The sequence below is a fragment of the Exiguobacterium sp. s48 genome, assembly GCF_018617395.1.
In the GTDB taxonomy this organism is placed as follows: domain Bacteria; phylum Bacillota; class Bacilli; order Exiguobacteriales; family Exiguobacteriaceae; genus Exiguobacterium.
Map to the genome: position 1 here is coordinate 1 of NZ_JACSKC010000006.1, position 53525 is coordinate 53525.

At 47.3% G+C, this 53525-nt stretch carries 68 protein-coding genes and 2 other annotated features; all 68 genes read left to right on the plus strand.

Annotation, left to right across the window (positions count from 1 at the left end):
• Positions 1–210: 210 nt before the first annotated feature.
• The 68 genes from KNO66_RS14050 (at position 211) to KNO66_RS14385 (ending at position 53150) form a co-directional block, all read left to right on the plus strand.
• On the plus strand, positions 211–687 hold the full coding sequence (locus tag KNO66_RS14050; protein ID WP_214743062.1) for a CtsR family transcriptional regulator: 477 nt from the start codon (positions 211–213) through the stop codon (positions 685–687).
• 5 nt (positions 688–692) lie between these two features.
• On the plus strand, positions 693–1127 hold the full coding sequence (locus tag KNO66_RS14055) for a UvrB/UvrC motif-containing protein (RefSeq protein ID WP_214743063.1): 435 nt from the start codon (positions 693–695) through the stop codon (positions 1125–1127).
• Positions 1127–2170, plus strand: a complete 1044-nt coding sequence (locus KNO66_RS14060) for a protein arginine kinase (protein WP_214743064.1) — start codon at positions 1127–1129, stop codon at positions 2168–2170. Before KNO66_RS14055 ends, KNO66_RS14060 begins: the two co-directional genes overlap by 1 nt.
• A 24-nt stretch (positions 2171–2194) precedes the next feature.
• Positions 2195–4630 carry an ATP-dependent Clp protease ATP-binding subunit gene (locus KNO66_RS14065; RefSeq protein WP_012727705.1) on the plus strand — a complete coding sequence of 812 codons (2436 nt, stop codon included), beginning with the start codon at positions 2195–2197 and terminating at the stop codon, positions 4628–4630.
• A 56-nt stretch (positions 4631–4686) separates the two neighbouring features.
• The gene (gene radA / locus KNO66_RS14070; RefSeq protein ID WP_214743065.1) at positions 4687–6063 is read left to right on the plus strand and encodes a DNA repair protein RadA; all 1377 of its coding nucleotides are present in this window, start codon (positions 4687–4689) and stop codon (positions 6061–6063) included.
• Positions 6064–6177: 114 nt separating this feature from the next.
• Positions 6178–7239, plus strand: a complete 1062-nt coding sequence (locus KNO66_RS14075) for a PIN/TRAM domain-containing protein (RefSeq protein ID WP_214743066.1) — start codon at positions 6178–6180, stop codon at positions 7237–7239.
• 55 nt (positions 7240–7294) lie between these two features.
• Entirely contained in the window at positions 7295–7975 is a 681-nt protein-coding gene (gene ispD, locus KNO66_RS14080) for a 2-C-methyl-D-erythritol 4-phosphate cytidylyltransferase (protein ID WP_214743067.1), read from the plus strand.
• On the plus strand, positions 7972–8445 hold the full coding sequence (ispF, locus tag KNO66_RS14085; RefSeq protein ID WP_214743068.1) for a 2-C-methyl-D-erythritol 2,4-cyclodiphosphate synthase: 474 nt from the start codon (positions 7972–7974) through the stop codon (positions 8443–8445). The genes ispD and ispF overlap by 4 nt, the downstream gene beginning before the upstream one ends.
• A gap of 45 nt (positions 8446–8490) precedes the next feature.
• Complete coding sequence (gltX, locus tag KNO66_RS14090; RefSeq protein ID WP_214743086.1) at positions 8491–9948, plus strand: glutamate--tRNA ligase; 1458 nt, start codon at positions 8491–8493, stop codon at positions 9946–9948.
• Positions 9948–10155, plus strand: a binding site (T-box leader). Its footprint overlaps the gene before it by 1 nt.
• A gap of 51 nt (positions 10156–10206) precedes the next feature.
• Entirely contained in the window at positions 10207–10896 is a 690-nt protein-coding gene (gene cysE, locus KNO66_RS14095; RefSeq protein ID WP_214743069.1) for a serine O-acetyltransferase, read from the plus strand.
• Positions 10865–12262 carry a cysteine--tRNA ligase gene (gene cysS / locus KNO66_RS14100; RefSeq protein ID WP_214743070.1) on the plus strand — a complete coding sequence of 466 codons (1398 nt, stop codon included), beginning with the start codon at positions 10865–10867 and terminating at the stop codon, positions 12260–12262. Before cysE ends, cysS begins: the two co-directional genes overlap by 32 nt.
• Positions 12259–12663, plus strand: a complete 405-nt coding sequence (locus KNO66_RS14105; protein WP_214743071.1) for a Mini-ribonuclease 3 — start codon at positions 12259–12261, stop codon at positions 12661–12663. Before cysS ends, KNO66_RS14105 begins: the two co-directional genes overlap by 4 nt.
• Positions 12664–12772: 109 nt before the next feature.
• A complete protein-coding gene (gene rlmB, locus KNO66_RS14110) occupies positions 12773–13522 on the plus strand; it encodes a 23S rRNA (guanosine(2251)-2'-O)-methyltransferase RlmB (RefSeq protein WP_214743087.1) in 750 nt (249 codons plus the stop codon).
• Positions 13519–14058, plus strand: coding sequence for a YacP-like NYN domain-containing protein (locus KNO66_RS14115; RefSeq protein WP_214743072.1), 540 nt, complete (start codon positions 13519–13521; stop codon positions 14056–14058). Before rlmB ends, KNO66_RS14115 begins: the two co-directional genes overlap by 4 nt.
• Positions 14059–14267: 209 nt before the next feature.
• On the plus strand, positions 14268–14909 hold the full coding sequence (gene sigH, locus KNO66_RS14120) for an RNA polymerase sporulation sigma factor SigH (protein WP_031421852.1): 642 nt from the start codon (positions 14268–14270) through the stop codon (positions 14907–14909).
• A 128-nt stretch (positions 14910–15037) separates the two neighbouring features.
• Complete coding sequence (gene rpmG / locus KNO66_RS14125; RefSeq protein WP_214743073.1) at positions 15038–15184, plus strand: 50S ribosomal protein L33; 147 nt, start codon at positions 15038–15040, stop codon at positions 15182–15184.
• Positions 15185–15218: 34 nt separating this feature from the next.
• Positions 15219–15389, plus strand: a complete 171-nt coding sequence (gene secE / locus KNO66_RS14130) for a preprotein translocase subunit SecE (protein WP_214743074.1) — start codon at positions 15219–15221, stop codon at positions 15387–15389.
• Between the two features lie 16 nt (positions 15390–15405).
• Entirely contained in the window at positions 15406–15957 is a 552-nt protein-coding gene (nusG, locus tag KNO66_RS14135) for a transcription termination/antitermination protein NusG (protein WP_012727691.1), read from the plus strand.
• A 147-nt stretch (positions 15958–16104) separates the two neighbouring features.
• Positions 16105–16530, plus strand: coding sequence for a 50S ribosomal protein L11 (rplK, locus tag KNO66_RS14140; protein WP_012727690.1), 426 nt, complete (start codon positions 16105–16107; stop codon positions 16528–16530).
• 94 nt (positions 16531–16624) lie between these two features.
• Positions 16625–17311, plus strand: a complete 687-nt coding sequence (gene rplA, locus KNO66_RS14145) for a 50S ribosomal protein L1 (protein WP_214743075.1) — start codon at positions 16625–16627, stop codon at positions 17309–17311.
• Positions 17312–17370: 59 nt separating this feature from the next.
• Positions 17371–17524, plus strand: a sequence feature (ribosomal protein L10 leader region).
• A 44-nt stretch (positions 17525–17568) separates the two neighbouring features.
• Positions 17569–18075, plus strand: a complete 507-nt coding sequence (rplJ, locus tag KNO66_RS14150) for a 50S ribosomal protein L10 (RefSeq protein WP_214743076.1) — start codon at positions 17569–17571, stop codon at positions 18073–18075.
• Positions 18076–18135: 60 nt separating this feature from the next.
• Positions 18136–18504 carry a 50S ribosomal protein L7/L12 gene (gene rplL, locus KNO66_RS14155; protein ID WP_012727687.1) on the plus strand — a complete coding sequence of 123 codons (369 nt, stop codon included), beginning with the start codon at positions 18136–18138 and terminating at the stop codon, positions 18502–18504.
• Positions 18505–18583: 79 nt separating this feature from the next.
• Positions 18584–19180 (plus strand): class I SAM-dependent methyltransferase, encoded by a 597-nt coding sequence (locus KNO66_RS14160; protein ID WP_214743077.1) that lies wholly within the window; start codon positions 18584–18586, stop codon positions 19178–19180.
• A 193-nt stretch (positions 19181–19373) separates the two neighbouring features.
• Positions 19374–22922 carry a DNA-directed RNA polymerase subunit beta gene (gene rpoB / locus KNO66_RS14165; RefSeq protein WP_214743088.1) on the plus strand — a complete coding sequence of 1183 codons (3549 nt, stop codon included), beginning with the start codon at positions 19374–19376 and terminating at the stop codon, positions 22920–22922.
• A 22-nt stretch (positions 22923–22944) separates the two neighbouring features.
• The gene (rpoC, locus tag KNO66_RS14170; RefSeq protein ID WP_012727684.1) at positions 22945–26544 is read left to right on the plus strand and encodes a DNA-directed RNA polymerase subunit beta'; all 3600 of its coding nucleotides are present in this window, start codon (positions 22945–22947) and stop codon (positions 26542–26544) included.
• Between the two features lie 290 nt (positions 26545–26834).
• The gene (rpsL, locus tag KNO66_RS14175) at positions 26835–27257 is read left to right on the plus strand and encodes a 30S ribosomal protein S12 (protein ID WP_012727683.1); all 423 of its coding nucleotides are present in this window, start codon (positions 26835–26837) and stop codon (positions 27255–27257) included.
• A 48-nt stretch (positions 27258–27305) separates the two neighbouring features.
• The gene (gene rpsG, locus KNO66_RS14180) at positions 27306–27773 is read left to right on the plus strand and encodes a 30S ribosomal protein S7 (RefSeq protein ID WP_021066600.1); all 468 of its coding nucleotides are present in this window, start codon (positions 27306–27308) and stop codon (positions 27771–27773) included.
• A gap of 112 nt (positions 27774–27885) precedes the next feature.
• Complete coding sequence (gene fusA / locus KNO66_RS14185; RefSeq protein WP_012727681.1) at positions 27886–29964, plus strand: elongation factor G; 2079 nt, start codon at positions 27886–27888, stop codon at positions 29962–29964.
• 114 nt (positions 29965–30078) lie between these two features.
• Positions 30079–31266: an elongation factor Tu gene (gene tuf, locus KNO66_RS14190; RefSeq protein ID WP_078147868.1), complete on the plus strand. Its 1188-nt coding sequence runs from the start codon at positions 30079–30081 to the stop codon at positions 31264–31266.
• Positions 31267–31374: 108 nt separating this feature from the next.
• Positions 31375–31884, plus strand: a complete 510-nt coding sequence (locus KNO66_RS14195; RefSeq protein WP_214743078.1) for a hypothetical protein — start codon at positions 31375–31377, stop codon at positions 31882–31884.
• Between the two features lie 377 nt (positions 31885–32261).
• Positions 32262–32570, plus strand: coding sequence for a 30S ribosomal protein S10 (gene rpsJ, locus KNO66_RS14200; RefSeq protein WP_012727678.1), 309 nt, complete (start codon positions 32262–32264; stop codon positions 32568–32570).
• 60 nt (positions 32571–32630) lie between these two features.
• Positions 32631–33257: a 50S ribosomal protein L3 gene (gene rplC / locus KNO66_RS14205; protein ID WP_012727677.1), complete on the plus strand. Its 627-nt coding sequence runs from the start codon at positions 32631–32633 to the stop codon at positions 33255–33257.
• 28 nt (positions 33258–33285) lie between these two features.
• On the plus strand, positions 33286–33909 hold the full coding sequence (gene rplD / locus KNO66_RS14210) for a 50S ribosomal protein L4 (RefSeq protein ID WP_026824833.1): 624 nt from the start codon (positions 33286–33288) through the stop codon (positions 33907–33909).
• Positions 33909–34190, plus strand: a complete 282-nt coding sequence (gene rplW, locus KNO66_RS14215; RefSeq protein ID WP_012727675.1) for a 50S ribosomal protein L23 — start codon at positions 33909–33911, stop codon at positions 34188–34190. Before rplD ends, rplW begins: the two co-directional genes overlap by 1 nt.
• A gap of 34 nt (positions 34191–34224) precedes the next feature.
• A complete protein-coding gene (gene rplB, locus KNO66_RS14220; RefSeq protein WP_012727674.1) occupies positions 34225–35055 on the plus strand; it encodes a 50S ribosomal protein L2 in 831 nt (276 codons plus the stop codon).
• Positions 35056–35121: 66 nt separating this feature from the next.
• The gene (gene rpsS / locus KNO66_RS14225; protein ID WP_012727673.1) at positions 35122–35397 is read left to right on the plus strand and encodes a 30S ribosomal protein S19; all 276 of its coding nucleotides are present in this window, start codon (positions 35122–35124) and stop codon (positions 35395–35397) included.
• A gap of 20 nt (positions 35398–35417) precedes the next feature.
• Complete coding sequence (gene rplV, locus KNO66_RS14230) at positions 35418–35750, plus strand: 50S ribosomal protein L22 (protein ID WP_012727672.1); 333 nt, start codon at positions 35418–35420, stop codon at positions 35748–35750.
• A 13-nt stretch (positions 35751–35763) separates the two neighbouring features.
• On the plus strand, positions 35764–36423 hold the full coding sequence (rpsC, locus tag KNO66_RS14235; RefSeq protein ID WP_026824837.1) for a 30S ribosomal protein S3: 660 nt from the start codon (positions 35764–35766) through the stop codon (positions 36421–36423).
• 32 nt (positions 36424–36455) lie between these two features.
• Positions 36456–36893 carry a 50S ribosomal protein L16 gene (rplP, locus tag KNO66_RS14240; protein ID WP_012727670.1) on the plus strand — a complete coding sequence of 146 codons (438 nt, stop codon included), beginning with the start codon at positions 36456–36458 and terminating at the stop codon, positions 36891–36893.
• A complete protein-coding gene (gene rpmC / locus KNO66_RS14245) occupies positions 36880–37083 on the plus strand; it encodes a 50S ribosomal protein L29 (protein ID WP_012727669.1) in 204 nt (67 codons plus the stop codon). Before rplP ends, rpmC begins: the two co-directional genes overlap by 14 nt.
• Positions 37084–37115: 32 nt before the next feature.
• The gene (gene rpsQ, locus KNO66_RS14250; protein ID WP_012727668.1) at positions 37116–37376 is read left to right on the plus strand and encodes a 30S ribosomal protein S17; all 261 of its coding nucleotides are present in this window, start codon (positions 37116–37118) and stop codon (positions 37374–37376) included.
• A 44-nt stretch (positions 37377–37420) separates the two neighbouring features.
• A complete protein-coding gene (rplN, locus tag KNO66_RS14255; RefSeq protein WP_012727667.1) occupies positions 37421–37789 on the plus strand; it encodes a 50S ribosomal protein L14 in 369 nt (122 codons plus the stop codon).
• A gap of 36 nt (positions 37790–37825) precedes the next feature.
• Complete coding sequence (rplX, locus tag KNO66_RS14260) at positions 37826–38134, plus strand: 50S ribosomal protein L24 (protein WP_012727666.1); 309 nt, start codon at positions 37826–37828, stop codon at positions 38132–38134.
• A 32-nt stretch (positions 38135–38166) separates the two neighbouring features.
• Entirely contained in the window at positions 38167–38706 is a 540-nt protein-coding gene (gene rplE, locus KNO66_RS14265; protein WP_012727665.1) for a 50S ribosomal protein L5, read from the plus strand.
• Positions 38707–38726: 20 nt separating this feature from the next.
• Complete coding sequence (gene rpsN / locus KNO66_RS14270) at positions 38727–38996, plus strand: 30S ribosomal protein S14 (RefSeq protein ID WP_012727664.1); 270 nt, start codon at positions 38727–38729, stop codon at positions 38994–38996.
• 31 nt (positions 38997–39027) lie between these two features.
• Positions 39028–39426 (plus strand): 30S ribosomal protein S8, encoded by a 399-nt coding sequence (rpsH, locus tag KNO66_RS14275; RefSeq protein ID WP_012727663.1) that lies wholly within the window; start codon positions 39028–39030, stop codon positions 39424–39426.
• A gap of 33 nt (positions 39427–39459) precedes the next feature.
• Complete coding sequence (gene rplF / locus KNO66_RS14280; RefSeq protein WP_012727662.1) at positions 39460–39999, plus strand: 50S ribosomal protein L6; 540 nt, start codon at positions 39460–39462, stop codon at positions 39997–39999.
• A 34-nt stretch (positions 40000–40033) separates the two neighbouring features.
• Entirely contained in the window at positions 40034–40396 is a 363-nt protein-coding gene (rplR, locus tag KNO66_RS14285; protein WP_012727661.1) for a 50S ribosomal protein L18, read from the plus strand.
• A 20-nt stretch (positions 40397–40416) separates the two neighbouring features.
• Positions 40417–40917 (plus strand): 30S ribosomal protein S5, encoded by a 501-nt coding sequence (gene rpsE, locus KNO66_RS14290; RefSeq protein WP_012727660.1) that lies wholly within the window; start codon positions 40417–40419, stop codon positions 40915–40917.
• 15 nt (positions 40918–40932) lie between these two features.
• A complete protein-coding gene (gene rpmD / locus KNO66_RS14295) occupies positions 40933–41118 on the plus strand; it encodes a 50S ribosomal protein L30 (RefSeq protein WP_214734753.1) in 186 nt (61 codons plus the stop codon).
• Between the two features lie 31 nt (positions 41119–41149).
• Positions 41150–41590: a 50S ribosomal protein L15 gene (gene rplO / locus KNO66_RS14300; protein ID WP_012727658.1), complete on the plus strand. Its 441-nt coding sequence runs from the start codon at positions 41150–41152 to the stop codon at positions 41588–41590.
• Positions 41590–42879, plus strand: a complete 1290-nt coding sequence (secY, locus tag KNO66_RS14305) for a preprotein translocase subunit SecY (RefSeq protein ID WP_214743079.1) — start codon at positions 41590–41592, stop codon at positions 42877–42879. Before rplO ends, secY begins: the two co-directional genes overlap by 1 nt.
• A 79-nt stretch (positions 42880–42958) precedes the next feature.
• The gene (locus KNO66_RS14310) at positions 42959–43609 is read left to right on the plus strand and encodes an adenylate kinase (protein WP_012727656.1); all 651 of its coding nucleotides are present in this window, start codon (positions 42959–42961) and stop codon (positions 43607–43609) included.
• Positions 43606–44364: a type I methionyl aminopeptidase gene (gene map, locus KNO66_RS14315; protein ID WP_211782057.1), complete on the plus strand. Its 759-nt coding sequence runs from the start codon at positions 43606–43608 to the stop codon at positions 44362–44364. Before KNO66_RS14310 ends, map begins: the two co-directional genes overlap by 4 nt.
• Positions 44365–44469: 105 nt before the next feature.
• Positions 44470–44688 (plus strand): translation initiation factor IF-1, encoded by a 219-nt coding sequence (gene infA, locus KNO66_RS14320; protein ID WP_021066622.1) that lies wholly within the window; start codon positions 44470–44472, stop codon positions 44686–44688.
• A gap of 30 nt (positions 44689–44718) precedes the next feature.
• Entirely contained in the window at positions 44719–44832 is a 114-nt protein-coding gene (gene rpmJ, locus KNO66_RS14325; RefSeq protein ID WP_003156543.1) for a 50S ribosomal protein L36, read from the plus strand.
• Positions 44833–44851: 19 nt separating this feature from the next.
• The gene (gene rpsM, locus KNO66_RS14330) at positions 44852–45217 is read left to right on the plus strand and encodes a 30S ribosomal protein S13 (RefSeq protein ID WP_012727653.1); all 366 of its coding nucleotides are present in this window, start codon (positions 44852–44854) and stop codon (positions 45215–45217) included.
• Between the two features lie 16 nt (positions 45218–45233).
• Positions 45234–45629 carry a 30S ribosomal protein S11 gene (rpsK, locus tag KNO66_RS14335; protein ID WP_012727652.1) on the plus strand — a complete coding sequence of 132 codons (396 nt, stop codon included), beginning with the start codon at positions 45234–45236 and terminating at the stop codon, positions 45627–45629.
• Positions 45630–45721: 92 nt separating this feature from the next.
• Positions 45722–46666, plus strand: coding sequence for a DNA-directed RNA polymerase subunit alpha (locus tag KNO66_RS14340; protein WP_012727651.1), 945 nt, complete (start codon positions 45722–45724; stop codon positions 46664–46666).
• A 24-nt stretch (positions 46667–46690) separates the two neighbouring features.
• Positions 46691–47044 carry a 50S ribosomal protein L17 gene (rplQ, locus tag KNO66_RS14345; RefSeq protein WP_012727650.1) on the plus strand — a complete coding sequence of 118 codons (354 nt, stop codon included), beginning with the start codon at positions 46691–46693 and terminating at the stop codon, positions 47042–47044.
• Positions 47045–47113: 69 nt separating this feature from the next.
• Positions 47114–47950 (plus strand): energy-coupling factor transporter ATPase, encoded by an 837-nt coding sequence (locus tag KNO66_RS14350; RefSeq protein ID WP_214743080.1) that lies wholly within the window; start codon positions 47114–47116, stop codon positions 47948–47950.
• The gene (locus KNO66_RS14355) at positions 47926–48804 is read left to right on the plus strand and encodes an energy-coupling factor transporter ATPase (protein ID WP_214743081.1); all 879 of its coding nucleotides are present in this window, start codon (positions 47926–47928) and stop codon (positions 48802–48804) included. Before KNO66_RS14350 ends, KNO66_RS14355 begins: the two co-directional genes overlap by 25 nt.
• A complete protein-coding gene (locus KNO66_RS14360) occupies positions 48801–49592 on the plus strand; it encodes an energy-coupling factor transporter transmembrane component T family protein (protein ID WP_214743082.1) in 792 nt (263 codons plus the stop codon). The genes KNO66_RS14355 and KNO66_RS14360 overlap by 4 nt, the downstream gene beginning before the upstream one ends.
• Positions 49589–50329, plus strand: a complete 741-nt coding sequence (gene truA, locus KNO66_RS14365) for a tRNA pseudouridine(38-40) synthase TruA (RefSeq protein WP_214743083.1) — start codon at positions 49589–49591, stop codon at positions 50327–50329. Before KNO66_RS14360 ends, truA begins: the two co-directional genes overlap by 4 nt.
• A gap of 143 nt (positions 50330–50472) precedes the next feature.
• On the plus strand, positions 50473–50910 hold the full coding sequence (rplM, locus tag KNO66_RS14370; protein WP_026824852.1) for a 50S ribosomal protein L13: 438 nt from the start codon (positions 50473–50475) through the stop codon (positions 50908–50910).
• Positions 50911–50935: 25 nt separating this feature from the next.
• Positions 50936–51328 (plus strand): 30S ribosomal protein S9, encoded by a 393-nt coding sequence (gene rpsI, locus KNO66_RS14375; RefSeq protein ID WP_012727644.1) that lies wholly within the window; start codon positions 50936–50938, stop codon positions 51326–51328.
• A gap of 134 nt (positions 51329–51462) precedes the next feature.
• The gene (locus KNO66_RS14380; protein WP_214743084.1) at positions 51463–52494 is read left to right on the plus strand and encodes a P-loop NTPase; all 1032 of its coding nucleotides are present in this window, start codon (positions 51463–51465) and stop codon (positions 52492–52494) included.
• Positions 52495–52505: 11 nt separating this feature from the next.
• Positions 52506–53150 (plus strand): KinB-signaling pathway activation protein, encoded by a 645-nt coding sequence (locus tag KNO66_RS14385; protein ID WP_214743085.1) that lies wholly within the window; start codon positions 52506–52508, stop codon positions 53148–53150.
• The last annotated feature ends 375 nt before the right edge of the window (positions 53151–53525 follow it).

The following is a 53525-nucleotide window of genomic DNA, read 5'->3' on the forward strand; positions in this document are numbered from 1 at the left end:
AAGCGTCTCAGCGCCGAAAGTAGTTGGGGGATCTCCCCCTGTGAGGATAGGACGTTGCCAGGCAACAACGCAGAGGACGACCGAGCATAGCGCTCGGTCGTTTTTTGATATAGCGGTGCTCTCCATAGAGGGCATCGCTTTTCGTTTGCCTTTTTTTAAATCAATGATAAAATATAGTCAAAAGTCAAAGATGGTCAGAGGGTGGTGGAGATGAGAAATATTTCGGATGTCATTGAACAGTATTTGAAGCAAGTGTTGAAGGAAAGTCAGGCGAATGCGATTGAAATCAAACGTCAAGATATCGCGCAACGATTCGAATGTGTCCCATCCCAAATCAATTACGTCATCAACACACGTTTTACCGTCGAAAAAGGATATTTAGTGGAAAGTAAACGTGGCGGTGGTGGATATATTCGTATTCGACGCGTTGTGTTGCACGAGAAACAAGACATTCTATCTAGTTTGATGGAGGTCATTCATGAGCACCCACGACTGAATGAACAGCTCGTAGAAAATGTACTTGTTCGGTTAGTCGAAGAGCAAATGATGCATGAGCAAGAAGCCCAGTTGATTTATCATCTCTTATCAGATGAAGCATTGAACTTACAAGTTGATGATCGTTCCTTTATTCGTCGTCAACAATTACTCACATTGATGAAAGTACTTCGTTATCGTAATGGAGGATAAGTCGAATGTTATGCGAACGTTGTAAACAACGACCGGCTGTCAATGAGGTCGTCGTCATGGAACAAGGTGTACCCGTAAAAAAACGACTATGTCGACAGTGTACGGTAGAACTGATGACAGGCTACGTCCCGGACGTGAAACGCTGCCCGACCTGTCACATGACGCGTCAAGATTTATTACGTGTCCGAAAAGCAGGATGTGCGACGTGTTATACGGTATTTCGTGATGAACTGGTCAAGATCACGCGTCAATATCAGCAAGGACATGATCATCACGTCGGTTCTATTCCTGACCAGTTACGTACGCCGCATGAACGAATTGAAGAGCGGCTTGAAAAGTTGGCAGGGGAGTTGACCCGTGCTGTCGAACAAGAAGATTATGAACGGGCAGCACGCATTCAAAAAGAAATGAAGCAATTAGAAGGGCAGGGTGATGTTTGATGGAAACGTTCCTAACACATCCACTTGGTCCAAAAATGAAAGAGCGTGCCAAACTGGATGACTTGGTCGTCTCCACAAGAATTCGATTGGCACGGAATGTGAAAGACACTGTGTTTTCTCCAGTCCTTTCTAAAGAAGGAGAACGTCAATTGTGTGACCGTCTCGAAGGACGTTTACGCGGATTAAAGGGATTTGAATATCTTCATATGCATGATTATGATGAGGTCACCCGGCAGGCGTTGATGGAGAAACACTTGATTAGTCCGGCCATCGCGGCCAATGAAGAAAGTGCCGTCTTTTTAAGCGAGGATGAAACCATCAGTGTGTTGATTAATGAAGAAGACCACTTGCGAATTCAAACATTGCTTCCGGGTTATCAAGTGAAAGAAGCGTTTGAGTTAGCGAATCAAGTAGATGCACTGTGCGCGGAATCACTCTCTTACGCCTTTGACGAACAGTTAGGTTATTTGACGACATGTCCAAGTAATATCGGAACAGGACTCCGGGCCTCGGTCATGTTACACTTACCGGGACTCACGTTAACGGGCCGAATCAGTCCGATATTACGAGAACTTCGAAAACTTGGCTATACGATTCGAGGTCGCTACGGTGAAGGAAGTGATGCGGCAGGACGCTTGTTTCAGTTATCCAATCAACGAACATTGGGCAGTCATGAGTCACAAATACTGGCTGACTTTATGGAAGTGACAGAACAAGTGATTCAAGCAGAACGTCACGCGCGTGAAGAGCTCGTCGCAAATCGACAAGTTGAGTTAGAAGATCGATTTTATCGGTCGTATGGGATTTTACGGTATGCCAAACTTCTGTCATCCACCGAAGCCATCGAACGACTATCAGATTTACACTTAGCGAGTGACCTGGGCATTTTGTCTGATTGGAGTCCACCGAAGTTTCATGAACTCATTGTTCGGCTACAATCAGGTTTTCTACAAAAACATTTCGGGAAAACATTATCTACGCAAGAACGGGATCGAGAACGAGCGACACTCGTTCGTCGAACGTTAGATCAAGGCTTAGTTTGATCCAACTCTAAGGAGGTTATGTCAATGATGTTTGGACGATTTACAGAACGAGCACAACGCGTATTAGCTTTAGCACAAGAGGAAGCCGTACGTCTTGGCCATCATAATATTGGTACAGAACATATTTTATTAGGATTGGTTCGTGAAGGAGAAGGGATTGCGGCTAAAGCGCTCTTCGCTCTCGGATTGACTTCTGAAAAAATTCAGCAAGAAGTAGAATCTTTGATTGGGCGTGGGTCTGAGAATGGGTCAACGATTCATTACACGCCACGTGCGAAGAAGGTTATTGAACTCTCAATGGATGAAGCTCGAAAATTGGGACATTCATACGTTGGAACGGAACACATTTTGCTTGGGTTGATTCGTGAAGGAGAAGGGGTCGCAGCGCGTGTCCTCAATAACCTTGGAATCAGTTTGACGAAAGCACGTCAACAAGTCTTACAACTCCTTGGGAACACGGAGTCATCTTCAAATGCATCACAACCAGGCGCGAGCGCTGCAACCCCAACACTTGACGGGTTGGCACGTGACTTGACACAACAAGCTCGTGAATCACGCTTAGACCCAGTCATCGGACGTGCAGGTGAGATTCAACGTGTCATTGAAGTCCTGTCTCGTCGAACAAAGAACAACCCAGTTCTCATCGGGGAGCCAGGAGTCGGGAAAACGGCTGTCGTCGAAGGTCTTGCTCAACAAATCATTAACAACGAAGTGCCAGAGACACTTCGTAACAAACGCGTCATGGTACTTGATATGGGTACTCTCGTAGCAGGGACAAAATACCGTGGTGAGTTCGAAGACCGATTGAAAAAGGTCATGGACGAAATTCGTCAGGCTGGTAACGTCATTCTCTTCATCGATGAGTTGCATACCTTGATTGGTGCGGGTGGCGCAGAAGGTGCAATTGACGCGTCAAACATCCTCAAACCGTCACTGGCTCGTGGAGAGCTTCAATGTATCGGGGCGACAACGCTCGACGAATATCGCAAGTATATCGAGAAAGATGCGGCACTTGAACGACGCTTCCAACCGATTCAAGTGAATGAGCCGACGACAGAAGAAGCAGAACAAATTCTACTCGGCTTACGCGATCGCTACGAGGCACACCACCGTGTGACGATTACAGATACGGCGATTCATGAGGCGGTCGTTCTCTCTGACCGTTATATCTCAGATCGTTTCTTGCCAGACAAAGCGATTGACCTTGTCGACGAGGCGGCATCGAAAGTACGACTTCGTTCATTCACGGCACCACCGAACTTGAAAGAGTTGGAGTCGCGCCTTGAATCGATTCGTAAAGAAAAAGACTCTGCTGTTCAAAGCCAAGAGTTTGAAAAAGCAGCTTCTCTCCGTGATACAGAACAAAAATTACGCGATGAGTTAGAAGAGTTGAAAGCAGAATGGCAGAACAAGCAAGGAAATGAAAAACTTGAAGTGACAAAAGAAGATATCGCTCAAGTTGTCGCCAACTGGACTGGTGTACCGGTCACGAAGATCGCGGAAGAAGAGACGGACCGTCTCCTCAAACTCGAATCGATTCTTCACAACCGAGTCATCGGACAAGACGATGCAGTGAAATCGATTTCTCGTGCCATCCGTCGTGCCCGTGCTGGATTGAAAGATCCAAAACGTCCAATCGGCTCATTTATCTTCCTCGGACCTACCGGAGTCGGGAAAACCGAACTCGCGCGTGCGGTTGCTGAAGCGATGTTTGGCGATGAAGATGCCATCATTCGAATCGACATGTCCGAGTACATGGAAAAACATGCGACGAGCCGTCTCGTCGGTTCGCCTCCTGGTTATGTCGGGTACGAAGAAGGCGGTCAGTTGACAGAAAAGGTACGCCGGAAGCCATACTCGGTCATTCTACTCGATGAGATTGAAAAAGCGCACCCTGAAGTATTTAACATCTTGCTTCAAGTACTTGACGACGGCCGCTTGACGGATTCGAAAGGTCGCACAGTCGACTTCCGAAATACCGTCATCATCATGACGTCTAACGTCGGAGCCGCAGCGCTTCAACGAAACAAATATGTAGGATTCACAGTGGAAGATGATGTGAAACGTGAGTATACAGAAATGAAGGACAAAGTACTCGAGGAATTGAAGAAAGCGTTCCGACCTGAGTTCTTGAACCGGATTGATGAAATCACGGTATTCCACTCACTTCAAAAAGAACACATTCAAGAAATCATCAAACTTATGGCAGAGACGCTCAAGAAACGTCTCGCCGAACAAGGTGTTGATTTCAGCTTGACGGATGCGGCACTCGATAAAATTGCCGATGTCGGCTACGATCCGGAATACGGGGCCCGCCCTCTCCGTCGTGCCCTTCAACGGGAAGTGGAGGACCGCCTCTCAGAAGCAATGCTCGGCGGTACAATCGCTAGAGGCAGTAAAGTTGCGCTCGACGTACAAGATGGAGAGTTCGTCGTTCGTAACGAAGGTGTAGTTCAGTAAATCATTCAGCTCCCTCGTCGTTTAGAGGGAGCTTTTTTTAGACAGGAAGGGAACTTATGGCCAAAATTAAAACGAAATACGTCTGCCAATCGTGCGGATATGAATCAGCCAAATGGATGGGGCGTTGTCCGGGTTGTAATGAATGGAATACACTCGTCGAAGAGTTTGTAGAAGAGAAGAAAGCCAAACGTGGAGCGGCCTTTGTGCATAGTTCATCGCGACAATTGAAACCGGAACGATTAGCGAACGTCGTCTCACAAGAAGAGACGCGCGTGCATACGAATAGTCGTGAATTTGACCGTGTGCTCGGCGGTGGGATTGTCCCAGGTTCACTCGTTTTAGTCGGCGGGGACCCGGGAATCGGGAAGTCGACCATTCTGTTACAGGTCAGCGCCCACTTAGCCCATAGTGGCAAAAAGGTACTGTATATCTCGGGTGAAGAATCACTCAAGCAAACAAAACTACGGGCGGAGCGTCTCGGCTTACCGACTGAAGATTTATACGTACTCGCTGAGACAGACATGTTGATGATTGAGCGGGTCATCGATGAGGAACAACCTGGATTCGTCATCATCGATTCGATTCAAACGGTGTATATGGATGAAATTCAATCGGCTCCAGGTAGCGTTTCACAAGTTCGAGAATGTACGGCCGCCCTGATGAAGATCGCAAAAACACGAGGAATTGCTGTCTTCATCGTCGGTCACGTAACAAAACAAGGTTCGATTGCGGGACCACGTTTACTCGAGCATATGGTCGATGCGGTACTTTACTTTGAAGGGGAACGTCATCATACGTTCCGTATATTGCGAGCCGTGAAAAACCGTTTCGGTTCAACCAATGAAATCGGAATTTTCGAGATGAAAGAGAGTGGGCTAGAAGAAGTCCTCAATCCGTCCGAAATTTTCTTAGAGGAACGAACCGCCGGTGTGTCGGGTTCTACGGTCGTCGCCTCGATGGAAGGGACACGAACGGTACTTGTAGAACTCCAAGCACTCATTTCGCCGACGTCGTTCGGTAACCCGAGACGCATGGCGACGGGAATCGATCAAAACCGGGTCGCGCTTCTCATGGCCGTCCTTGAGAAACGATCAGGTTTGTTGCTTCAAACACAAGATGCTTACTTGAAAGCGGCGGGTGGTGTCAAACTAGATGAGCCTGCGATTGACCTTGCGATTTGTGTCTCGATTGCTTCGAGTTTTCGTGACCGTCCAACCCGTCCGACAGATGTCTGCATCGGTGAGGTTGGATTGACCGGGGAAGTGCGACGCGTATCCCGAATCGAACAGCGTGTCGCCGAAGCGGCGAAGTTAGGGTTTACCCGGGCGATTATACCGAAGAATAATATGGGTGGGTGGACCGCACCCGCAGGCATTGAAGTCGTTGGGGTCGGAACAGTGGATGAAGCACTCCAGTTGGCGATTCCGTTCTAACGGGTCGCCACTGGCAGTTTTTAACGCTTTGTAACGAACGTGATTGAAAAAATCATGTTACAATGAAAGTGTTATTTTTTGAAATTTTATTTCATATAGAAGGAGGTGGAATGAGTGAAGATTGCTGTACGAATCGGATTTATTTTGATTGGACTCGTCGTGGGTTGGTTCGGAATTATCGAGGCGACGCTTTTATTAGGAGACCTTGGCATGAATGTGCCGGAATGGTTAACGATTCCATACGTAGCAAGTTTGATTGGTGGACTTATCTTCTTCATTCTTAGTTTATTCTTAACCGATGGTGTTGTTGCATTTATTCGTTTTGTCGAGGAACGGCTCGTCCGTTTACCGGTAGGAGATATTTTATTCGGTTCGATCGGACTCATTATCGGGCTTTTGATTGCCTTTTTGATCAGTGTGTCGCTTGAAGTCACGAATATTTTCTTACTGAGTAAAATCGTCCCGATTTTTGTCACAGCGCTGTTTGGTTACTTTGGTTTCGCGGTCGGGTATCGGAAGCGTAACGAATGGATTAAATTATTTGTGAAGAGTGAACGGGATAAGACGGCAGCCCCAGTGAAACGTTCAAATGATAAAATTTTAGACACGAGTGTCATCATTGATGGACGCATCGCTGACATCGCCACAACGGGATTTGTAGAAGGGACATTGATTGTTCCACAATTCGTCATCGGCGAACTGCAGTACATTGCCGACTCTTCCGATACGTTGAAGCGGAATCGTGGTCGTCGTGGTCTCGATATATTGAAAGAACTTCAAGAGAATAAGCGTATTCAAGTCGAAATTTACGATGGGGACTTTGAAGACGTACCGGAAGTTGATATCAAATTGATTAAACTGGCTGAATTGAAAAATGGGATTGTCGTCACGAATGACTACAACTTAAACAAAGTGTGCGAGGTACGGAATGTTCCTGTCTTGAATATTAATGACCTAGCAAATGCCGTTAAACAAATCGTCATTCCTGGCGAAGAGATGGTCGTGACGGTCATTAAAGAAGGGAAAGAGCAAAATCAAGGCGTCGCCTATCTTGAAGATGGGACGATGGTCGTCGTGGAAGGTGGACGTAAGTTGATTTCGAAGACGTTACCTGTTGTCGTGACGAGTGTCTTACAGACGTCAGCTGGAAGAATGATTTTTGCTCGTCCTGAATAATTCATAAAAAAGAGACGCGCGAGCGCTCTCTTTTTTCACGAAGAGAGGTTTTTAGATGGTAACGTATACGGTTGTGATTCCGGCTGCTGGGAGAGGGAAACGAATGGGAGCAGAAGCGAATAAGCTCATGCTATCGCTACGTGGTAAACCGATTATTGCATGGACACTCCAAGCATTCGATACCGATCCATGGTGTGAGCGGATTGTTTTAGCCATTCGTTCGGAGGAGCGAAGTTGGTTTGAAACAATGACGGCGCATATGAAAACACCGGTTACATATGTGACAGGCGGGGAAGAACGACAACAGAGTGTTTACGCCGGACTAAAAGTAGTTTCGACTGACACGATTGTCATGATTCACGATGGTGCTCGTCCGTTTGTAAAACGAGAACACTTGCATCAAGTGGCTGAAGCGGCGCGTCAAGGTGGTGCCATCTTAGCAGTGCCTGTAAAAGATACGGTCAAACAAGTTGAGCATCAAAACATTGAACGTACCGTCCCTCGTGAAAACTTGTGGTTGGCTCAAACCCCACAAGCCTTTCCGATCAACGCAATTTTGGATGCGCATAAACGAGCGTCCGAACAACATGTAATGGGAACGGATGACGCGAGTTTATTTGAATGGCTCGGTGAATCGGTACAGGTGGTTCTCGGCGATTATCATAATATCAAAATGACGACACCCGAAGATTTATTATTTGGTGAAGCGATTTTAGCGAAGGAGGAATTACAATGAGAATTGGTCAAGGATTTGATGTACATGCATTCGCAGAAGGACGCCCGTTAATTTTAGGAGGGATTGAGATTCCGCACGAGCGCGGCCTTCTCGGTCATTCTGATGCGGACGTGTTACTTCATACGATTGCCGATGCAGCGCTTGGAGCGATTGCAGCAGGAGATATCGGGAAGCATTTCCCGGACACGGATCCGGAATTCAAAGACGCAGATTCAAAAGTATTGCTTCGTCATGTTTGGCAGCTCGTGAAAGACCGAGGATACGTTCTTGGGAATGTTGATGCGACGGTCATGGCACAACGGCCAAAACTCCGCCCATATATTGATGAGATGCGCGCGGTCATTGCCAATTTGCTAGAAGCGGACATCGAACAGGTGAACGTGAAGGCAACAACGACAGAAAAACTCGGCTTCACAGGACGTGAAGAAGGAATCGCGGCGCAGGCGGTCATCTTACTCAACCGGGCTTGACAGAAATGGTATACTATTTGGGCAGAAGAGAAGAAAGGTGGAACTATTATGAGTGAAGTGCGTGTACGCTATGCGCCTAGTCCGACGGGGCATCTCCATATCGGAAATGCGCGGACTGCGTTGTTTAACTACTTATTTGCTCGCCATGCAGGCGGAAAAATGATTCTTCGGATTGAAGACACTGACCAGAAACGGAATGTGTTGAACGGTGTTGAGAGTCAGATGAAATACTTGGAATGGCTCGGCATCGACTGGGATGAAGGTCCAGGTCGTGACGGGGACTACGGTCCTTATTACCAAATGGAACGTCTTTCGCTCTATGAAAAATACGTCAACGAATTGATGAGTAAAGGCCTCGCTTACAAGTGCTACATGACGTCTGAGGAACTTGAAGCAGAGCGTGAAGCACAAATCGCACGAGGAGAAGCACCGCGTTATTCTGGTGCGCACCGTAACCTCACTGTCGAAGAACGTGAAGCGTTTGAAGCGGAAGGTCGTAAACCGTCTATCCGTATCCGTGTGCCGGAAGGTGTGACGTATAAATGGACGGATGTCGTCAAAGGAGACGTCTCGTTTGAATCGAAAGATTTTGGGGACTGGGTCATCGTGAAACAAGATGGTATCCCGACATACAACTTCGCGGTTGTTGTGGACGACCATTTGATGAAGATCAGTCACGTATTGCGTGGAGACGATCACATTGCGAATACACCAAAACAGATGATGGTTTATGACGCACTCGGTTGGGAGTATCCTGAATTCGGTCACATGACGCTCATCTATAACGATCAACATAAGAAGTTGTCAAAACGAGACGAGTCGATCATTCAGTTTATCGAACAATATGCGGATCTCGGTTACTTGCCAGAAGCGCTCTTCAACTTTATTTCGCTTCTTGGGTGGTCACCGGTCGGTGAAGAAGAAATCTTCTCAAAAGAAGAATTCATTCAAATGTTTGATGCGAACCGATTGTCGAAGAGTCCAGCTGTATTTGACCAACAAAAACTTTCTTGGATCAACAGTGTATACATGAAGAAGGCCACGCTTGACGAAGTGGTGGCACTCAGTTTACCATTCTTACAAGAAGCAGGACGATTACCCGAGGCGGTATCTGTCGAGGAAGCGGATTGGGCCACAAACTTGATTGCATTGTATAAAGAACAAATGACGCACGGTGCAGAAATCGTTGCGTTGACAGACTTGTTCTTCAAAGATGAAATCGAGTATGACGAGGAAGCGAATGCTGTTCTTTCTGGTGAAACGGTACCCGCTGTCCTTGCAGAGTTCAAACAACAGCTTGAAGGAATCGAAGACTTCACGCCAGAAGCGATTAAAGCGGCGACGAAAGCGACGCAAAAAGCAACTGGTCAAAAAGGAAAGAACTTGTTCATGCCAATCCGTGTCGCTACGACAGGACAAACACATGGACCAGAGCTTCCGAACGCGATTTCGTTAATCGGAAAAGAGCGCGTATTGAAGCGTCTGACAACTTTATTAGCGTAATAAAGGCATCGATGAGGAAAGTAAGCGGTACGACACGTTACAGAGACTAGAACCTAGGCTGGGAGTTCTAGATGTGTTCCCCGAAGAAGTGCACCTCGGAGCCGTCTCGGCGATATGTAGTCGAGGCCGTGACTCGGCGTTAACGAGACTTGAGAGGGGAACGCATTTTCCCAAACAGAGTGGAACCGCGCTTATGGCGTCTCTGTGCCTTGGCACAGGGGCGTCTTTGTTTTTGTATTAGAAAAGGAGATATCAACTATGGGATTTTGGAGCAGTGTACGTGAAGATTTACGGACTGTCCTGGAACTAGACCCCGCCGCCCGTTCAAAAGTCGAGGTGGCCTTGACTTATCCGGGATTACACGCAATCTGGGCGCATCGTATCGCGCACGGATTATGGAAACGTAACGTGAAGCTAGTGGCCAAATTGTTGGCTCAATTCAGCCGGTGGTTGACGGGAATCGAGATTCATCCCGGCGCCGTTTTAGGTAACCGTGTGTTTATTGACCATGGCTTCGGTGTCGTCATTGGAGAGACGGCGATTATCGGAAATGACGTGACGATTTATCAGGGCGTCACACTCGGTGGAACAGGGAAAGAAAAAGGGAAGCGTCATCCGACGATTGGAAGTGACGTGCTCATTTCAGCGGGAGCGAAAGTACTTGGAAATATCACGATTGGCGATTGCGTCAAAATCGGAGCAAGTTCGGTCGTGTTAAATGATGTGCCGTCTGACTCGACTGTGGTCGGGATTCCAGGGCGTGTCGTCATTCGCAATGGTAAACGTGTGAAACAACATGATTTGGACCATCGTTTACCAGATCCAGATCGTGAGTGCCAAGAACGTCTTGAAAACGCTGTGGCAGAACTTCAACATAAATTAGAAACGCTTGAGAAGCGGATGGAGGAGAAGACACATGATTCAGCTGTACAACAGTCTCACGAATAAAAAAGAACCGTTTGTCCCGATTGTCCCAGGTAAAGTATCCATGTACGTGTGTGGACCGACCGTCTACAACTACATCCATGTCGGAAATGCGCGTCCGGCAATCGCCTTCGACACGGTACGTCGCTATTTGACTTATCGCGGGTACGAAGTGAAATACGTCTTGAACTTCACGGACGTGGATGACAAAATCATTCGCACCGCCAATGAATTAGGAGAAGATACAGAAACGTTGACGAACCGGTACATCGAGGCGTACTTAGCTGATACGGGAGCTCTCAACGTGCAACCCGCCGATGTACACCCACGAGTTACCGATACGATGGAAGAAATCATCGCATTCATCCGTCAGTTAGAGACGGAAGGGTTTGCCTACGAATCAGAAGGAGATGTCTACTTCCGAACGAAAAAATTTGAGACATACGGGAAGTTGAGTCAACAATCGATTGAAGATTTACGAGCTGGCTCACGTGTCGACGTCGGAGAAAAGAAAGAAGATCCGCTCGACTTCGTTTTATGGAAAGCGGCGAAGCCCGATGAACCATCATGGGAGAGTCCATGGGGCAAAGGACGTCCCGGCTGGCATATCGAATGCTCGGCGATGGCGAAAAAACATCTCGGGACCACAATTGACATCCATGCGGGCGGTCATGATTTAAAATTCCCACACCACGAGAACGAGATTGCCCAGTCAGAAGCCTGCAACCATGCGAAATTTGCGAACTATTGGCTCCATAACGGGTTCATCAACATCGAAAACGAGAAGATGTCCAAATCGCTCGGGAACTTCCTCCTCGTCCATGAGGCGCTAAAAGAAGTTGACCCGATGGTACTTCGCTTCTTCATGTTGTCTGTCCATTACCGTCATCCGATCAACTATAGCCGTGAATTGATTGAACAAGCGGCAAACGGTTGGAGCCGAATCAAAGAAGCGTATCAAAATATCGAGTATCGTTTATCGGTTACGGCTGGACTTGGTGAACCGAGCGAGTCGATGGAGCGGAAATTAGAATCGATCAAGGCTTCATTCATCGAATCGATGGATGATGATATCAATACGGCAAATGCCGTAACCGTCCTTTTCGACTTAGCAAGAGAAGCGAATATTTATGCGAAGGCAGACCATGTAGCGAAAGCGACACTTGAACAGATCCTATCGTTATTCGACGAATTGACAGGCGTACTCGGATTGACATTGGTAGAAGAAAAAGAATTGCTTGATGCGGAGATTGATCAATTGATTCAAGAGCGGAACGATGCACGGGCTGCACGTGATTTTGCTCGGGCGGACGAGATTCGCGATTTACTAAAAGAACAAAACATCCAACTCGAAGACACGGCCCAAGGGGTTCGGTGGAAGCGGTTATGATGCAACCGAAACAGATGAATGCTCTCGCGCTCGCTTATATGGGGGACGTGGTGTATGAATTGGCTGTACGAAAACGACTGCTTGAGACAGGATTGACGCGCCCGAACGATTTACATCGAGGCGCTGTCCGCTACGTGAATGCGCGAGCGCAAGCGAACGTCGTGACCCATTGGTTAGAGACGGACGTGTTGACGGAAGAAGAACAAGCCGTTGTCAGACGAGGCAAGAATGCGAAGTCAGGCTCGATCCCCAAACGGGTCGATGTGCATACGTATCGGTATTCCACGGCATTTGAGGCATTGATTGGATATATCTATTTGACAGAAAGAAGGGATCGTCTTGAAGAACTCATCAAACAAGCGTTCGAACGACTCGAAGCCGAGTCGCCCGAAACGACATGACGGAAAACGGGGAGCGGAAAAACGAACGTTTGACCGCCCGCGCGGAGAACGACCAGAGCGCCCGCGTCGCCAAAAGGCGGAGCGTCCGGATTATAAAGAAGTCGATGTAATGGAAGAGGGAATCGATTTCCTCTATGGTCGAAACCCTGTGCTCGAGGCACTCCGTAGTGGTCGGGATATGAATAAAGTATTTATCATGGAAGGTCAACAAAAAGGACCGCTCGCGCAGATCATCGCAATGGCGAATGAAGCATCTGTTCAAGTATCGTTCGTACCGAAAACAAAGCTTGAGAAGATGGCTGGAAGTGAACATCATCAAGGTGTCGTGGCGGCAGTGGCCGCATACGAATACAAAACCATTGAAGACATGTTTGCCCTCGCAGCTTCAAAAGAAGAAACACCGCTCTTTATTTTGCTAGATGAGCTCGAAGACCCGCACAACCTCGGCTCGATTTTACGTACTGCCGATGCCGTCGGTGCACACGGAATCATTATTCCGAAGCGTCGCTCGGTCGGTTTGACTCAAACCGTCGCCAAAGCGTCGACCGGTGCGATTGAACATATTCCGGTGGCGCGCGTGACAAACTTGACGCGAACCCTCGAAGAATTGAAAGAAAAAGGACTTTGGATTGTCGGTACGGATGCGAAAGAGAGTCAGGACTACCGGCGATTGGATGGGAATATGCCACTTGTTGTGGTCATTGGAAGTGAGGGGAAAGGCATGAGTCGACTCGTGCGCGAATCATGCGACTTCCTCGTTCATTTGCCGATGGTCGGTCATGTCACGTCACTCAATGCATCAGTTGCAGCGGCACTCCTTCTGTATGAGGTGCATCGCTCACGTCATCCATTGGCATGAGTATCTTAAAGCGCGAGCTCCTTCTTGTTGACGGATATAATATCATTGGTGCGTGGCCCCACCTGAGAAGTTTACGGGACGTGGACTTTGAACAAGCACGCAATCTGTTGATTGAGGCGATGGCAGAATATCAGGCTGTGTCCGGCAAAGAGGTCACGATCGTGTTTGACGCCCATATGCGATATGGTCGTGAATCGAAAGAGAAACGAAGTCGCGTCGATGTCGTCTATACGAAAGAAAATGAGACGGCAGACGAATGGATTGAGCGACGGGCCCACGAATTAGTGGATAACCGGTTGGTCACGTTGTTCGTAGCGACAAATGATTTTACCGAACAGTGGGTCATTTTTGGACAAGGTGCATTACGTGTACCGGCAACAGAACTGTTGAAAGATTGGAAGCATGCGAAAACACTGATTGAGCAACAGCGTATATCGCTAGAAAAGGAACAATCGAATCGAAAGACAATCGATTTTCCACCGCATATCCAAGCGAAGTTCGAGGAAATGCGGCGGCGCAAATCAAAAGGTGACTGAAATCACGGGCGAGTTCATGAATTGGACTCGTCTTTGTTTCGATTTTGACATTTTTTTGCAAAGGAATGTTGTATACTATTACATATATAAGTTACACAGAATTGAATTGACGGAATTTTTAGAAATTTGTTTGACGCATAGGAGTAGGGAGTCCTATAATGGGACACAACCTTACATAGTTCAGGATCAATCGCCGGGGGGTAACGAGCATGAACGGATGGCCGTACGAACAGTTTGAAAAAATGTCAGACGAAGAGTTGGTCTTATTGGCGCGCAACGAAGGGGATAGCGATGCGCTCGAGTTTTTGATTGAACGATACCGGTATTTTGTACGTGCGAAGGCGCGCTCTTACTTTTTGATCGGCGCAGATCATGAGGATATCGTGCAGGAAGGGATGATCGGGCTCTATAAAGGAGTGCGTGACTATAAAGACGAACGACTTGCTTCATTCAAAAGTTTTGCCGAGATGTGCATTACGCGTCAGATGATTACAGCAATTAAGACGGCGACGCGTCAAAAACATATTCCGCTCAATTCATATGTATCACTCGACAAACCAATTTTTGATGAAGAGTCGGATCGAACGTTACTCGATGTCATCTTACCGCCGCATCCGACAGATCCACAGGAACTGATTGTGACCCAGGAAGAGCAGACATTCATGGAAGCGAAGATGGATGAGATTTTAAGTGACCTCGAGCGGAAAGTATTGCGTCTTTATTTAGATGGCCGTTCGTATCAAGAGATTTCCGACGACCTCGATCGTCATGTCAAATCAATCGATAATGCCTTGCAACGTGTGAAGAAGAAATTCGAACGTCACGTCGATGTCCGTATGCTCACGAGCTAACCGATTATTGACCGCGTGCCTCCTATGTGATACTTTAAAAGCAGCGCCTTGTCCGTAGACGCCATTTACAGGAGGCGTTTTTTTTTCGCTCTTTTTTAAGAGGGAGTAGTCGAAAGGGGCGCTTATGAATGGCAAAGAAAGTAAGTCTCGCTTGCTCAGAATGTGGGTCTAGAGAATACTCGACGACAAAAAAAGACGGCATGTCGACACGGCTTGAAATGAAAAAGTTTTGTCGACGCTGTAACGCGCATACGATGCATCGAGAATCAAAGTAACGTAGATTGGCATTCAATGTAGGAGGAAGCTACCATGAACTTTTTGCGCGACGTATGGAAAGAGTTAAAGAAAACGAGTTGGCCAACTCGTAAAGAACTCACGAAATATACCATTACTGTCATCGCGACTGTTGTCGTGATTGGCCTGTTCGTGTTCGGCGTAGATAGTGGAGTCAGCTATCTCGTCAATTTATTGATTAACTAAGGAAGAGGTGAAAGCCGTGGAGAAACAATGGTTTGTTGTCCAGACGTACTCAGGTTTTGAGAATAACGTCAAAGAAAACCTAGAACGTCGAATCGGTTCGATGAACATGGAAGATAAAATTTTCCGCGTCCTCGTCCCGACTGAAACGACGCAAGAAGAAGTCACATTAAAGAGTGGCGAGAAGAAAATCAAAGAACGTGAAGTCAAAAGTTTCCCGGGCTATGTGTTCGTAGAGATGGTCATGACTGACGATTCATGGTATGTTGTCCGCAACACACCAAACGTCACCGGCTTCCTCGGTTCAACAGGTGGTGGGGCAAAACCGATCCCACTCCAACCGGACGAAGTGACAAACGTCTTGTCACAAATGGGGCTCATCGAGAAGAAAGATCGTTACAACTATGAACTTGGTGACCTTGTCCGCGTGAAAGAAGGCGCATTTGAGAACTTTGAAGGAACAATCGACGAGATTGAAGCCGACAAAGAGAAGCTCAAAGTCGTGGTCGACATGTTCGGTCGTGAAACAAAAATTGAGCTTGATTTCGAACAAGTTCAGAAAATTAACTAAACCCACTTGCTAATCCGTAAAACGGATGGTACAATCGAAAATGTTTGATGTTGTGCTTTATTTCGGTACAAACTCGACCTAATAGATTGAGTGGGAGGGCGCACAACGTCCAAGAAACCACATTTTAGACTTAAGGAGGTGTGTCTCGTGGCGAAAAAAGTTTCTAAACTCGTTAAACTTCAAATCCCAGCTGGTAAAGCAAACCCAGCTCCACCAGTAGGTCCAGCACTTGGTCAAGCAGGTGTTAACATCATGGGATTCTGTAAAGAGTTCAACGCTCGTACACAAGACCAAGCCGGATTGATTATTCCTGTAGTCATCACGGTATACGAAGATCGTTCGTTTACATTCATTACGAAAACTCCACCAGCTGCAGTTCTCTTGAAGAAAGCTGCTGGTATCGAGAGTGGTTCTGGTGAACCAAACCGTAAGAAAGTAGCAACGGTTAAGCGTGACAAAGTTCGCGAAATCGCTGAACTTAAAATGCCTGACCTTAACGCATCATCTGTAGAAACAGCGATGCTTATGGTTGAAGGTACTGCACGTAGTATGGGTATTGTAATCGAAGACTAATTGTTAGTCTCTGGGGTTGTCGGTGAATACTGCTCACCTTCAATCCCTTCATTATGTGGGAGGAAATTCCGCTAACCACAAGGAGGAAAAGATCATGGGTAAAAAACACCAAGAAGCAGCTAAGCTTGTTGACCGCACGATGTCATACGACCTCGCTGAAGCTGTCGAGCTCGTTCAAAAAACAGCTACTGCTAAATTCGATGAAACAATCGAAGTTGCTGTCCGTCTCGGCGTAGATCCGAAGAAAGCAGACCAACAAATCCGTGGTGCCGTTGTACTTCCACACGGTACTGGTAAAACACAAAAAGTTCTCGTCTTCGCTAAAGGTGAGAAAGTGAAAGAAGCGGAAGCTGCTGGAGCAGACTACGTTGGCGACGCTGAGTACATCAACAAAATCCAACAAGGATGGTTCGACTTCGATGTAATCGTTGCGACACCTGACATGATGGGTGAGGTTGGTAAACTTGGTCGTGTTCTCGGACCTAAAGGCCTCATGCCTAACCCGAAAACAGGAACAGTTACTTTCGACGTAGAAAAAGCAATCGCGGATATCAAAGCTGGTAAAGTTGAATACCGTGTTGATAAAGCTGGTAACATCCACGTTCCAGTTGGTAAGAAATCATTTGAAGCATCTAAACTCTCTGAGAACATCGAGACAATTCTCGAAACACTCATGAAAGTGAAGCCTGCTACTGCAAAAGGAACTTACCTTAAAAACATCTCGCTTTCATCTACAATGGGTCCTGGGATCCGTGTAGCGACTGCAGATTTCCTTAAGTAATCTTGTTGAAATAAATTGTTGACAACGTGTGACACCGCTGATAAAGTAATACACGTTCAACCGAATATGTTGGATTACCGTAGACAGAAGGTGGACATCGGTCCGTAAACCCTTCCGAGGTGTCTTTGCTCGAACTTGAGCCTGTTGTCACAGGTTTACTTTCAAACAATTACGCCCTCGTATGTCTTCATACGAGGGATTTCTTTTGGAGAGCAGCCTCTCGTCCGGTATAAGAATTGACTAGGAGGTGCAAACACATGGCAAACGAAAAAATCGTAGCTCAGAAATCGGCACTCGTCGATGAAATCGCTGAGAAAATGCAAGCGAGCGTTGGAACAGTTGTTGTTGACTACCGCGGACTTACAGTTGAAGAAGTGACTACACTCCGTAAATCACTCCGTGACGCTGGAATCGAGTTCAAAGTTTACAAGAACGGTCTTCTTCGCCGCGCAGCTACTCAGTCGAACTTCGAAGGTCTTGACGAAGTCTTCACTGGTCCTACAGCAATCGCCTTCTCAAACGAAGACGTGATCGCTCCAGCGAAGATCTTGAACGACTTCTCGAAAGAGCACAAAGCGCTCGAACTCAAAGGCGGAATCATCGAAGGTAAAGTTTCTTCACTCGAAGAAATCAAAGCCCTTGCAGAACTTCCATCACGCGATGGTCTTCTCTCGATGCTTCTCAGCGTACTTCAAGCTCCAATCCGTGGGCTCGCAGTCGCAACAAATGCAATCGCAGAACAAAAAGAAGAGCAATCAGCTTAATTTTTGTCGCGTAGCGTAACTCAAAAAACTTTTTTACAACATCAAAGGAGGAAAACCATAATGGCTTTCAACAAAGAGCAATTCATCGAAGACCTCAAATCAATGACGGTTCTCGAACTTAACGAACTCGTAAAAACAATCGAAGAAGAATTCGGCGTATCAGCAGCAGCTCCAGTAGCAGTTGCAGGTGCTGGCGCAGGCGCAGCAGCTGAAGAGAAAACTGAATTCGACGTAATCCTCACAAACGCTGGCGCTGGTAAAATCAACGTCATCAAAGCTGTTCGTGAAATCACAGGTCTCGGCCTTAAAGAAGCAAAAGCACTCGTTGACGGAACTCCAGCTCCAGTCAAAGAAGGCGTTTCTAAAGAAGACGCTGACGCAATCAAAGCTAAGCTTGAAGAAGCTGGCGCATCTGTTGAAGTTAAGTAATTCAACTTCACAACCTATAGAAGCTCGCCATGGCGAGCTTCTTTTATTTCCTTGAAGAATGGGTTAGGAGGTTCAACGCATGGGAGATCATTACTATACGAACGATCCACGTTCGGAAAGTGCCCCAGAGACATGGACGTACGAGTTGCGAGGGAAACAGTATCATTTCACTTCGGACCGCGGTGTGTTCTCGAAAGGATCGGTCGATTTTGGGTCACGTCTTTTAATTGAAACGTTTGAGATGCCTGATGTGTCGGGACGTATTTTAGATGTAGGCTGCGGCTATGGTCCGATGGGGATCTCGCTTGCCGATGCCTCTGGGCGTGAGGCCTTGCTCATCGATGTGAATGAGCGTGCGCTGGCGCTCTCTGAGCAAAACGCCGCCCGTAATGGAGTGACGGTCGAAACACGGCTTTCTCACGCGTATGACGCGGTGGGGGGAGAACGGTTTGCCGCCATTGTCACCAATCCGCCGATTCGTGCGGGGAAACAAGTCGTCCATACGATCCTGCGTGAAGCACATACGCACCTCGTCGATGGAGGAGCAATTTATGTCGTCATTCAAAAGAAACAAGGAGCACCTTCTGCTAAAAAGCTATTAGAAGAGGTGTTTGGTCAAGTCGAAACGATGGCGAAGGAGAAAGGTTACTTTATTTTCCGAGCAATTCGGTCTTGACAAACGGTGAAGTCTTGTTGACTCGCTATAACGTATATGCTAACATTATAAAATGCCATTGGAATGGAATTCGCTTGAAACTGCCGTGTCTGCCGCTTTTTAGAGACGGAAAACGAGCGACATTCAATGACAATGTTCGATTATTACGCCCGAAAAATTCGCTAAAGAATTGGGGGTCTGAGAGGTGAATCAGTTGACTGGTCAACTTGTTCAGTACGGTCGTCACCGTCAGAGAAGAAGCTATGCCCGTATCAGTGAGGTTCTAGAGCTTCCGAATTTGATTGAAATTCAAACTGCTTCTTACGAGTGGTTCTTGCGTGAAGGATTGAAAGAGATGTTTACGGACATTTCACCGATTTCCGATTTCACAGGAAACCTCGTATTGGAGTTCATCGATTACTCGCTCAGCGAGCCGAAGTATTCAATCGATGAATCGAAGGAGCGCGACGTTACTTATTCTGCGCCACTTCGCGTAAAAGTGCGTCTCCAAAACAAAGAGACAGGTGAGCTCAAAGAACAAGAAGTATTCATGGGGGATTTCCCGCTCATGACAGAATCGGGAACATTTATCATTAATGGTGCAGAACGCGTCATCGTTTCCCAGCTTGTTCGTTCACCGAGCGTGTACTATAACGCTAAACTCGATAAAAACGGTAAACGTGGATTTGGCGCAACCGTCATCCCGAACCGTGGTGCTTGGCTCGAACTCGAGACAGATGCCAAAGATATCGTTTATGTTCGTATCGACCGTACCCGTAAAATTCCGGTAACGGTGTTGTTGCGTGCCCTCGGATTTGGTACGGACCAAGAAATTATCGACCTTCTCGGAGATGACGAATACCTTCGTAACACCCTTGAAAAAGATAATACAGAGTCTACAGAAAAAGCGTTGATCGAGATTTACGAGCGTCTACGTCCTGGTGAACCACCAACAGTAGAAAACGCGAAATCACTTCTCGTGTCACGTTTCTTCGACCCGAAACGTTATGACTTAGCAAACGTCGGTCGCTATAAGATGAACAAAAAACTTCATCTTAAGAACCGTTTGTTCGGTCAAAAATTAGCGGAAACGCTCGTGGACCCAGAAACAGGCGAAGTACTCGCTGAAGCTGGAACTGTCCTCGATCGTCGCAACCTCGATCGTATTCTCCCGCATTTGGAGAACGGACTCGGTTATGTCGACGCGGAACCAACTGGTGGTGTCGCTGAAGGTGAACCGTTCGGTCTTCAATCAATCAAAGTCGTCTCACCGGATGACCCAGATGGAGAGCGTATCTTGAACATCATCGGAAATGGCAATATCGACCGTAGCGTAAAACATATTACGCCAGCCGATATTATCGCTTCAATCAACTACTTCTTCAACTTACTTCACGAAGTCGGAACAACAGATGACATCGACCACTTAGGAAACCGTCGTCTTCGTTCAGTCGGAGAACTTCTCCAAAACCAATTCCGGATCGGGCTTTCCCGTATGGAACGTGTCGTAAAAGAACGTATGTCGATTCAAGATCAAAACGCGATCACGCCACAGGCGCTCATCAACATCCGCCCGGTTATCGCATCACTTAAAGAGTTCTTCGGTAGCTCGCAATTGTCACAGTTCATGGACCAAACAAACCCGCTCGCAGAGCTTACGCACAAGCGTCGTCTCTCTGCACTTGGACCGGGTGGTTTGACACGTGAACGTGCTGGTTTCGAAGTTCGAGACGTTCACTATTCGCACTACGGTCGGATGTGTCCAATCGAAACGCCAGAGGGACCGAACATCGGACTCATCAACTCACTCTCGTCTTATGCGAAAGTGAACGAGTACGGTTTCATTGAAGCACCATATCGTCGTGTTGACCCAGAAACGGGTCTCGTTACTGGCGATATCCAATATATGACGGCTGATGAGGAAGACCTCTATGTCGTCGCACAGGCGAACATGCCGCTCACAGAAGAAGGCCACTTTGCGAACGAACAAGTTCTTTGCCGTTTCCGCGGACAAAACTTGTCAGTTGAGCCAAGCCGAGTCGATTACATGGACGTTTCGCCGAAACAGGTTGTTTCTGCCGCGACTGCATGTATCCCGTTCCTTGAGAACGATGACTCGAACCGTGCCCTCATGGGAGCGAACATGCAACGTCAAGCAGTACCACTTCTTCAACCAGATTCACCGATTGTCGGTACTGGAATGGAGTATGTATCTGCGAAAGACTCTGGGGCAGCCATCGTTGCGAAATACCCAGGTGTCGTCGAACGCGTCACAGCGCGTGAAATCTTGATCCGTCGCACGTCTGACGTGAACGGTTCTGAGGTTTCGGGTGACTTGGACCGTTACAAACTTCAAAAATATGTCCGTTCGAACCAAGGGACATGTTATAACCAAAAACCAATCATCGCAGCTGGTGACCGTGTTGAAAAAGGAGAAATCCTTGCAGACGGTCCATCGATGGATATGGGTGAGCTCGCGCTCGGCCGTAACGTCGTCGTTGCCTTCATGACATGGGATGGTTACAACTATGAGGATGCGATCATCATGAGTGAGCGTCTCGTGAAAGATGATGTGTACACGTCGATTCATATCGAAGAGTACGAGTCAGAGTCACGCGATACGAAACTCGGACCAGAGGAAATCACACGTGATATTCCAAACGTCGGAGATGATGCACTTCGTAACTTGGACGATCGCGGAATTATCCGCATCGGGGCTGAAGTCAAGGATGGCGATATCCTCGTCGGTAAAGTAACACCTAAGGGCGTTACAGAATTGACGGCGGAAGAGCGTCTCTTGCACGCAATCTTCGGTGAGAAGGCACGTGAAGTACGTGATACGTCACTTCGTGTACCAAACGGTGGAGATGGAATTATCTTGGATGTCAAAGTGTTCGACCGTGAGAACGGTGACGAATTGTCTCCAGGCGTCAACCAAATGGTACGTGTCTATATCGTTCAAAAACGTAAGATTCACGAAGGGGATAAGATGGCGGGACGTCACGGTAACAAAGGTGTTATCTCGCGGATCCTCCCTGAAGAAGATATGCCATACATGCCAGACGGTACACCGGTTGACATCATGCTCAACCCGCTTGGGGTACCATCTCGTATGAACATCGGTCAGGTACTTGAACTCCACCTTGGTATGGCGGCGAAGAAGCTCGGCATCAAAGTGGCAACACCTGTATTCGATGGAGCGCGTGAGGAAGACGTATGGGCAACGATTGAAGAAGCTGGTATGGATAAAGATGCGAAAACGCGTCTCTACGATGGTCGTACGGGTGAACCGTTCGATAACCGCGTCTCGGTCGGTGTCATGTACATGATCAAACTCGCGCACATGGTTGATGACAAACTTCACGCTCGTTCGACAGGACCATACTCACTCGTCACGCAACAACCGCTCGGTGGTAAAGCACAGTTCGGTGGTCAGCGCTTCGGGGAGATGGAAGTTTGGGCTCTTGAAGCGTACGGTGCAGCCTACACGCTCCAAGAAATCTTGACAATCAAGTCGGATGACACGGTCGGTCGTGTGAAAGCATATGAGGCCATCGTGAAAGGCGAGAGCGTTCCGAAAGCGGGCGTTCCTGAATCATTCCGCGTCTTGATCAAAGAGCTTCAAGCGCTCGGTATGGAAGTCAAGATGATGTCAGCGGATGATGAAGAAGTCGAAATGAAAGATGAAGATGACGACAACATCCCGAACGCAACATCGGCGTTAGAACAAGTCGTTCAACCGACTGTTACGGAAGAGGAATAAGGCGAAAAGGGAGGTCGGCCCCTTGGTAGATGTTAATCGATTTGAATATATGAAAATCGGCTTGGCTTCATCAGAGAAGATCCGTTCGTGGTCTTACGGTGAAGTCAAAAAGCCGGAAACGATCAACTATCGTACACTTAAACCAGAGAAGGACGGATTATTCTGTGAACGAATCTTCGGTCCTACGAAAGACTGGGAATGTTACTGTGGGAAATACAAACGTATCCGTTATAAAGGAGTCATTTGTGACCGCTGTGGCGTTGAAGTGACGAAAGCGAAAGTGCGTCGCGAGCGAATGGGCCATATCGAGCTCGCGGCACCAGTTTCGCACATCTGGTACTTCAAAGGGATTCCAAGCCGCATGGGGCTTGTTCTCGACATGTCACCACGTGCGCTTGAAGAAGTCATTTACTTCGCATCTTACGTGGTCACAGAGCCAGGTGATACTCCGCTTGAGAAGAAACAACTTCTCTCGGAAAAAGAATTCCGTCTCTACCGTGAAAAATACGGTAGCGACTTCAAAGCAGACATGGGTGCTGAAGCCATCCGTACACTTCTTCAAGACGTGAATCTTGAAAAAGAAGTAGGCGAGCTTCGTGAAGAGTTGAAAACAGTCCAAGGTCAACGTCGTACACGTGCGATCAAGCGCTTGGAAGTTCTCGATGCATTCTTCACTTCAGGAAACAATCCGGACTGGATGATCCTTGAAGTACTTCCTGTCATCCCACCAGAGCTTCGCCCGATGGTACAGCTTGATGGTGGACGCTTTGCGACATCTGACTTGAACGATTTGTATCGTCGAGTCATCAACCGGAACAACCGTCTCAAACGTTTGCTCGACCTCGGCGCGCCGAACATCATCGTGCAAAACGAGAAGCGTATGCTTCAAGAAGCGGTTGACGCCCTCATCGACAACGGTCGTCGTGGTCGTCCGGTAACAGGTCCTGGTAACCGTCCGCTTAAATCACTTTCACATATGTTGAAAGGGAAGCAAGGTCGTTTCCGTCAAAACCTTCTCGGTAAACGGGTCGACTATTCAGGACGTTCGGTTATCGTCGTAGGTCCGAACTTGAAGATGTACCAGTGTGGTCTTCCAAAAGAGATGGCACTTGAACTCTTCAAACCGTTCGTGATGAAAGAGCTTGTCGGTCGCGGCATCGCTTCAAACATCAAGAACGCCAAACGCAAAATCGAGAAGATGCAACCTGAAATCTGGGGCGTCCTTGAAGAAGTCATTCGTGAGCATCCGGTCCTCTTGAACCGTGCCCCGACGCTTCACCGCCTTGGTATTCAAGCATTCGAACCGATTCTTGTTGAAGGTCGTGCGATTCGCCTTCACCCACTCGTATGTACGGCATACAACGCCGACTTCGATGGTGACCAAATGGCTGTCCACGTTCCGCTCTCTGCTGAAGCACAAGCGGAAGCACGTCTTCTCATGCTCGCTGCACAGAACATCTTGAACCCGAAAGACGGAAAACCAGTTGTTACACCATCACAGGATATGGTCCTCGGTAACTACTACATCTCACTCGAACGTGAAGATGCCGTCGGTCAAGGGAAAGTGTTCTCGAACGTCAACGAAGCGTTGATTGCTTACCAAAACGGTTATGTCCACTTGCACTCGCGTGTGGCACTTCCGGCACGTACGCTCAACAACCCGACGTTCACAGACGAACAGAACGAGAAATTGCTCATTACGACTGTTGGTAAGATGATCTTCAACGAAATCTTGCCAAACACGTTCCCATACTTGAACGAGCCAACGATGGAAAACTTACAGGAAGCAACGCCTGATAAGTACTTCATCGACAAAGGGGCGAACGTTGCGGAAGAAATCGCATCACGTCCAATCATCGACCCGTTCAAAAAAGGTTTCCTTGGAAAAGTCATCGCGGAAGTGTTCCAGAAGTTTGAAACGACTGAAACAAGCCGCATGCTTGACCGGATGAAAGATCTTGGCTTCAAGCACTCGACAAAAGCGGGTGTCACGGTTGGGATTGCCGATATCATCGTACTTCCGGATAAACAGGAAATTCTTGACGAAGCACAAAAACAAGTCGACCAAATCATGAAGTCGTTCCGTCGTGGTCTCATCACTGAAGATGAGCGTTACGAGCGCGTTGTCCGTGCTTGGAACGAAGCGAAGGATGAAATTCAATCACGATTGATGAAATCCCTCAACCGCTTGAACCCAATCTTCATGATGTCTGACTCAGGTGCCCGTGGTAACGCATCGAACTTTACGCAGCTTGCGGGTATGCGTGGTTTGATGGCCGCTCCATCTGGTCGCATCATCGAACTTCCAATCAAATCGTCATTCCGTGAAGGTCTGACGGTTCAAGAGTACTTCATCTCGACTCACGGGGCTCGTAAAGGTCTTGCCGATACAGCCTTGAAGACAGCCGATTCAGGTTACTTGACGCGTCGTCTCGTCGACGTTGCGCAAGATGTCATCATCCGTGAAGAAGATTGTGGAACAGACCGCGGAATCCGTGTTTCTGCACTCCGCGAAGGTACGGAAGAAATCGAAAGCCTGTACGACCGTCTCGTCGGACGTACATCGTTCGAAACGGTCACACACCCTGAAACGGGCGAAGTGTTGATCGATAAGAACGAATTGATCACAGAAGACATCGCACGCATCATTGTTGATGCGGGTGTTGAAAAAGTTGAAATCCGTACAGCCTTTACATGTAACACGTCACACGGCGTATGTAAGAAGTGTTACGGACGCAACTTGGCGACTGGATCTAACGTTGAAGTCGGAGAAGCCGTCGGTATCATTGCCGCACAATCAATCGGTGAGCCAGGAACGCAGCTTACAATGCGTACCTTCCACACAGGTGGGGTTGCCGGAGACGATATCACACAAGGTCTTCCACGTATCCAAGAGGTATTTGAAGCCCGTAACCCGAAAGGTCAAGCGGTCATCTCGGAAATCTCTGGTACGGTCATCGACTTCACGGAATCGCGTGACAAGCGTGAACTCACGGTCGAAGGATTTAGTGAGACTCGTTCATACACGATTCCATTCGGAGCACGTCTACGTGTTCAAATCGGCGATACAGTAGAAGCCGGTGAAGTCTTCACGGAAGGTTCGATCGATCCGAAAGAATTGCTCGCCGTCCGTGGTGTGTCTGGTGTTCAGAACTATCTTCTCCAAGAAGTTCAAAAAGTTTACCGGATGCAAGGGGTAGAAATCGGTGATAAGCACGTTGAGGTCATGGTTCGCCAAATGCTTCGTCGTGTCAAAGTCATCGAATCAGGTGACACACCACTTCTCCCTGGATCACTCGTCGACATCAGTGTCTTCAAAGAAGCGTGTAAAGATGCGATTCGTGATGGAAAACACCCAGCGACTGCGAAACCGGTCCTTCTCGGAATCACGAAAGCCTCGCTTGAGACAGATTCGTTCCTCTCAGCGGCTTCGTTCCAAGAAACGACTCGCGTCTTGACAGATGCAGCAATCAAAGGGAAACGCGACTATCTCCTCGGACTCAAAGAGAACGTCATCATCGGTAAGCTCGTTCCAGCTGGTACTGGAATGGCCGTCTACCGTGATGTAGAACTCAAAGAAGATGAGGCGCCAGTTGCGCTCGAAGATACAACAGTCGAGTAAAATACGTCTTGACAGCGCAGGTTGGCGGTGCTACTATGATTTAGTGCCGCCAATCGGTTGTTGTCGATGACAACGATGTCCAGCAGTCGGCAAGCTACTTGGACGTCCATCCGAACTTTCTACGGGAAGGTTTGGCTGCTACAATTGCCACTTTCAAGGTATAACTCACGTTTTTGCGAGGTCATGGAATGCCTACGCCTCGTAAAAGCGTTTCGTTATGACCTTAAATGAACCACCCGGGTCGGTGGGACTAGAAAATAGCAACATTCAGGAAGGGAGGATCTTCAAAGATGCCTACTATTAACCAGTTAGTCCGTAAAGGACGTAAATCGAAAGTCGTGAAATCTGACTCTCCAGCACTTAACAAAGGTTACAACAGTTTCATCAAGTCACAAACAAACGTGAGCTCACCACAAAAACGTGGTGTTTGTACACGTGTTGGTACAATGACTCCGAAGAAACCGAACTCGGCGCTTCGTAAGTATGCTCGTGTTCGTTTGACTAACCAAATCGAAGTGACTGCGTACATCCCAGGTATTGGCCACAACCTTCAAGAGCACAGCGTTGTTCTTATCCGTGGAGGACGTGTAAAAGACTTACCAGGGGTACGTTACCACATCGTTCGTGGTGCGCTTGACACTGCAGGTGTTGATGGACGTATGCAAGGCCGTTCTAAATACGGTACGAAACGTCCGAAAGCTGCGAAGAAGTAATTCTCGCAAACTAAACTACAATTGAAATTTTGAAAGGAGGGTACTCGGATGCGTAAAAACCGTGCAGAACGTCGTGACGTTATCGCAGATCCGATCTACAACTCGAAATTGGTAACTCGCCTCATTAACCGTGTCATGTTAGACGGTAAAAAAGGTACAGCTCAAACTATCATTTACAACGCATTTGGCCTCATCGCTGAACGCTCAGGCAAAGAGCCAATGGAAGTGTTCGAAGAAGCAATGAACAACATCATGCCTGTACTTGAAGTTAAAGCACGCCGTGTAGGTGGAGCTAACTACCAAGTTCCTGTAGAAGTTCGTCCAGAGCGCCGTACAACACTTGGTCTTCGTTACCTCGTGAACTACGCTCGTCTCCGCAACGAAAAAACGATGGAGCAACGTATCGCGAACGAAATCATGGATGCAGCCAACAACACTGGTGCATCTGTTAAGAAACGCGAAGACATGCATAAAATGGCGGAAGCTAACAAAGCGTTTGCTCACTATCGTTGGTAATTTAATCGTAAAGTCCACTCCGCCAAGCATGGCTTAACGGAGTGGCTTTCGGGTATAATCATATCGTGTGCGCGCACACGAAAATCAAACATGCGGAAGGAGAATACCCAGTATGGCAAGAGAATTCTCCCTAAAGAATACTCGTAACATCGGGATCATGGCTCACATCGATGCCGGTAAAACGACAACAACTGAACGTATTCTTTATTACACAGGTCGTATCCATAAAATTGGTGAAACGCACGAAGGTGCTTCACAAATGGACTGGATGGAGCAGGAGCAAGAGCGTGGAATCACGATCACTTCAGCTGCGACAACTGCACAGTGGAATGGCCACCGTGTAAACATCATCGATACACCTGGACACGTAGACTTCACAGTAGAAGTTGAACGTTCACTCCGTGTACTTGATGGTGCGGTTGCTGTACTTGACGCTCAGTCAGGTGTAGAACCACAAACAGAAACTGTATGGCGTCAAGCGACGACATATGGTGTACCACGTGTCGTATTCGTCAACAAGATGGATAAAATCGGCGCAGACTTCTTGTACTCTGTGAAGACGCTCCATGATCGTCTTCAAGCGAACGCTTACGCGATCCAACTCCCAATCGGAGCAGAGGACGATTTCAAAGGGATCATCGATCTCGTTGAAATGAAGACTTACATGTACAACAACGACCTCGGTACTGACATCGAAGTTACAGATGGCTTCCCAGCTGACATGGCTGACCAAGCTGAAGAACTTCGCGGTCAATTGATCGAAGGTGTTGCTGACTTCAACGAAGAGTTGATGATGAAGTACCTTGAAGGAGAAGAGATTTCAATCGATGAATTGAAAGCTGCGATCCGTCAAGCGACACTTAGCGTCGAATTCTACCCTGTACTCGTTGGTTCTGCCTTCAAGAACAAAGGTGTTCAGCTCATGCTTAACGCCGTTGTTGATTACCTCCCATCACCAGTTGATGTAGAGTCAATCAAAGGGATCAACCTCGATACAGAAGAAGAAATCACGCGTGAGCCTTCTGACGAAGCTCCATTCTCAGCACTTGCGTTCAAAGTTATGACTGACCCTTACGTCGGTAAATTGACGTTCTTCCGCGTGTACTCTGGTACAGCTGAAGCGGGATCATACGTGAAGAACTCGACTAAAGGGAAGCGTGAGCGTCTCGGTCGTATCCTTCAAATGCACGCAAACAGCCGTGAAGAGATTCCAATGGTATTCGCTGGTGACATCGCCGCTGCTGTTGGTTTCAAAGACACGACTACTGGTGACACGCTTTGCTCTGAGAAAGATAACATCGTTCTCGAGTCAATGACGTTCCCAGAACCAGTTATCTCGGTTGCAATCGAGCCTAAATCGAAAGCAGACCAAGATAAGATGGGTCAAGCTCTTGCGAAACTCGCAGAAGAAGATCCAACATTCCGCACTGAAACAAACCCTGAGACTGGTCAAACGATCATCTCTGGTATGGGTGAGCTTCACCTTGATATCCTCGTTGACCGTATGCGTCGCGAGTTCAAAGTAGAAGCTAACGTTGGTGCACCACAAGTTGCTTACCGTGAAACAATCCGTGGCGCTGCGAAGATCGATTCGAAATTCGTTCGTCAGTCTGGTGGACGCGGTCAGTACGGTCACGTTGTCGTAGAATTCGAGCCGAACGAAGAAGGCGCTGGATTCGAGTTCGAGAACAAGATCGTCGGTGGTGTTGTACCACGTGAATACGTCCCTGCTGTTCAAAACGGGATTGAAGAAGCTCTCGAAAACGGTATCCTCGCTGGTTACCCAGTAGTAGACGTTAAAGCTCGTCTCGTATTCGGATCGTACCACGATGTCGACTCGAACGAGATGGCGTTTAAAGTTGCTGCTTCGATGGCGGTTAAACAACTTAAGGACCAAGCGAAAGCTGTCATCCTTGAGCCAATGATGCGTGTTGAAGTTGTTATCCCAGAAGAATACATGGGTGACATCATGGGTGACGTTACGTCACGCCGTGGACGCGTAGAAGGTATGGAAGCTCGCGGTAACGCACAAGTCGTTAAAGCGATGATTCCACTTTCAGAAATGTTCGGTTACGCAACATCACTTCGTTCACGTACACAAGGACGTGGAACGTACTCGATGCACTTCGATCACTACGAAGAAGTACCGAAATCAATTGCTGAAGAAATCGTCAAAAAAGCGAACGGCTAATAACGGTTGTATCGCTAGATTGATTGTTGTAAGCTAAGGAGGACGTATGTTAAAAGTAACCTACGTCTTCCTAGTTAAATAAAAACTAATCGTTTAATAGAGGAGGAATCTAGAATGGGTAAAGAAAAATTCGACCGTTCTAAACCGCACGTTAACGTTGGTACAATCGGCCACGTCGACCACGGTAAAACAACTTTGACTGCAGCAATCTCTGCTGTACTTTCACGTGCACAAGGTAAAACAGCTACTAAGTTTGACCAAATCGATGGTGCTCCAGAAGAGCGCGAGCGCGGTATCACAATCGCAACAGCTCACATCGAGTACGAAACTGACAAGCGTCACTACGCACACGTTGACTGCCCAGGACACGCTGACTATGTTAAAAACATGATCACTGGTGCTGCACAAATGGACGGCGCGATCCTCGTTGTATCTGCAACAGATGGCCCAATGCCACAAACACGTGAGCACATCCTTCTTTCACGTCAAGTAGGTGTTCCTTACATCGTAGTATTCATGAACAAAGTTGACATGGTAGACGACGAAGAGCTTCTCGAACTCGTTGAAATGGAAATTCGTGAACTTCTTTCTGAATACGACTTCCCAGGCGACGACCTCCCTGTAATCAAAGGTTCTGCACTTGGCGCACTTAACGGTGAAGCTCAGTGGGAAGAAAAAGTTATGGAACTCATGAACGCTGTTGATGAGTACATCCCAGAACCAGTTCGTGACACTGAAAAAGACTTCATGATGCCTGTTGAGGACGTATTCTCAATCACTGGTCGTGGTACTGTAGCGACTGGTCGTGTTGAGCGTGGTGTTCTCCGCGTCAACGACGAGATCGAAATCGTTGGTCTTACAGAAGAAACGAAGAAAACTGTATGTACTGGTGTAGAGATGTTCCGTAAGCTTCTTGACTATGCTGAAGCTGGCGACAACATCGGTGCACTTCTCCGTGGTGTATCACGTGACGACATCGAGCGTGGACAAGTACTTGCTAAGCCAGGTTCAATCACACCACACTCAAAGTTCAAAGCATCAATCTACGTTCTTTCTAAAGAAGAGGGTGGCCGTCACACGCCATTCTTCGCGAACTACCGCCCGCAGTTCTACTTCCGTACAACTGACGTAACAGGTATCGTTCACCTTCCAGAAGGTACTGAAATGGTAATGCCAGGAGACAACATCGAGTTGACGATCGAATTGATTTCTACAATCGCGATCGAAGACGGTACACGTTTCTCTATCCGTGAGGGTGGCCGTACTGTAGGTGCTGGTTCAGTAACAGAAATCATCGAGTAATCGATTGATTCAACTGAACAACTTCAAGCAGTCCGCAATATGCGGGCTGCTTTTTTATGTTTTCATCATGACATGATAAGATGAGGCATATGAGAAAGGAGTGGCGTCATGCTGAAGCAACTAGAGACGATTTGTCGCTTGAATGGGATTGAGTATCGGATCGGCGGCTCGGAGCTGTTGAAGCACCATCACATTGTCGAGGTGACGAATGACATCGATGTCTTTGTGGAACCAGACCAGTTTGAAAAAATCGACCGGGTACTCAGTCGTGCCGGTGAGAAGCAATCATCTGAACCACATGAAGCGTACTTGACGACTTACTTTGGAGAGTATGTATTCGAGGGGGCAGATGTGGACGTCATGTCCAGTTTTCGAATGAAGTGCACGGACGGGATTTATACGCATCCTTTCATTGAGCCGACTGGACAATGGATGCACCTCGAGGAGTGGATCGTTCTTTATACGGTGATTGATCGTGAAGAAAAACTAGATTCCTTGATTCACTATTTTAAGCACCACTCTATTAATGAAGGAATTGTCCATGAATGTTTAAAAAGAGCTCCGCAATCGGTCATAGAAGGGGTTACAGAGCGTTTTGGCGAGTTGATGAAACGCTAGGTCGAGTTGACATGGGAGTTCGTTTGAAAAATAGTTCAATAAAAGAATGAATTTTTGCTTGCAAAAGCTCGCGAATCTTGTTACATTAGGGAACGTTGAGCAACTCATCAGACAACCGGCAACTTCAAAAATCTAATCTTGCATTCCATGACCAGATTAGATATAATGATTAAGTGTTTGTGCGAGTGGTGAGAGACTTTACAGCAGAAAATGGGTCCAATCGTTGATTTGCAATGATCGGATGCCTCTGCTGACACAAGCACGCTGCGTTGAAGCGGGAGGTTATGACACGCCAGGCAGCATTGCCATGGCCGGTGTGGAAATTTCCGCGGAGAATTGTCTATTTTAAAAGTAGGCGACAAAGGAGGGAAACAAACATGGCAAATGAAAAAATTCGTATTCGTTTAAAAGCATATGACCATCGCGTTCTCGATCAATCAGCTGAGAAGATCGTTGACACTGCGAAGCGTTCAGGTGCAAAGGTATCGGGTCCAATCCCGCTCCCAACTGAAAAATCGATTTACACGATCCTTCGTGCGGTTCACAAGTACAAAGATGCTCGTGAGCAGTTCGAAATGCGTACACACAAACGCTTGATCGACATCGTAAATCCAACACCGAAAACAGTCGATGCGCTTATGCGTCTCGAGTTACCATCAGGTGTAGACATCGAAATCAAACTTTAATTCTTCATATAGTAGATACTAGCCAGAAGAGACAATAATTATTAACAGGAGGTGTATCTCATGGCTAAAGGAATCTTAGGAACAAAACTTGGTATGACTCAAATCTTCAACGAAGCAGGCGAAGTTGTACCAGTAACAGTAGTTGCTGTAGAAGGTAACGTCGTTCTTCAACTTAAAACAGTTGACACAGACGGTTACGAAGCAGTTCAACTTGGTTTCGGAGACATCAAAGAATCACGTCAAAACAAACCATCAAAAGGTCACGCTGCGAAAGCAAACGCGACACCTAAGCGCTTCATCAAAGAAGTTCGTACTTCAGTAGAAGGATACGAAATCGGTCAAGAGATTAAGGCAGACATTTTCGCTGCAGGTGAATTAGTAGACGTTACAGGTACATCGAAAGGTAAAGGATTCCAAGGTGCGATCAAGCGTCACGGACAATCACGTGGACCAATGGCTCACGGTTCGCGCTACCACCGTCGTCCTGGTTCGATGGGTCCTGTCGCTCCTAACCGCGTATTCAAAGGGAAACTTCTTCCTGGTCAAATGGGTGGAGAGCGTAAAACAATTCAAAACCTTGAAGTCGTTAAAGTTGATGTGGAACGTGGCCTTCTCCTCGTGAAAGGTGCTATCCCAGGCGCTCGTAAATCGAACGTCATCATCAAATCAGCGGTCAAAGGTAACTAATTAACTGCACGGAAAGGAGGAATTACGAATGCCTAAAGTAGCTTTGCTTAACCAAACAGGTTCACAAGTTGGCGAAATCGAATTGGCAGAAGCCATCTTCGGAATCGAGCCAAACGAATCAGTACTTTACGACGCAATCGTCATGCAACAAGCATCACGCCGTCAAGGTACTCACGATACGAAAGGTCGCTCGGAAGTACGCGGTGGCGGCCGTAAACCATGGAAACAAAAGGGAACTGGTCGTGCGCGCCAAGGTTCTATCCGCTCACCACAATGGGTTGGTGGTGGTACAGTCTTCGGTCCAACACCACGTTCATACTCTTACAAACTTCCTAAGAAGGTTCGTCGTTTAGCACTTCTCTCGGCTCTTTCGTCGAAAGTACAAAACAACGAATTCATCGTCCTCGAAGGCCTTGCTTTCGATGCACCAAAAACAAAAGATATGGCTGCTGTACTCAACAGCTTATCAGTAGAACGTAAGGCTCTTGTAGTCACAGCGGACTACAATGAGACTATCGCTCTCGCAGCTCGTAACATCCCAGGAGTGACTGTGATCGACGCAGCAGGCGTAAACGTTCTTGACCTCGTTGCTAACGACAAAGTCATCTTCACTAAAGATGCGGTTGCGAAGGTAGAGGAGGTGCTTGCATAATGGCTCAAGCATACGATATCATCAAACGTCCGATTATCACTGAGCGTTCAGTTAGCCTCATGGAAGCTAACAAATACGTTTTCGAAATCGACGTAAAAGCGACTAAATCGCAAGTGAAACACGCTATCGAAACAATCTTCAACGTGAAAGTTGCTTCGGTAAACACAATGAACTACAAACCGAAAGCGAAACGTGTCGGTCGTCACTCTGGTTACACAGCTCGTCGTAAAAAAGCGATCGTAACCCTTGCTGAAGGCAACACAATCGACTTCCTCGGTTAATTAACTACCTTAGAAGAAAAGGAGGGAATCCTCGATGGCAATCAAAAAGTTTAAGCCGACCACTAACGGTCGTCGTAACATGACATCTCTCGACTTTGCAGAGATCACAACGAATCGCCCTGAAAAATCGTTAACTGAAAAGCTTTCGAAAAAAGGCGGACGTAACAACCAAGGTCGCTTGACTGTTCGTCACCAAGGTGGCGGTCACAAGCGTAAATACCGTATCATCGATTTCAAACGTAACAAAGATGGCGTTGCAGGACGCGTAGCAACGATCGAATACGATCCAAACCGTTCAGCAAACATCGCACTCATCAACTATGTAGATGGTGAGAAACGTTACATCCTCGCTCCTAAGGGCATCAAAGTAGGCATGGAAATCATGTCTGGTCCTGAAGCGGATATCAAAGTGGGGAACGCTCTTCCACTCGTAAACATCCCTGTCGGTACAACAATCCACAACATCGAGCTTAAGCCTGGTAAAGGCGGTCAGCTAGTTCGTGCGGCTGGTGCATCGGCACAAATCCAAGGACGTGACGGCAAGTACGTCATCGTTCGTCTTCAATCTGGTGAATCACGTTTGTTCCTCGGCACTTGCCGCGCGACAATCGGTTCAGTTGGTAACGAAGAACACGAACTCGTAAACATCGGTAAAGCAGGACGTTCACGTTGGTTAGGCAAACGCCCAACAGTACGTGGTTCTGTAATGAACCCGGTTGATCACCCACACGGTGGTGGTGAAGGTCGTGCGCCAATCGGTCGTTCGGGCCCACTTACTCCTTGGGGTAAACCAGCTCTTGGTCTTAAGACTCGTAAGAAAAACAAATCGAGCGACATGTACATCCTTCGTCGCCGTAAGAAATAATTACTACATGATTCTCGGGCGGTTCGAAAGGGCCGTTCCCGAATCATTCCAAAGGGAGGTTCTAACATGGGTCGCAGCTTGAAAAAAGGTCCATTCGCAGATCACCACTTACTCGCTAAAGTTGACAAACTCAACGAATCTGGTGAGAAGCAAGTCATCAAAACTTGGTCACGTCGCTCGACGATCTTCCCAGAATTCATGGGTCACACGTTCGGTGTGCACGATGGTCGTAAACACGTACCAGTATTCGTGACAGAAGACATGGTTGGTCACAAACTTGGTGAATTCGCTCCAACACGCACTTACAAAGGTCACGGATCAGACAAGAAAACGAAACGGTAATTTGAGGGGAGGTCAAATCCATGCAAGCTAAAGCATCAGCTAATATGGTCCGTCTTGCTCCTCGCAAAGCACGTCTCGTTGTAGACTTAATTCGCGGGAAACAAGTCGGCGAAGCGCTCTCTGTCCTTGCTCACACGAACAAGGCAGCATCGCCAGTCGTTGAAAAAGTATTAAAATCAGCGATTGCTAACGCAGAGCACAACTACGATATGAACATTGAGAACCTCGTTGTAACAGAAGCTTACGTAAACGAAGGTCCAACACTCAAACGCTTCCGCCCACGTGCGATGGGTCGCGCAAGCCGTATTAACAAACGCACAAGCCACATCCACATCGTGGTAACTGAGAAATAAGGAGGGATATGTAGTGGGTCAAAAGGTAAATCCGCACGGTCTTCGCGTTGGTGTTATCAAAGACTGGGATTCGCGTTGGTACGCTGAGAAAGACTACGCTGATCTCCTTCATGAAGACTTCGTTATTCGTGAATACATCGAAAACAAAATGAAGGATGCTAGTGTTTCTAAAGTTGAAATCGAACGCGCTGCAAACCGCGTGAACATTTCGCTTCACACTGCGAAGCCAGGTATGGTAATCGGTAAAGGTGGTTCTGAAATCGAATCACTCCGTAAACACATTACAAAACTCGCTGACGGAAAACGCGTTCACATCAACGTTGTTGAAGTGAAAAACGCTGACGCTGTTGCGAAGCTTGTAGCAGAAAACATTGCTCGTCAATTGGAAGGTCGCGTATCATTCCGTCGTGCAATGAAACAATCTATTCAACGTTCGATGCGTACTGGCATCAAAGGGATCAAAACTGAAGTTTCTGGTCGTCTTGGTGGCGCTGATATCGCTCGTTCAGAGAAGTACTCGGAAGGAACAGTTCCACTTCACACACTCCGTGCCGACATCGATTACGGAACAGCTGAAGCAGACACAACTTACGGTAAAATCGGCGTAAAAGTTTGGTTATACCACGGTGAAGTTCTTCCAACAAAAAACAACACAGCGAAAAACGCTGAATAATAAACACTCTTTCAGGAAGGAGGCAACACACTATGTTGTTACCTAAACGCGTGAAATATCGTCGTGTACACCGTGGTAAAATGCGCGGGAACGCTAAACGCGGCACAACTGTACACTTCGGTGAGTTCGGTCTCCAAGCTCTCGAAGCGAGCTGGATTACAAACCGTCAAATCGAATCAGCACGTATTGCAATGACACGTTATATGAAACGTGGTGGTAAAGTGTGGATCAAGATCTTCCCACACAAGCCGTACACTAAAAAGCCTCTCGAAGTCCGAATGGGTTCGGGTAAAGGTGCTCCAGAAGGCTGGGTAGCTGTAGTTAAGCCTGGCAAAGTAATGTTCGAAATCGCAGGTGTATCTGAGGAAGTGGCACGTGAGGCACTTCGTCTTGCATCGCACAAACTTCCAGTAAAATGTAAGTTCGTGAAACGTGAAGAAAATGGTGGTGATACGAATGAAAGCAACTGATCTCCGTCAATCAACAACTGAAGAGCTCAACGGTAAAGTGGGCGAGTGGAAAGAAGAACTCTTTAACCTTCGCTTCCAACTTGCTACAGGTCAGCTTGAGAATCCTGCTCGTATCCGTGAAGTACGCAAGTCGATTGCGCGTGCTAAAACGATTCTTCGTGAACGCGAACTCGGCATCAACAACGGCTAATTACATCGGATTCTTGAGAGGAGGTAACACTCATGGAACGCAACAACCGTAAAGTGTTCACTGGTCGCGTCGTGTCTGACAAAATGGACAAAACGATCGTCGTCGCAGTAGAAACAAAGGTTCGTCATAAACTTTATGGCAAACGTGTAAACTACACGAAGAAATATAAAGCACACGATGAGAACAACGTCGCTAAAGTGGGCGATATCGTTCGCATCGCGGAAACACGTCCTCTTTCTAAAGACAAACGTTTCCGTCTTGTAACAGTAGTAGAAGAATCAGTAATCATCTAATAACAGTTCGGATTTATTAAACATCCGGAGGGAGGTACACTCGCATGATTCAACAAGAATCTCGCTTGAAAGTAGCAGACAACTCTGGCGCGCGTGAACTGTTGACAATTAAAGTTCTCGGTGGTTCTGGTCGTAAGACTGCAAACATCGGTGACATCATCGTCGCAACGGTAAAACAAGCAACACCAGGTGGCGTTGTTAAAAAAGGTGACGTTGTCAGAGCAGTTGTCGTTCGTACAAAACGCGGCGCTCGTCGTAAAGATGGTTCGTACATCCGTTTCGATGAGAACGCAGCAGTCATTATCAAAGATGACAAGAGCCCACGCGGCACACGGATCTTCGGGCCAGTTGCACGTGAACTTCGTGAAAAAGAATTCATGAAGATCGTTTCGTTGGCACCGGAAGTACTTTAATTTCCAATTTCAATCCTATAAGGAGGTGCGCAAACGATGCATGTTAAAAAAGGCGATACAGTCCAGGTAATGTCTGGTAAAGATAAAGGCAAGCAAGGGGTTATCCTCAAAGCTATGCCAAGCAAAAACCGCGTAGTGGTTGAAGGCGTAAACGTGATGAAAAAACACGCGAAACCTTCACAAGCGAATCCACAAGGCGGGATCCTTGAGATCGAAGCACCAATTCACGTCTCGAACGTAATGCCACTTGACCCTAAAACTGGCAAACCAACTCGTGTTGGTTTCAAAGTAGTCGATGGTAAAAAAGTTCGTGTCGCGAAATCGGGCGAATCACTCGATAAATAAGAAGAACGTGACGAAAGGAGGTCCATTCGACTATGAACCGTTTGCAAGAGAAGTATAAAAGCGACATCGTGAAAGCGATGATGGATAAATTCAACTATGACTCGGTCATGCAAGTACCGAAAATCGAAAAGATTGTCATCAACATGGGTGTAGGTGACGCTGTTTCGAACTCGAAAGCACTTGATATGGCAGTTGAAGAATTAACAATTCTTTCAGGTCAAAAACCACTCGTAACGAAAGCGAAGAAATCAATCGCTGGTTTCAAACTTCGTGAAGGTATGCCAATCGGTGCGAAGGTTACACTTCGTGGCGAGCGCATGTACGATTTCCTCGACAAATTGGTAACTGTTTCACTTCCACGTGTACGTGACTTCCGCGGTGTATCGAAGAAAGCATTCGACGGACGCGGTAACTACACGCTTGGCGTGAAAGAGCAACTTATTTTCCCTGAGATCGATTACGATAAAGTATCTAAAGTACGCGGTATGGACATCGTTGTTGTTACAACAGCAAACACAGACGAAGAAGCACGTGAATTGCTCACACTTCTCGGTATGCCATTCCAAAAATAATCTAGAGGGAGGTCGACAACATGGCTAAGAAGTCAATGGTGAATCGCGAACTTAAACGCGAGAAACTCGTTGCCCAGTACGCTGAAAAGCGTGCGAAGTTGAAAGCTGAAGGCGATTATATCGGACTCAGCAAATTGCCACGTAACTCGTCACCTGTACGCTTGCACAACCGTTGCAGCATCACAGGTCGTCCACATGGTTACATGGGTAAATTCGGGATCAGCCGTATCAAGTTCCGTGATCTTGCATACAAAGGTCAAATCCCTGGTGTTAAAAAAGCAAGCTGGTAATCCACTAACAGTGTGAAAGGAGGTACATCGCATGGTAATGACAGACCCTATTGCAGATATGCTTACACGTATCCGTAACGCTAACATGGTTCGCCATGAAAAAATGGAGCTTCCAGCTTCGAACATTAAACGTGAGATCGCTGAAATCCTTAAGCGTGAAGGTTTCATTCGCGATGTTGAATATATCGAGGACGCTAAACAAGGTACACTTCGTCTTTTCCTTAAATATGGAGCAAGCAACGAACGTGTAATCACTGGTCTCAAACGTATTTCGAAACCAGGTCTTCGCGTATACGCAAAAGCTGATGAAGTACCTAAAGTACTCGGAGGACTCGGAATCGCAGTTCTTTCGACATCTAAAGGTCTTATGACTGATAAAGAAGCTCGCCAACAACAAGTCGGCGGCGAAGTGATCGCCTACATCTGGTAAGTCACTTTTCTAACAAGAACGGAGGTGTAATCAATGTCACGTATTGGTAAAAAACCAGTTACGATTCCTGCTGGCGTTACTGTAACAGTTGCTAATGACAACACGGTCACAGTAAAAGGTGCTAAAGGTGAACTTTCGCTTTCAGCTAACCCGGCATTGGAAATCAAAGTTGAAGAGAACGAATTGACGGTTGTTCGTCCAGACGAATCGAAAGAAAGCCGCACAATTCACGGTACGACACGTGCCCTTATTGCCAACATGGTACAAGGTGTGTCGAACGGATTCCAAAAAACACTTGAGATCTCGGGGGTTGGTTACCGTGCTACGAAGCAAGGTAACAAACTCGTCCTCAACCTCGGCTACTCGCACCCAATCGAGTACGTCGCTGAGGAAGGTATCGAAATCGAAGTTCCTTCAAACACGCAAATCATCGTAAAAGGGATTAACAAAGAGCGCGTCGGTCACGTTGCTGCTCAAATCCGCTCGTACCGTGCTCCAGAACCTTACAAAGGTAAAGGTGTTCGTTACTCTGATGAACGTATTCGCCGTAAAGAAGGTAAGACTGGTAAGTAATTCGTCACGAAATGAACGGAAAGGAGTGGCATAAATGATCACAAAGGCAGATAAAAATGCAGTTCGTAAAAAACGTCATGCTCGCGTACGTCGTACGATCACGGGGACGGCAGCTCGTCCACGTTTGAACGTATTCCGTTCGAGCAAGCACATTTACGTTCAACTTATCGATGACGCGGCACAAACAACGCTTGTGTCTGCATCTTCGAAAGATAAAGCTCTCGATCTTACAAATGGCGGTAACGTTGAAGCAGCGAAAGCTGTTGGTAAACTTGCTGCAGAACGTGCACTCGAGAAAGGTATCGACACAGTTGTGTTCGACCGTGGTGGATACCTCTATCATGGCCGCGTCAAAGCTGTTGCAGAAGCAGCTCGTGAAGCAGGTCTTAAATTCTAATAAAAAGGAGGGGACACTCGATGCGCCAGTTAGACGTTAACATGGAACAACTTGAAGAACGCGTTGTTACCGTAAACCGCGTCGCGAAAGTCGTAAAAGGTGGCCGCCGCTTCCGTTTTGCTGCTCTCGTAGTCGTAGGTGACAAAAATGGTCACGTCGGTTTCGGTACAGGTAAGGCACAAGAGGTGCCAGAAGCGATTCGCAAGGCTATTGAAGCCGCTAAGAAAAACATGGTACAAGTACCTATGGTTGGTACAACAATTCCACACGAAATCACAGGAGTATTCGGAGCAGGTCGTGTATTCATGAAACCAGCTTCTGAAGGTACTGGGGTTATCGCTGGTGGTCCAGTTCGTGCGGTGCTCGAACTTGCAGGTGTAGGTGACATCCTTTCGAAATCGTTAGGTTCAAACACACCGATCAACATCGTCCGCGCGACGGTACAGGGCTTGACTGAGCTCAAAAAAGCAGAGGAAGTTGCTAAACTACGTGGTAAAAGCGTAGAAGAACTTCTTAACTAAGGGAGGGAACTAGACATGGCGAAACTCGCAATCACCCTCACACGCAGCACAATTGGTCGTCCGGAAGATCAGCGTGTTACTGTACGTACACTCGGTCTTCGCAAAATGCATCAAACGGTCGTTGTCCCAGACAACGTCGCGATGCGCGGTATGATCAACAAAGTGTCGCACCTTGTGACTGTAAAAGAAATCAACGAATAATAAAGATTTTAATAAATAAGGAGGTGCCACTATGAAACTCCATGAATTGAAGCCAACTCCAGGTTCACGTCACGAACGTAACCGTGTCGGTCGCGGTATGGCGACTGGTAACGGTAAAACTTCTGGTCGTGGACACAAAGGTCAAAAAGCTCGTTCGGGCGGTGGCGTTCGTCCAGGATTCGAAGGTGGACAAAACCCACTTTACCGTCGTCTTCCAAAACGCGGTTTCAACAACCCAACTCGTAAAGAGTACGCGGTTGTTTCCCTAGACACGCTTAACCGTTTCGAAGCAGGTACTGAAGTTACTCCAGAACTCTTAATCGAGACTGGTGTTGTCAGCTCTGCTAAAGACGGAATCAAGGTCCTTGCTAACGGCAAGCTTGAAACTAAATTGACTGTAAAAGCCAACAAGTTCTCGGGTGCAGCGAAAGAAGCAATCGAAGCAGCTGGCGGTACAGTTGAGGTGATCTGATGTTTCAGACGATCTCCAATATGTGGCGCGTGAAAGATATTCGACAGCGTATTCTCTTCACACTCGCAATCATCATCATTTTCCGCATCGGGGCTCATATCCCGGTGCCGATGGTGAATACGGATGTGTTGCGTTTTGACTCAGGAGGTCTTCTTGACTTCTTGAACTTGTTTGGAGGAAATGCTTTACAGAACTTCTCCTTGTTCGCAATGGGGATCATGCCGTACATTACGGCATCGATCGTTGTGCAACTTTTACAAATGGACGTCGTTCCAAAGTTTGCCGAATGGGCTAAACAAGGAGAGGCGGGCCGTAAAAAGTTAGCGACGGTCACGCGCTATGGGACGATCATCTTAGGCTTTATCCAAGCGACTTCATTGTCGTTTGGATTCAACCGCCTCTACCCAGGTCTCGTCAATGAGATGTGGGGAACGGCAACTTACTTTGTGATCGCGATTGTACTCACTGCGGGTACAGCGTTCTTGATGTTCCTTGGTGAGATGACGACGGAGAAAGGTGTTGGGAATGGTATTTCCATCATCATCTTCGCTGGTATCGTTGCCGGGTTCCCAAGAATCTTCACGCAGATTTATGAAACAAAACTCCAAAACGCTGGAGATGCATTGTTCATTAATATCGTTTACTTGGTTGTATTGGCACTTGTTATTTTGGCGGTCACGATGGGCATTATTTATGTTCAACAAGCGGCACGCAAAATTCCAATCCAATATGCAAAACGCACGGCGAACCGTACCCCAGTGGGTGGTCAGTCGACGCACTTGCCAATCAAGCTAAACGCAGCAGGTGTTATCCCGGTCATCTTCGCGATTTCCTTCATGGTAACACCACCAACTGTTGCGAGCTTCATTGCTTCTCCGGAGACAACGCAAAAATTACAAACGTACTTTGACACGACGGCGCCAATCGGAATGTCGATTTACGTTGCATTAATCATTGCGTTCTCATATTTCTATACGTTTGTTCAGGTCAATCCAGAGCAAATGGCAGAAAACCTGCAGAAGCAAGGTGGTTATATTCCTGGGATTCGTCCTGGGGCGCAAACAGAACAGTACATCACGAAGTTGCTGTATCGATTGACTTTCTTCGGAGCGATTTTCTTATCGCTTGTGGCGATCATGCCGACAATCTTCATTAAGCTTGCCGGTCTCCCAACTTCCGTTCAAATCGGAGGAACGAGCTTATTGATCGTCATCGGGGTAGCCCTCGAAACGATGAAACAAATCGAAAGTCAACTTGTAAAACGACACTATAAAGGCTTTATCCGTTAAAGCGGAAGGAAGGGTTGACCCTTCCTTCCTGTCGTGTTTACGAGACCTTCGTGAAAATCAAAACTGGAGGCTAACCGAGATGAATCTAGTACTCATGGGCTTACCGGGTGCTGGGAAAGGGACTCAAGCGGCTAAAATCGTAGAAGAGTACCAAATCCCTCACATTTCGACAGGCGACATGTTTCGTGCGGCAATCAAAGGCGGAACGCCACTCGGTAAAGAAGCCAAGTCATTCATGGATAAAGGTGAACTCGTACCGGATGAGGTAACAATCGGAATCGTACGTGAGCGTCTTAGCCAAGATGACACAGAAAAAGGTTTCTTACTCGATGGATTCCCGCGTACTGTTGCTCAAGCAGAGGCACTCGAAAGTTTGCTTAAAGATTTGGGGAAACAGATTGACCACGTCGTCAACATCGATGTGGATGCGGAAATTCTCGTTCCACGCTTAACAGGTCGTTGGATCTGCCCAACGTGTGGTGCGACATATCACGTGATCTTTAACCCACCAAAAGTGGAAGGCATCTGTGATGTGGATGGGTCGGCTCTTATGCAACGTGAAGACGATAAAGAGGAAACGGTTCGCCGTCGCCTTGACGTCAACATCGAGCAATCGAAACCACTCATTGACTTTTACGCTGAAAAAGGGTATCTTCGTACATTGGATGGAGATCGTCCAATCGATGTCGTGTATGCCGATGTCAAAGCATTACTCGGTGATACTGAATGATCATCACGAAGACGCCTCGTGAAATTGCGATTATGCGTGAGGCTGGGCAAATTGTTGCTCGAACGCACCAGGTGCTCAAACAGCACATTAAACCAGGAATCACGACGCTAGAGCTCGACCGGATTGCGGAAGATTACATTCGCAGCCAAGGTGCGACGCCATCGTTCAAAGGCTACAACGGTTTTACCGGTAGTGTTTGTGCTTCGGTGAATGAGGAGCTTGTTCATGGCATTCCAGGAAAACGGGTATTGAAAGATGGAGATATTATCTCAATCGACATCGGTGCCTATTACAATGGATACCATGGAGATTCCGCTTGGACTTATCCAGTGGGAACAATCTCGGAAGAGACACAGCGGCTACTTGACGTAACCGAAGAAAGTCTGTATAAAGGATTGGAGCACGCCAAGGCTGGAGGGCGATTGACAGATATTTCGCATGCGATTCAAGCATATGTTGAATCACATGACTTTTCTGTCGTCCGCGAATACGTCGGTCATGGTGTTGGACAAAATTTGCATGAAGAACCGCAAATTCCACACTATGGTCCACCGGGGAAAGGGCCGCGCCTGAAGACTGGGATGACGTTAGCCATTGAACCAATGGTCAACGCTGGTCAACGCTATGTTCGAACACTGGCTGATAACTGGACAGTTGTCACCGTGGACGGTAGCATGTGCGCCCACTTTGAGCACACCATCGCCATCACAGACGATGGATACGAGATTTTAACGAAACTCGATTCCGGTGAATGAGGCTCTATTGTTTCATACTGATCCATTTTGGATCCTTCTCTCACAGTAGATGGCAATAGATCGTCTGTGCTCCTAAAGATTTTCATATAGAAAGGGGAATAAATGATGGCGAAACAAGATGTCATTGAAGTGGAAGGCACTGTTGTCGAACCACTTCCGAACGCAATGTTTAAAGTGGAGTTAGAAAACGGCCACACGGTGCTCGCGCACGTCTCAGGGAAAATTCGGATGCACTACATTCGGATCCTTCCAGGTGACCGCGTAACTGTTGAGTTGTCTCCATACGACTTGACTCGCGGGCGGATTACGTACCGTTATAAGTAACTCCGATTTTTCCAGGAGGAGGGTATACTCATGAAAGTAAGACCGTCGGTAAAACCGATTTGCGAAAAATGTAAAGTTATTCGCCGTAAGGGTAAAGTAATGGTAATTTGCGAAAACCCGAAACACAAACAAAAACAAGGTTAATTTCAGAGGAGGTGCACACATGGCACGTATTGCTGGTGTAGATATTCCACGCGAAAAACGTATCGTTATTTCGCTCACATACATCTATGGTATTGGTAAAACAAAAGCACAAGAAATTTTGAAGGCTGCAAACGTTTCTGAAGAGACACGCACACGCGACCTTACTGAAGATGAACTCAACCGTATCCGTGAAGCAATTGACGGAATCAAAGTTGAAGGTGACCTTCGTCGTGAAGTTTCACTTAACATCAAACGTTTGATCGAGATCGGCGCATACCGCGGTATCCGTCATCGCCGTAGTCTCCCTGTTCGCGGTCAAAACACGAAGAACAACTCGCGTACTCGTAAAGGCCCACGCCGTACAGTAGCGAACAAGAAGAAGTAAAGGAGGGAATTGAACAATGGCGAAACGTAAGCAAAACGTACGTTCTAAACGTAAAGTTAAAAAACATGTTGAAGTCGGTGTGGTACACATCCGTTCTACATTCAACAACACAATCATTACAATCACTGACACGCAAGGTAACGCGATCTCATGGGCTACTTCTGGTAACCTCGGATTTAAAGGATCACGTAAATCGACTCCGTTCGCAGCACAAATGGCTGCTGAAACTGCAGCGAAAGTTGCAATGGACAACGGTATGCGTACAGTAGAAGTTAACGTTAAAGGTCCTGGTGCTGGACGTGAAGCGGCTATCCGTGCGCTCCAAGCTACTGGTCTCGAAGTTACTGCAATCCGTGACGTAACTCCAGTTCCGCACAACGGTTGCCGCCCTCCGAAACGTCGCCGCGTATAATCGCTTGAGCGTGTGAAGGGCTTACCTAGCACGACAGCTTATACTTTAGCAGCTCAAACTGCACGGCAGGATATACTCAAGGAGGGGTTCAGATGATCGAGATTGAAAAACCAAAGATCGAAACGGTCGAAATCAGCGAGGACGCTACGTTTGGTAAATTCGTAGTAGAACCGCTTGAACGTGGATATGGCACTACTCTCGGTAACTCACTACGTCGAATTCTATTGTCATCGCTCCCAGGTGCAGCGGTAACAGCGGTTCAAATCGATGGCGTGCTTCACGAGTTCTCTACGATTGACGGTGTTGTCGAAGACGTCACTCAAATCGTACTCAACCTCAAGAAGTTGGCACTCAAAGTGTACTCGGAAGAAGAGAAAACGCTTGAGATTAACGTTTCAAGTGCCGGTGCTGTCACTGCGGCAGACATTACCCATGATAGCGACGTTGAAATCTTGAATCCTGAGCTCCACATCGCGACTCTCGCTGACAATGCGACGCTTCGCATGCGTTTGACTGCTCGCCGTGGTCGTGGTTACGTCCAGGCAGAAGATAACAAACGTGATGATATGCCGATTGGGGTCATTCCAATCGATTCGATCTATACACCGATTCAACGCGTGAACTACGAAGTAGATAAAACACGTGTCGGTCAAGACGCAAGCTTTGATAAGCTTTTGTTAGACGTGTGGACAGATGGTTCAATTCGTCCGGAAGAAGCTGTATCATTAGGGGCTAAAATTTTGACTGAACACTTGAACATCTTCGTTGGTTTGACAGATGAAGCTCTCAACGCAGAAATTATGGTCGAGAAAGAAGAAGACCAAAAAGAAAAAGTACTCGAAATGACGATTGAAGAACTCGATCTCTCAGTTCGTTCGTACAACTGCTTGAAGCGCGCTGGCATCAACACTGTTCAAGAACTCGCAAACAAATCAGAGGAAGAGATGATGAAAGTTCGTAACCTCGGACGTAAATCACTCGAAGAAGTTCAACATAAGTTGGACGAACTCGGTTTGGGCTTGCGTAAAGAAGACTAAGTTCAACCGAAGGAGGGAAATGTAATGGCTTATTCGAAACTTGGCCGTACAAGCTCGCAACGCAAGGCGCTTTTGCGTGATCTTGCAACTGACCTAATCATCAACGAGCGCATTCAAACAACTGAACAAAAAGCGAAAGAACTTCGCCCAGTCGTTGAAAAATTGATCACTCTTGGGAAACGTGGCGATCTTCATGCCCGTCGTCAAGTAGCTTCATTTGTTCGTAAGGAGAACGCTGGAGAAAAAGACGCAATCCAAAAATTGTTCGAAGACGTGGCACCACGCTACGCTGAACGTCAAGGTGGATACACGCGCATCATGAAAGTCGGCCCACGCCGCGGTGATGGTGCAGAAGTTGTAATCATCGAACTCGTCTAATTCATTAGGCAGTCAACAGGGCATGCGGTGACGTATTGCCCTGTTTCCACATCAGAAAGGAGTCGACCCATGGAATCACAAATTATGGTACGGGATGTCGTATTTCATTACCCTGGACAATCTGAGCCGGCGCTTAACGGCCTATCGCTCGATGTATATAAAGGGGAATGGCTTGCGATCGTTGGCCATAATGGTTCCGGCAAGTCGACGCTGACAAAGTTGTGGAACGGGCTTCTTATTCCTGAACAGGGAGAAGTCCGCGTCGAGACACTCGATCCGTCGAACGCCACAGACGTGTGGGACGTTCGGACGCGAATCGGGGTCGTCTTTCAAAATCCCGACAATCAATTTGTTGGGGCGACCGTGCGCGATGATGTGGCATTTTCTCTCGAAAACATGGGACTTCCACGTCAAGAAATGGTTCGTCGAATTGATGACAGTCTAGCGCGCGTTGGATTATCGGAACTAGCGGACCGTGAACCGCATCAGTTATCCGGTGGACAAAAGCAGCGCGTTGCGATAGCTGCGGCTCTCGCAATGCGCCCGCGTGTCCTCGTGCTCGATGAAGCGACCTCTATGCTCGACCCGATTGGGCGACAAGAGGTATTACAAACGGTACGACAGCTCGTCTCGGAAGGGATGACCGTTGTTGCCATTACACACGAGCTCGACGAAGTGTTGTTTGCCGACCGTATCATTGCACTGTCGAAAGGCACGATTGCGATGACCGGCACACCTGAAGACGTGTTTCAACATCCAGATACGCTTCGTGACATTCAATTAGATGTCCCGTTTATCGTTCGGATGCAACTCGAACTGAAGGCGCGTGGCATTCCACTCGATCGTCTGATGCTACAACATTCGGAGTTGGTGAACCATCTATGCCGATACGCATTGAAGAAGTAACATATCAATATCAACTGAATACTCCGTTTGAACGAACCGCGCTGCGCGATGTGAATGTAACCATTCCGTCGGGAGCGCTTGTTGCGTTTCTTGGGCATACGGGCTCTGGGAAATCAACACTCGTTCAACATATGAACGGCTTATTGCGCCCGACTGACGGACGCGTGGTGGTCGATGATATCACTGTCACCCCAATTCGGACGCGTCGTGACAAAAAACAGAATCTTTTACCGCTTCGGCGTCGCGTTGGGCTCGTCTTTCAATATCCAGAGCACCAATTGTTTGAAGAGACGGTCGAACGCGACGTCATGTTCGGTCCGCGCAACTTTGGGGCGACAGATGCCGAAGCGAAAGAGCGTGCCCACGAGGCCCTTCGTCTTGTTGGGTTAGATGAAGCATTATGGGATCGTTCTCCGTTTGATCTCTCAGGCGGCCAGATGCGTCGTGTGGCGATTGCTGGGGTTTTAGCAAGCCGTCCCGACGTGCTTATTGTCGATGAACCGACAGCGGGTCTCGACCCGATTGGGAGACGGGACATGCTCGCCTTATTCAAACGCTTGCGGGAAGAGTTGAATCTGACGTTGATTCTTGTCTCGCATGACATGGACGATGTACTCACCTATGCAGAACGCGTCATCGTGATGGAGCATGGTCAAGTTGCGTTTGATGGGGATCCGTTTGAATTGTTTCAAGACGAGGCACTAGTCCGACGTCTCCAGTTAGATCTCCCGCATGTTCTTGAACTCGCTCGAGATTTAGCGCCAATATTTGATGAAACAGAGATTCCGCTTATACGGACCGAGACTGAATTGGCTGATTGGATAGCGGAACGACTGAAAGGGGGAGCGACATGATTATCGGTCAGTATATACCGGGACATTCGTGGCTCCACTCGCTTGATGCTCGTGCCAAGACACTTTTCATATTAGGATTTATCCCGGTCGTGTTTTTAGCAGACAACTTGTGGACGAACTTGTTTCTACTAGCATTCACGTTGTTTGTGGTTAAACTATCACAACTGTCGTGGCGTTATTTATGGAATGGATTACGCATGATTCTTTTTTTAATCGTCTTCACATTGTTGTTGCAGTTGTTATTCAATCGAGACGGCACACTTCTTTTCGAATTAGGTCCGATCGCGATTTATTCGGAGGGGATTCGGATGGGGCTGATCGTCTCGCTTCGCTTCTTTTATCTCGTCATGTTGACAACACTCGTGACGTTGACGACGACACCGATGGAATTGACCGATTCGATTGAAGCGGGACTACGACCGTTCGAACGGATTCGTGTGCCGGCCCATGAGATTGCGTTGATGCTCTCTATTTCACTTCGTTTCCTCCCGACCCTTGCGGACGAGACGGACCGAATTATGAAAGCCCAGCAAGCTCGAGGCGTCGATTTGATGAGCGGACCTTGGAAATCCCGACTAAAAGGGGTCATTCCTCTTTTGATTCCATTGTTCATCTCCGCGTTTAAGCGCGCTGAGGACCTTGCTACAGCGATGGAGGCTCGTGGTTACCGTGGAGGGGAAGGGCGGACGAGATTGCGTGAGATGGAGTGGCAAATGCGTGATACGGCCGTATTACTCATCTTTGTCGCCTTGACACTCATATTGTTTGGATTGAGAGGGATTGGATGAGACGTATTAAACTGATTGTTTCTTATGACGGAACGCGTTATGCAGGATATCAAGTACAGCCGAACGGTAATACCATTCAAGCGGAAATCGAGGCAGTTCTGACCCGCATGCATCGTCATCCGGTAAAAATCGTCGCCTCTGGTCGCACAGACGCCCGTGTGCACGCATTAGGGCAAGTGATTCACTTTGATACGTCGCTACAGATGCCGGCCGAGCGGTTCGTCAAAGCGTTAAACGCGATGCTACCGGACGATATCCTCGTTAAACAGGCGGAAGAAACGGATACCTCATTTCACGCACGTTACGGTGCGAAACGAAAAGAGTATCGCTATCACATCCGTCAGACGGAGGACCCATTTCGTCGGCACTATGCTGCGACCGTGACCTACACGCTGAACGTAGAAGCGATGCGTCAAGCCATGGAGCGGTTGATCGGGACCCATGACTTCACGTCGTTTTCTGTAACAAAGGCAGAAGTCGAAGACCGTGTCCGTACTATCTACGAAGCCGAAGTGCTCGAGATAGGGGACGAGATGATCTTTCGGTTCGTTGGATCGGGCTTTTTATATAATCAAGTCCGCATTATGGTTGGGACGGTCATTGAGGTCGGGAGAGGGAAGTATCAGCCCGCTGATATCACCGAAATGCTGGGAGCGAAAGACCGCCGCGTGGCGGGAATCACCGCGCCGCCACATGGTTTGTATTTATGGAATGTGAATTATGAAAAAGTAGATTGACATTCCCCCTATAAAATCGTATTATATTCATTGGCATTTCATTTTCACATTTAGAGATGAACCACAATCTTAGCCCCGTAAACTAGGATTATGATAAAGCATCAAAAAATTAAGTGAACAGACATTTCTAGGAGGTATTCCACATGCGCACAACATTCATGGCTAAAGCATCTGAAGTAGAACGCAAATGGCTCCTTATCGACGCAGAAGGCAAAACACTTGGTCGTTTGACTAGTGAAGTAGCTTCACTTCTTCGCGGTAAGCACAAGCCGACTTTCACACCACACGTTGATTGCGGAGACCACGTCATCATCATCAACGCTGAGAAAATCAAATTGACTGGTAACAAATTGAATGACAAGATCTACTACCGTCATTCAGGTCATCCAGGCGGTTTGAAATCACAAACTGCAAAAGAGCTTCTCGCAAAACGTCCAGAGCGTATGCTTGAACTCGCGATCAAAGGGATGCTTCCAAAAGGATCACTCGGTCGTCAACAATTCAACAAACTCCACGTTTACGCTGGAACTGAACACAAACATGAAGCACAAAAACCAGAAGTTTACGAACTTCGCGGTTAATCGAGACACAGGGAGGAACTAAACGATGGCAGATGTACGTTACTACGGAACAGGCCGCCGCAAACACTCGGTGGCTCGCGTTCACCTCGTTGCAGGTGACGGTAAAGTTGTTGTAAATGGCCGCGATATCTCAGAATACTTCGGTCATGAGACTTTAATCATGATGGCTAAATCACCACTCGTATTGACTGAAACAGAAGGTAAATACGATGTAATCGTTAACGTTAACGGTGGTGGATACACTGGACAAGCTGGAGCGATTCGCCACGGCGTATCACGTGCGCTTCTTCAAGCGGACCCAGAATTCCGTCCAAGCCTCAAAGAAAAAGGCTTCTTAACTCGTGACGCTCGTATGAAAGAACGTAAAAAATACGGTCTTAAAGCAGCACGTCGCGCACCACAATTCTCGAAGCGTTAATCTTCGCGAAGTGGTTCGAACTCTCCATCCTTTCGGGTGGAGAGTTTTTTGTTTAAATTAGTCGATTCCGAACCCGTCAAGAAAACGCTTTTTTTGATATACTGATATCGAAACAGTTATAAGGGGGAAGCAATATGCTTACAGTAGAGCAAGTACGCGAGGAATTGGCGGGGCTTGTTGATCCGACAATCAACCGAACGCTTGGAGATACAGCGGGAGTTAAAGACATCCGCATTAAAGAAGACTATGTGAGTGTGAAAGTGGCACTCGGGCAAACAGGGAGCGGGGAACAGCTTCAGTTACAACAAGAGATCGTCACGTTGCTCAAGGGGAAAGGCTTTAAGACGGTTGGACTTCGTTTTGAGGCATTGAACGACGAAAGCTTGAAGGAGGCAACAAAGCCGGCAATCCTTCGTGAGAATTCAGGAACAACGTTTATCGCGATCGCTTCAGGTAAAGGTGGCGTAGGGAAATCGACAGTATCCGTCAACTTAGCTGTTGCCCTTGCGCGTGCCGGGAAGAAAGTTGGCTTGATTGATGCGGATATTTATGGATTCAGTGTTCCGGATATGCTTGGGATCGAAGAACGTCCGGTCGTTCGTGGGGAAAAAATCATTCCAGTTGAGCGGTTCGGCGTGAAAGTCATTTCGATGGGCTTCTTCGTTGAAGACAATGCGCCGGTTATCTGGCGTGGACCGATGCTTGGGAAGATGCTCAATAACTTCTTTAATGATGTGGAGTGGGGAGACCTCGACTATCTATTGCTCGACTTACCGCCAGGAACTGGAGACGTCGCGCTTGATATTCATTCCATGCTCCCGTCATGCCAAGAATTGATTGTGACGACACCTCATGCGACAGCAGCCTTCGTTGCTGCACGTGCGGGAGCGATGGCGATTAAAACGAACCATAAAGTGTTAGGTATCATTGAGAACATGGCTTACTTTGAAAGTAAGCTGACAGGTGAAAAAGAATACGTATTCGGTTACGGCGGTGGAGAGAAATTGTCAGAGGCGCTGAAGAGTAAGCTTCTCGCTCAAATTCCACTCGGTCAACCGTATGACAATGAGGAAGATTTTGCTCCTTCCGTCTATCGGGATGGCCATCCGTTCGAGCATACGTATGATGAGTTGGCGCAAGCAGTCATTCAACAAATAGAAGGGTGAATCGGTGAGAGATGAAAGTACAAGGTTTTTTACGTTTGTTTTGGACAACGCTCGTATTTGGAACGTTGTTTGGATTCCTGATGAATTTATTAGCGAATCCAGGTTATTTGGTCAGTCAGTCCTGGGAGGCAATTGTTACAGCGCTTAGTTACTCGAGTACATGGACTGGGATCAGCATGATGGGCTTCTTTGCCTATTTAATTGTTCACCGTGTGGGACTTGATTTATTCAGAGGACCACGTCTATGGAATCGAGTGCAAGTTCTGTTGATTGCATTCGCGATTTTTGATGCCGTCTACTTACGAGTGCTCGCATTCGGAAATGATCATGTGTGGCGTTATATCGGCGAGATGGTTGTGTTACTCATTGTCGCTTGGGTAGTTGCGACGAGTAAGGCGAAACAAACGAACATGACGGCTTTCATCCCGACCCTTTTCTTAATGACAGTGATTACGTTAATCGAGTGGATTCCAGCACTTCAAACAACGGACGAGATTCCATTACTTTGGCCGGCGCTAGCTACCTTAGTGTTTGCGAACGCCTATCAAGTGTTGATGCTTCATCGTTTCCAACAAACCGGACAAGTTGCTGAATCAGCTTCATCTGGAGAAGTGAAGAAAAAAAGCAAAAAACAGATGTCGTCAAAATCCTCTTAAACGTTACCGGTTGTATGGATTGCTCTACTTCAGTGGAGCGGTTCATCAACCGGTTTTTTTATATTTAATCGTTCGAATGAAAAAAATAAAAGTTTTTTTAGAAAAATAGTTGACGGAATTTTAGGATGCTGATATATTAATAAACGTCGCTGATGTTGTTCACGAAACAACCTTCAGGAAGCGAAAAAAATAATAAAAAGTGGTTGACTTTACTGAGTCAAATCGCTATTATTAAAAAGTCGCTAACACGACAACGATTGGTCTTTGAAAACTGAACGATGAGGCAAAAAAAGTTTTACAATTTTTGAATGAAGCGCAAGCTTCGTCAATTTAAGAGCTATATCAAATTCTTTGGAGAGTTTGATCCTGGCTCAG

Excerpts from the sequence above, each read along its gene's own strand:
- rlmB (WP_214743087.1), top strand. The coding sequence starts at position 12,773 with ATGGAAGAGGGAATCGATTTCCTCTATGGTCGAAACCCTGTGCTCGAG.
- rplV (WP_012727672.1), top strand. The coding sequence starts at position 35,418 with ATGCAAGCTAAAGCATCAGCTAATATGGTCCGTCTTGCTCCTCGCAAA.
- ispF (WP_214743068.1), top strand. The coding sequence starts at position 7,972 with ATGAGAATTGGTCAAGGATTTGATGTACATGCATTCGCAGAAGGACGC.
- KNO66_RS14355 (WP_214743081.1), top strand. The coding sequence starts at position 47,926 with ATGCCGATACGCATTGAAGAAGTAACATATCAATATCAACTGAATACT.
- rplX (WP_012727666.1), top strand. The coding sequence starts at position 37,826 with ATGCATGTTAAAAAAGGCGATACAGTCCAGGTAATGTCTGGTAAAGAT.
- rplP (WP_012727670.1), top strand. The coding sequence starts at position 36,456 with ATGTTGTTACCTAAACGCGTGAAATATCGTCGTGTACACCGTGGTAAA.
- rplA (WP_214743075.1), top strand. The coding sequence starts at position 16,625 with ATGGGTAAAAAACACCAAGAAGCAGCTAAGCTTGTTGACCGCACGATG.
- KNO66_RS14310 (WP_012727656.1), top strand. The coding sequence starts at position 42,959 with ATGAATCTAGTACTCATGGGCTTACCGGGTGCTGGGAAAGGGACTCAA.
- rplB (WP_012727674.1), top strand. The coding sequence starts at position 34,225 with ATGGCAATCAAAAAGTTTAAGCCGACCACTAACGGTCGTCGTAACATG.
- rpmC (WP_012727669.1), top strand. The coding sequence starts at position 36,880 with ATGAAAGCAACTGATCTCCGTCAATCAACAACTGAAGAGCTCAACGGT.
- rplW (WP_012727675.1), top strand. The coding sequence starts at position 33,909 with ATGGCTCAAGCATACGATATCATCAAACGTCCGATTATCACTGAGCGT.
- rplM (WP_026824852.1), top strand. The coding sequence starts at position 50,473 with ATGCGCACAACATTCATGGCTAAAGCATCTGAAGTAGAACGCAAATGG.
- KNO66_RS14160 (WP_214743077.1), top strand. The coding sequence starts at position 18,584 with ATGGGAGATCATTACTATACGAACGATCCACGTTCGGAAAGTGCCCCA.
- KNO66_RS14065 (WP_012727705.1), top strand. The coding sequence starts at position 2,195 with ATGATGTTTGGACGATTTACAGAACGAGCACAACGCGTATTAGCTTTA.
- KNO66_RS14055 (WP_214743063.1), top strand. The coding sequence starts at position 693 with ATGTTATGCGAACGTTGTAAACAACGACCGGCTGTCAATGAGGTCGTC.
- rplE (WP_012727665.1), top strand. The coding sequence starts at position 38,167 with ATGAACCGTTTGCAAGAGAAGTATAAAAGCGACATCGTGAAAGCGATG.
- fusA (WP_012727681.1), top strand. The coding sequence starts at position 27,886 with ATGGCAAGAGAATTCTCCCTAAAGAATACTCGTAACATCGGGATCATG.
- secE (WP_214743074.1), top strand. The coding sequence starts at position 15,219 with ATGAACTTTTTGCGCGACGTATGGAAAGAGTTAAAGAAAACGAGTTGG.
- rpsI (WP_012727644.1), top strand. The coding sequence starts at position 50,936 with ATGGCAGATGTACGTTACTACGGAACAGGCCGCCGCAAACACTCGGTG.
- rpsJ (WP_012727678.1), top strand. The coding sequence starts at position 32,262 with ATGGCAAATGAAAAAATTCGTATTCGTTTAAAAGCATATGACCATCGC.
- cysS (WP_214743070.1), top strand. The coding sequence starts at position 10,865 with ATGATTCAGCTGTACAACAGTCTCACGAATAAAAAAGAACCGTTTGTC.
- rplL (WP_012727687.1), top strand. The coding sequence starts at position 18,136 with ATGGCTTTCAACAAAGAGCAATTCATCGAAGACCTCAAATCAATGACG.
- rpsH (WP_012727663.1), top strand. The coding sequence starts at position 39,028 with ATGGTAATGACAGACCCTATTGCAGATATGCTTACACGTATCCGTAAC.
- rpmD (WP_214734753.1), top strand. The coding sequence starts at position 40,933 with ATGGCGAAACTCGCAATCACCCTCACACGCAGCACAATTGGTCGTCCG.
- radA (WP_214743065.1), top strand. The coding sequence starts at position 4,687 with ATGGCCAAAATTAAAACGAAATACGTCTGCCAATCGTGCGGATATGAA.
- map (WP_211782057.1), top strand. The coding sequence starts at position 43,606 with ATGATCATCACGAAGACGCCTCGTGAAATTGCGATTATGCGTGAGGCT.
- KNO66_RS14360 (WP_214743082.1), top strand. The coding sequence starts at position 48,801 with ATGATTATCGGTCAGTATATACCGGGACATTCGTGGCTCCACTCGCTT.
- tuf (WP_078147868.1), top strand. The coding sequence starts at position 30,079 with ATGGGTAAAGAAAAATTCGACCGTTCTAAACCGCACGTTAACGTTGGT.
- rplF (WP_012727662.1), top strand. The coding sequence starts at position 39,460 with ATGTCACGTATTGGTAAAAAACCAGTTACGATTCCTGCTGGCGTTACT.
- KNO66_RS14380 (WP_214743084.1), top strand. The coding sequence starts at position 51,463 with ATGCTTACAGTAGAGCAAGTACGCGAGGAATTGGCGGGGCTTGTTGAT.
- rpsL (WP_012727683.1), top strand. The coding sequence starts at position 26,835 with ATGCCTACTATTAACCAGTTAGTCCGTAAAGGACGTAAATCGAAAGTC.
- KNO66_RS14105 (WP_214743071.1), top strand. The coding sequence starts at position 12,259 with ATGATGCAACCGAAACAGATGAATGCTCTCGCGCTCGCTTATATGGGG.
- KNO66_RS14340 (WP_012727651.1), top strand. The coding sequence starts at position 45,722 with ATGATCGAGATTGAAAAACCAAAGATCGAAACGGTCGAAATCAGCGAG.
- rplO (WP_012727658.1), top strand. The coding sequence starts at position 41,150 with ATGAAACTCCATGAATTGAAGCCAACTCCAGGTTCACGTCACGAACGT.
- rpsG (WP_021066600.1), top strand. The coding sequence starts at position 27,306 with ATGCGTAAAAACCGTGCAGAACGTCGTGACGTTATCGCAGATCCGATC.
- KNO66_RS14350 (WP_214743080.1), top strand. The coding sequence starts at position 47,114 with ATGGAATCACAAATTATGGTACGGGATGTCGTATTTCATTACCCTGGA.
- truA (WP_214743083.1), top strand. The coding sequence starts at position 49,589 with ATGAGACGTATTAAACTGATTGTTTCTTATGACGGAACGCGTTATGCA.
- infA (WP_021066622.1), top strand. The coding sequence starts at position 44,470 with ATGGCGAAACAAGATGTCATTGAAGTGGAAGGCACTGTTGTCGAACCA.
- rpsQ (WP_012727668.1), top strand. The coding sequence starts at position 37,116 with ATGGAACGCAACAACCGTAAAGTGTTCACTGGTCGCGTCGTGTCTGAC.
- KNO66_RS14115 (WP_214743072.1), top strand. The coding sequence starts at position 13,519 with ATGAGTATCTTAAAGCGCGAGCTCCTTCTTGTTGACGGATATAATATC.
- rplN (WP_012727667.1), top strand. The coding sequence starts at position 37,421 with ATGATTCAACAAGAATCTCGCTTGAAAGTAGCAGACAACTCTGGCGCG.
- rpsM (WP_012727653.1), top strand. The coding sequence starts at position 44,852 with ATGGCACGTATTGCTGGTGTAGATATTCCACGCGAAAAACGTATCGTT.
- KNO66_RS14050 (WP_214743062.1), top strand. The coding sequence starts at position 211 with ATGAGAAATATTTCGGATGTCATTGAACAGTATTTGAAGCAAGTGTTG.
- KNO66_RS14060 (WP_214743064.1), top strand. The coding sequence starts at position 1,127 with ATGGAAACGTTCCTAACACATCCACTTGGTCCAAAAATGAAAGAGCGT.
- rpmG (WP_214743073.1), top strand. The coding sequence starts at position 15,038 with ATGGCAAAGAAAGTAAGTCTCGCTTGCTCAGAATGTGGGTCTAGAGAA.
- KNO66_RS14385 (WP_214743085.1), top strand. The coding sequence starts at position 52,506 with ATGAAAGTACAAGGTTTTTTACGTTTGTTTTGGACAACGCTCGTATTT.
- cysE (WP_214743069.1), top strand. The coding sequence starts at position 10,207 with ATGGGATTTTGGAGCAGTGTACGTGAAGATTTACGGACTGTCCTGGAA.
- rpsE (WP_012727660.1), top strand. The coding sequence starts at position 40,417 with ATGCGCCAGTTAGACGTTAACATGGAACAACTTGAAGAACGCGTTGTT.
- rpsK (WP_012727652.1), top strand. The coding sequence starts at position 45,234 with ATGGCGAAACGTAAGCAAAACGTACGTTCTAAACGTAAAGTTAAAAAA.
- ispD (WP_214743067.1), top strand. The coding sequence starts at position 7,295 with ATGGTAACGTATACGGTTGTGATTCCGGCTGCTGGGAGAGGGAAACGA.
- secY (WP_214743079.1), top strand. The coding sequence starts at position 41,590 with ATGTTTCAGACGATCTCCAATATGTGGCGCGTGAAAGATATTCGACAG.
- rplC (WP_012727677.1), top strand. The coding sequence starts at position 32,631 with ATGGCTAAAGGAATCTTAGGAACAAAACTTGGTATGACTCAAATCTTC.
- rplR (WP_012727661.1), top strand. The coding sequence starts at position 40,034 with ATGATCACAAAGGCAGATAAAAATGCAGTTCGTAAAAAACGTCATGCT.
- rplQ (WP_012727650.1), top strand. The coding sequence starts at position 46,691 with ATGGCTTATTCGAAACTTGGCCGTACAAGCTCGCAACGCAAGGCGCTT.
- rpsS (WP_012727673.1), top strand. The coding sequence starts at position 35,122 with ATGGGTCGCAGCTTGAAAAAAGGTCCATTCGCAGATCACCACTTACTC.
- sigH (WP_031421852.1), top strand. The coding sequence starts at position 14,268 with ATGAACGGATGGCCGTACGAACAGTTTGAAAAAATGTCAGACGAAGAG.
- rplJ (WP_214743076.1), top strand. The coding sequence starts at position 17,569 with ATGGCAAACGAAAAAATCGTAGCTCAGAAATCGGCACTCGTCGATGAA.
- rplD (WP_026824833.1), top strand. The coding sequence starts at position 33,286 with ATGCCTAAAGTAGCTTTGCTTAACCAAACAGGTTCACAAGTTGGCGAA.
- KNO66_RS14195 (WP_214743078.1), top strand. The coding sequence starts at position 31,375 with ATGCTGAAGCAACTAGAGACGATTTGTCGCTTGAATGGGATTGAGTAT.
- rpsN (WP_012727664.1), top strand. The coding sequence starts at position 38,727 with ATGGCTAAGAAGTCAATGGTGAATCGCGAACTTAAACGCGAGAAACTC.
- rpmJ (WP_003156543.1), top strand. The coding sequence starts at position 44,719 with ATGAAAGTAAGACCGTCGGTAAAACCGATTTGCGAAAAATGTAAAGTT.